The organism is Arthrobacter echini, from assembly GCF_004803505.1.
In the GTDB taxonomy this organism is placed as follows: Bacteria; Actinomycetota; Actinomycetes; order Actinomycetales; family Micrococcaceae; genus Arthrobacter_D; species Arthrobacter_D echini.
On the sequence record NZ_SSWH01000008.1, the window covers coordinates 1 to 57,671 of the forward strand.

Consider the following 57,671-nt stretch of genomic DNA (forward strand, 5'->3'; position numbering starts at 1 on the left):
TGGCCACCACCACCAAAGGAACCCTCACCCTCTACCCCGGAACCGGCATGCCCACCAACCCCGGCTACACCACCCCCAAACCCGCCGGAAAACTCTAACCCCACCACACCAACACCCGGTGGACCCCAGGCGACGCGACCGTGGTCAGCGTCCATCATCTCCGTTGCGATTCTTCGCGGCGGAGATGATGGACGAATACAGGCTGATCAGGCGTTCGACACCGGCTTTCGCGTCATGTTCCCCGGAGACGAATCCCGGACCATCCTGCTGCCTTGCCGCATTCTCAGGATCATCGAGAGCCTGGACCACCGCATGGGCTACGGCGTCGACGCTCGAAGCGGACGACTCGCGAAGGAGGGGGTAGAAATCTCGATCGGCGGTGGTGACCAGTGGAACTCCGATCGACAGGGCTTCGAGCTCGCTCACGGAGAGAATTTTGGTCATCTGTCCGATCACCACCGACGCAGTGGCCAGCCAGGCCTGAAATTGATCCGGCGGCATCTTCGGTACCAGACGTATGCCGGCCGCTGCAGCCTCGGATGCCCGCTCCCCCCAGTCCAGCCCGATCAATTCGACCCGGGGGTGGAGCTCGCGGACACGTCGTGCGACCTCGAGTTGCTGGGTCGCACCCTTCACATCGTCCCAGCGGGAAGCAAACACGACACGGTCCCGTCGGGGATGCCACGCCGGCAGGGCATCGGTTCGTATGGTGACCGGGAAGTACTGGCCACGATCGGTGAGATTGTGCACGTGCGAGGTGAGATCGGGGGTGGAGTAGAGGACTGCATCAGCGTGCTGGACGCCGTACTCAAGCTTGCTCGCCCAGCCGTCGTACTGACGAGACCGCACGTCCGTACCATGGAAATGGAGAACCCACGGTGCCCTGAGCCACCGCATATGTGGGGACAATCCACCGGTGTGGAGGTGCACGACGTCGTGATGCGCACTCTTCGCGGCGAGGGTCGCGTCCCAAAGAACAGGGCGCGTGCGCAGCACGGGGTGCCTGAGGACACCGGTCCACTGGCGTCGGTAGTACCAGGGAATCCCCGTCATCGACCAGGACTGGCCCATCTTGTTGGCAGCATCGACGAGGTTCCGTCCCACATTCGCTGCGTCGTGTACATGAAGCGCTCGCACATGTGAGATATCGGCCGGTGTCACGGAAGGATTCCGGTCAGTTTTCGCACAGCGTCCTCCCACGGTCCGGTGACCTCTTCGGCACTCAGCGGGCGTGCCGCTCGATGAGAGGCCTGCTTCATTTCAGCCACTGACTCCGGCGTGAGGTCCAGCAGGACTCGCGCGACCGACTCGGCGTCGAAGTCATCGGCAACCACTCCGACGTCGTACTGGCGGACGACGCGTTCCATTTCCGGGGACGGGCCGATCACGATCGCCAGTCTCGCCTGAACGAACTCGAACAGTTTGTTCGGAAGAGCATGGAGCAGATTGAAGGTGCTCGGCGGGCAGATGAAGATGCCCACATCGTAGTTCTGCAGCATGGGGACTATCTGATCGAACTGCACCGGAGGTTTCATCCGTACGGCACCATCGGGAACCGCCGCGGAACGCGCCGTCAACTCGTCGATGTACTTCTGCTCTCCCGGCACCATGACGAGATCGAGGGTTGCAGTGCCAGGGCGCAGTTCGTTGGCGCGAGCCACTGCATCGATCATGATCTCGATTTTCCGCCCTCGTCCTGCAGCGCCCGTATGGATCAGTCTGAGCGGCGTCTGAACCTCCGTCGGACTGTATCGATCCTCGTAGCTGGAGGCGTTGGGCACCACCTGTGGCTCAGGTATACCGTAAACGCGCGCATATTCCTCCGCGATCCCCTTCGCCACGGTCGTAGTCGAATTGACCCTGGTAACATATTTGCGCGCCGCCCAGTGCATGAATGGGCCGACGAGAAGCTTCCATTGCAGCCGGTCCTCGCCCTGACGAGGGGCGTACTCGTGGAGATCGGCGTGAACACCCATCGCAGGGCGCAACGCCAGGGCAAGTGGCACCGCGATCACATCGTTGGCAATTACGACATCGACCGACCGGACGGGAATTGCTCCCCGGACGAACAGGATTCTTTCCGAGTCGAAATATAACTTCTCGTAGAAGCGCGCGGCCAGAAGAACTGCAGTCGACTTGAAGTCCTTTCGCCATGGTTTGAAATCATCCGGAATTTGTACATGCTCGACGACGCCCGTCGGCGACTCACCGTAACCACAAGAGATGACGTCCGCGAACTCACTGAGTAGTTTGATCTGCCTGAGCACCCTCGGATCCCGGATGATGGGCGAAAACGAAAGAACCAAAACACGTGGTCTCAACTCGGGAACATCTTTGTCAGTCATCAGTCCAACCATTCCACTACCCTTACCCACACAACGATCTCGGACAATTCAGGCGAGACCTGCCAGCGCCGCCTGCTTGGCGAAGTCGGGCATCTGCGCGACGACTTCGTCGAATGTTCCCTGGCTGGCCAACTGTCCATCGGCGAAGAAGAAGACGACATCGCTGTCCTTGATAGTCGACAGTCTGTGCGCCACTGTGATGGTCGTGACGCTGCCTGCCAGGTTTCGGATCGCCTCGGTCACCGCGGCCTCGGTCGACGTATCGAGCGCACTCGTCGCTTCATCGAGCACCAGAACTGCCGGATCGCGATACAGTCCGCGAGCAATACCAAGGCGCTGACGCTGCCCGCCCGAAAGAGCCATTCCCCGTTCGCCTGCGGCTCCGAAGATGCCGTTGGGCCTGGATTCGACAGCTTCAAGCATTTGCGCCCGGCTTAGAGCACGGCGCACGCGGTCCACGTCGACCTCGTCAGGATCCCAGGTGAGCGCGACGTTCTGGGCTATTGACGCGTCGAACAGTGAGACCTCCTGAGGAACGTACCCCACTCTCGACCGCCAGGAGTGAAGCACTTGCTGAAGTGGCACACCGCCGATGAGAACGTCACCTGAGCTGGGCAGCAGCAGTCCGAGCAGAAGATCAATGAGTGTCGACTTTCCTGCACCCGAGGCACCGACGACGGCGACGCGTGAACCGGCGGGTATCTTCATGGTGACGTCCACGAGCGCAGGAGCGTCCGTGTGTGGGTAGCTGAAGCGGACATCCGTGAGGACGATGTCGGGAACCCCGACGGGAAGCACACCCTGGTCGGGAGATTCTTGGTCCTTCGCTCGCGCCTCTGCCTCCTTGATGTCCTCCAGCACCTGCTCCGCGAAGGGCGTGCTGGAATGGACTGTCGAGAGGATCGATTGGAAGCGCGTCAGCGCTGGAACTATCCGGAAGCCGGCAACACCGAACAGCGCTATGGCAGCGAGAGTGTTGCTCACCGGGTCCACGTCAGCAGGACTCGTGAAGTATCCGACGATACCCACGAGCATGAATCCTCCGATGAGAGCAGACTCGAGGACGAAACGCGGAACCTGTCCGAGGAAGAGTGCCATGGAGCGGGCCTTGGCGGACTGGATCCGGTTCGCGTGCACAGCTTTCTCCACGTCAGCCGTCGCACCCTTCAGCGTCACCTCTTTGAGCGCACCCATAGCCTCCGTGATCAGCCGCACCGTCCTCAGGGAGAATTGGCGATTACGCTGCCCGTTCGCCACCGCACGCTTGGAGATGCCCCGGGAGAGGAATATCGCGACGAGTCCGAGATAGATGATCGCGGTGACCGCCGTGATCCAGTTGCTCACCAACAACACGATGACGACGGCAAGGACCGTGACCAGTTCGCCCGCCAGCCCCATCGAAGGCATGAGGACCCCGGAAACGGTGATGGACACTCCGGAATCCACCGATCTGACAAGTTCCGAGGAGTTACGCTTCAATCGGTCCACCCACGGCGCGCGCATGTAGGCGGCGAGCAGCCGATCGCCGATCGACACCTCGTGGGCCGCAAATCTCGACGTGGCGATACGCAGCAGGAGTACGTTCAGCGCGCTCTTGATGATCACCAGTGCACAGAAGACCGCCAGCACGACTGCGTAGCCCGAGACGGAATCGATGACGACAGGACCGAATTCCACCGGATTGTCCGCGATGATGCCCGACATTGTCACGGCCAGCAGCCCGAGGGCTACGATGTCGATCAAAGCCAACGAGGACGAGAGAACTGCATATCTGATGAGGAACTTACGCGCTGATCGGGGCAGAACCTCCAACAGCCTGCGATTGATCCGGACCAGTGCATTCACCGGTTGTCCGCCCGTCGGGTCCCGTACTCGCCAGCAACGCTCCCGTTCTCCACGTTCCGTGACTGGCGCACCAGCCATGGCTTGTCCGCCTCGTCAAGCGCGATCCTGCGTGAAAGCTTGGTCAGCGTCGCTTCGAACTGACGAAACCGTTGATGCGTGGTGGACATGTACACCAGAAAGGCGACGATGAAGGCATAGAGCATCAAGTCAGTGCCGCGACCCACTCCGACGATCCTGGCAAGCTCGGTCAACGCTTCAGGGAAGAAAATGGAGAAGACCGCCGCGGTGGCGAACAAGAGCACCATGATCCTGCGAATGGCCATGTGCTTCGCATTCGATCCGCCACGGATCAACACCAGGGAGAAGAAGACGACGACAAGGAGGAGGACTATCTGGACGACTATGAGCATATGAGTTACCTAAAGAGCAGGTCCGCGAGGATGTTGACGGAATTGAGAAGGGGCTGTCCCTTGGATTTCGAGTAGTCGGTGTAGACGATTTCCACCGGATGTTCCGTCCAACGTGGTTTCAGGACCGAGAGCACATGTATCAGTTCGGAGGCGTGAGCCATCCTGTTCTGGGTGAGATGGAGATTCGAGGTGACCTGTCGATCGAACGCGCGAAGCCCATTGTGCGCATCGGTCAGATTCATGCCGGTGCTCCAGCGAATCTGGGCGGCCGCCATGCGTAGAACGAGGTTCTTCATCACGCCGAGCTTTGTCCTGCCGTCGAGGAAGCGCGAACCGAGCACGACATCGGCTTCTCCTGACTCAATTCTCCGCACCATGGCAACGGCGTCGGCAACGCGGTGCTGACCGTCGGCGTCGAACGTCACTACCGACGATGTTTCTGGGTCCTGTAGTACGTACTCGAAGCCGGTCTGCAGCGCCGCGCCCTGGCCCAGGTTCACCGGATGCTGCACGACGGTTGCCCCTGCTGCGCGCGCAACACTGGCCGAAGCATCCGTGCTGCCATCATCGATGCAGACCACGTGCCGAAACGTGAGCAGAAGCTCCTCAACCACTGAACCGATGACCGGAGCCTCGTTAAACAGAGGGATAACGATCCAGGTACGGCTCACCCATCCAGTATCACATAGTTCGAGTTGGACGATGGAAGAGCGAGTGAGATGCTTTCTGTAGGGCAGGGCGACGACACGATGTCGCGGAGGTTAGCTCCATATCTGACTCGTGGCGTGCGGTGCTTCCATACAGTTCAGAACAGTCCATCATCCATCGGGGCCCGCGCTCGCGCAGCCGGCACGACTCCATTGACGTCTGGTCAAGAATCAACGAGAGTTCCGATCGCCTGAAGACAAATCAGCGGGCGCTGCGGTTACCGATAATCGGATTGGCTTGCTCGGAGCCGTGGGGACATAGCACATTCCAGGGCTCGTAATGGAAATACCACATTTGCCCGCTCGTACCAGCACAAGACCGTTATCAATAGTTGCACGCTATCCAGTTGAAGGAGCTCAGATGTCGTGGTTGGGCCTTTTGCCGACCCTGGCAACAGCGACTGCGCTGCTTACCCTTCCGGGCCTTGTGCTCACGGCAGCATTCAACATCAGAGGCCCCCTCTCTGTCGGTCTTGCGCCCGTTTTCTCAGTGGCAGTCACAGGGCTCTCCGCCGTCCTCCTATCGCTCGCCGGGATCCCATGGTCGCTGGTCACCTTCCTGCTGGCACTTGTCGGGATCGTCGTCATCACGCTCCTGGTCAAGCATTTCGTGTTCCGACTCAGCTGGTTCCGCCTTCCCCGTCACGTTGATTGGCGAACCACCCTCGGTGCTACAGCAGGTCTGCTGGCGGGAGGTGTCGCCTCTGCTCTCAATCTCATCCTGATCTTCGGCAGCCCGAGCAACCTTGCCCAGCGATACGACAACGTGTACCACCTCAACGCAGTGCGCTGGGTACTCGAACAGGGTGACGCGTCCACCCTGACATTGGGACGCATTCTGAATCCGACTGCCGACATCGCGGTGTATCCAGCCGCCTGGCACGGGTTCGCCGCATTGATCGTGGACGTGACGAACCAGCCCATCCCCGTTGCCGTCAACGCACTCAACATCGTCATCGCCTCACTGGTGTGGCCGGTCGGCGTCATGCTTCTCGCGCGCATCGTCTTCGGAGCACAAGCGGTTTTGATCGCCCTGACCGGTGTGTTCTCCGCCGGGTTCACCGCTTTTCCCATAGGTCTCATCGACTTCGGACCGCTCTATCCGAACCTGCTGTCCTACGCCGTTCTGCCGGCAGCTCTCGCGCTGGCGATCCTGATGCTCAAGGTACGACCACGCGATGACAATACGTACGGCGTGATCCTGCTGGCGTTCTTGACCGCGATCATCGCGCTGATGTTCGCTCAGCCGAATGGCTTCACGGCTCTCCTTGCGCTGTCGCTGCCCGTCGCGATCTTCAGCTGGTTCCGCTGGGTCAGAGCGGGTCTCAGCAGGCGCGGCGGGCGCGGAATACTCCTGCCGCTACTCATCGCTGCCCTGTTCGTCACGGGTTTCATCGTCACCTGGCGGGCCCTGCTGATCGGCTACGACACCTGGCAACCCTTCACCCGCTACGCCAGCGCTATCGGACAGGCGATCACCAGCGCTCCTCACGAGCGCGGCGTCCCTGTTGTCATTGCGGTCTGTACCGCGGTCGGTCTGATTCGCCTCATAAGGGACGGGGGCTACGGGTGGCTCCTCGGTCTCTACGGAGTTGTCGTAGCGCTCTACGCGGTCTCCGCTGCCGAGCCTCGAGGAGCCTTACGCTACGTCGTCGTGGGCAGCTGGTACCAGGATCCGCAGCGCCTGGCCTCTCTCCTCCCACTACCCACCGTGCTGATTGCGGCATTCGGAGCGTCAGGAATTCTGCTCTGGCTGTGGGCGAGATTGCTCAGCGTCTCCTCCGCTCCATCACGGGGTCTCAAAGTGGCAGCGGGCACGGTGGTCGCCCTTGTGGCGGTCCTGGGTGGTCTCGGGAGCCAGCGTGGTCCGATCGATGAGATGGTGGCCGAGAGCAGGCAGAACCACACGTGGGAGGGGAACCCGACCATCCTCTCGCTCGACGAGCTGGCTCTGCTGGAACGCTTGGACGACGAAGTGCCGGAGGACGCGGTGATCGCCGTCAACCCGTGGAACGGCGGAGCTCTCGCCTACGCGATCAGCGGACGGGCCGTGACCCAGTACCACATGAGTTCGAGGCCGCTCCCGCCTGATCTCTCGGTCCTGGCGCAGAACCTGGATGATGCGAGATACCGATCGGAAGCCTGCGCCATCGCCCGGGAGGAACGGGTCGAGTACGTCCTCGACTTCGGGGACTTCTACCTCCTCGATCTGCCTGAAGCCGAGAACTACCCGGCGTTCGACGACATCGACGACCCCTCGGCTCTGGAGCTCGTCGACGAGGAGGGCGACGCCCGGCTGTACCGCGTGGCGAGTTGCTTCGACCCCGAGCGCGGCTCGATCTGAAGGGAGCGCTCAGCCGGCGCGAAGGTGACCGATGGCTTCACTCACCGTGCCGTCCTGCACGATTCGTCCGTGCTCGAGGACCACGCCCCGCTCACATACCTTGCGCACCATGTCGAAGTCATGGCTGACCACGACGAGGGTCTTGCCCGCCTCGTTCAACTCCTTGATCTTCGCAAGGCACTTCTTCTGGAACGGCTCGTCGCCGACCGCCAGGATCTCGTCGATCAGGAAGATGTCCGGGTCCGTATGGACTGCAACGGCAAAAGCCAGCCTCAGATACATTCCTGACGAGTAGAAGCGGACCTCGGTGTCGATGAACTCCCCGATCTCGGAGAACTCGACGATCGAGTCGAACTGTTGCCGGATCTCCTTCTCGGTCATCCCGAGGATGGATCCGTTGAGGAACACGTTGTCCCTGCCGCTGAGATCGGGATGGAAGCCCGCACCGACCTCGATCAGGCCGGCAACCCGCCCTCTGATCCGCACCGTGCCGGCGTCGGGGAGCATGACGCCCGAGATGTGCTTGAGCAGGGTCGACTTGCCGGATCCGTTGAAACCGAGCAATGCCACCGTCTCCCCCTGCTGGATGGTCAGGGACACGCCCTCGAGGGCGGAGAACTTCCGGCTCAGGTCGCCCCGACGCCCTTTGAGCAGCCACAGCACGGACTCCTTGATGGATCGCGTATGGCGCATGACGAAACGCTTGTCGAGATTATCGATATCGATCGAGACCGGCATGTGTCACAGCTCCTGGGCGAATCGGCCCTCGAGCCGACTGAAGAGTAGTTGCCCGAGCAGGACCACGAGGATCGACACGACCAGACCGATCGGTACCCAGACGGACAGGAAGGACGGCGGCAGGCCCTGGGTCTGTTCCGCGGTCGGCATCCAGAAGGCGAAATGGAAGGACTCGACGCCGATGGTCAGCGGATTGAGGAGGTAGATCTGCAGCGCGGTCTGCCCCAGCTGATCCCGCACCATGGTCCACGCGTACAGCACGGGTGAGGCCCAGGTAGCAACCATGAGCAGCATGTCGACGAAATTCTCGGCGTCCCTGAAATAGACGTTCACGGCGCCGAAGATCAAACCGAGTCCGGTGGCCAGCAGTGCAACGATCAGGAATCCAAGGACCGCAGTACCGAGTTGGAGGACGGAAGGAGTCCAGCCGGTCAGAAGGCATGCCACCACGAGGATGACCATCTGGGGGAGGAAATGGATCCCGGATACCCAGATGGCCGACACCGGGAAGAGCTGACGCGGCAGGTAAATCTTCTTGATCAGACCGCCGTTGGTGACGATCGACCGCGAGGCATTGCTCAGGGCCTCCGTGAAGAAATTGATGAGCACGATTCCGGAGAAGAGATAGATGGCGTAGTTGGGCAGTCCGGCGGGGTTGCGCTCACTCTGCTCCAGTCCGAGGAAGATGCCGAGGGCGATGTAGAAGACGACGAACTGTACCGCGGGCTTGACGTACGACCACAGCAGACCGAGCACCGATCCGCGATAGCGGACCTTGATCTCCTTGTCGACCAGCAGCTTCAGCAGGAATCTGCTCCCGACGACATCACGGAGCCCGGCACTGTGTCCCGGTGAGACCAGGCCGACTGCATCATCATCCCGGCTCGAGGAACCTGCCGTCACTCCGTGGTCCTGCCGGCCGAAGGATCGGCGGGGGTGTCCATGCCGAAGGTGTGCCGCCACGCCTGCTGCGAGGTGAAGTCCGGCAGGGCAGCGCGGTACTGCTCGGCGAGTTCGTCCCACTTGAGGTACAGCCGACGATGCAGGTCGGCGCTCCGCAGCGCCAGCTCGCGCGCTTTCTCGGCGTCGCGCTTGTGCCAGGATGCCCCGGTGCCGTCCGAGGACGTGACCAGGGCCGAGTCGAGCTGGGACAGCCGCCACCAGCGCGCATCGACGGCCGCGACATGTGCTTCCGGATTGTGGGTCGCGGTAGCGGCGACGGGCTTCAGCTGATAGGCGGCGCTCGCGAGCAGTCGGGCGACTGCTGCCGGACGGCTGCGTGCCGGCGTCGGACTCTTGCCCTTGTGCGGTGGCTTGCTGCGCTTGACCGGCGGGAAGTCCGCGAGGTCCTTGGACACCTTCGCGTCGTCGAACCGGGAGCGTGTAGCGCGTACCTCGCCCAGCTTCGAGCCGATGGTGCGGTGCAGGTGGTCAGGGCCGTCGAGTACGTCCTCGAGTGCCTGAAGCCTCAACTCCACCGCTGAGTACTGCATCGAGAGCAGATGACGGGCGTCGACGCCCAGCGACTCCTTGGGCATCCGCCCGCCCCGCTTGTAGGGCGAGTAGACGAGGGTGGCCACCCAGCGGTTCCGCTGGTGGTAGTAGGCCTGCCAGTCGATCGTGTCGTCCTTCTCCGTCCAGGGCATGTGCCACACCGCCGCACCGGGCAGGGTGACGGTCGTGAATCCGTGCGACTTCGCCCGGATGCCGTATTCCACATCGTCCCACTTGATGAACACGGGCAGGGCGAGGCCGATCTCCCTGATGATCTCGGTCGGGATGAGGCACATCCACCAGCCGTTGTAGTCCACGTCCACCCGCCGGTGCATCCACGGCGTCGTACGCAGATTACTGGCCGCGAAGTCGTGACCCTCGCGGGTGTTCTCCGCTGCGCCGTAGCTGAAGCGGTACTGCTGTACGGACTCACCGAAGTTGTGCATCACGGCGCGCTCGAAGAGATTGAACATGTGCCCGCCCACAATCGTGGGGTTGCGGGTGAAGTCGGCGAACTGGGCGGCGCGGAGGATACCTTCGGTCTCCATCTCGACGTCGTCGTCGAGCAGCATGACATACGTGCTCTGGCCGTCGTCGACGGTCTCGAGCATGCCGCGGGCGAACCCGCCCGAGCCGCCCAGGTTCGGCTGCTCCACGATTGTCAAGCGATCCCCCAGACCCTCCGCCGCTACCTCGATCCCGGTCTCGTCCCGGACTCTCTGCGTCCCCTGGTCGGTGACGATGACCCGATGCAGGACCTCGAGAAGCTCCGGCGAGGCGCCCAGTGCCCCGAGGTTGCGTACGCAGTAGTCGGGACGGTTGAAGGTCGTCACGGCGATCGACAGCTTGCCGGGACGGAAGCCCTCCGGCTCGGGAACGCTCCACTCGGCACGCTCGAGCAGGACCGAACTGCCGTGCGCTGTGAGGTCGAACCAGTACCAGCCACCGTCCCCGAAACTTGTGATCGGGAGCTCCACGACCACCGGCGCCGACCCGGAGCCGGTGCGGGTACTGCTGACGCGGTTGGCGGTACCGCGGGAGGTCGACCGGTAGACGACGACGGTCGCATCACCCTCCAGCTCGACGGTCAGGCGTACCGTACGAACGCTCGTATGTGCCTGCCAGTAGCTCGCCGGAAAGGCGTTGAAGTAGGTGCCGAGTGATACGCGCTGATGTGCGGGGAGCGAGAAGCGCCGTCGGTCCACGACGTAGTCGGGCCGTACATCGGCTGCCCCGCCCGCCGTCACAGCCGGCTCCGCGCTGCCTGACCTGAACTCCGGAATGCGCTGCGGGTCGTTGAAGTCGACATACAGGGGCATGGTGTCGAGGTCCGCCGCCTCGGGGAAGACCACGCGGTGGACTGCTGTCCAGGTAGTCGCTCCGGCATCCGTGGTCGTCTTCTGATCGGTCGTCGCCGTGGTGCTCACGCGTCTACTCCTCCACTTTCGAGCGGGGCGCCGCCACTGAAGTGGGGCTTGATCTTGTTGTCGTACATGGTCAGGGCGGATCCGATGGCCATGTGCATGTCCAGATACTTGTACGTGCCGAGGCGTCCCCCGAACAGAACGGCTTCCTCCGCCTTCGCCAGATCGCGGTAGGCGAGCATCTTCTGACGGTCATCCGCCGTGTTGACGGGGTAGTACGGCTCGTCGCCCGATTCGGCGAAGCGGGAGAATTCACGCATGATCAGCGTCTTCTCCGTCTGGTACTTGCGCTCGGGATGGAAGTGGCGGGGTTCGATGATTCTGGTGAACGGCGTGTCCGCATCGTTGTAGTTGACCACCGAGGTCCCCTGGAAATCGCCGGTGTCCAGGATCTCCTGTTCGAAGTCGATGGTGCGCCAGGACAGCTCGCCCTCGGCGTAGTCGAAGTACCTGTCCACCGGACCGGTGTAGATGATGGGCACCGTCCCGACGAGTGCCCTCTTGTTCAGTGGTTGCGACTCGTCGAAGAAGTCGGTGTCGAGTTGCACGGTGATGTGCGGATGGTCCGCCATGCGCTCGATCCAGACCGTGTACCCGTCCGTGGGAAGGCCCTCGTACGTGTCGTTGAAGTACCGGTTGTCGTAGGTGTAGCGCACCGGCAGGCGCGAGATGATACCGGCCGGAAGATCCTTGGGGTCGGTCTGCCACTGCTTGCCCGTGTAGTGCTTGATGAACGCCTCGTACAGGGGCCGTCCGATCAGCTGGATGCCCTTGTCGTTCAGATTCTGCGGATCGGAGCCGGCGAGCTCCCCCGCCTGCTCCCGGATCAGCGTGCGGGCCTCGTCCGGTGTCAGATTGGCTCGGAAGAACTGGTTGATCGTGGCGAGGTTGATCGGCAGCGAGTAGACCTCGCCGTTGTGGACCCCGTAGACCTTGTGCACGTAGTCGGTGAACGTGGTGAATCTGTTGACGTACTCCCAGACCCTCTCGTTCGAGGTGTGGAAGAGATGCGCTCCGTACTTGTGGACCTCGATACCGGTCTCGGCGTCGCGCTCGCTGTACGCATTCCCGCCGATGTGGTCGCGACGATCGATGACCAGTACCTTGAGTCCCAGGTCCGAGGCCGCTCGTTCCGCGATGGTGAGGCCGAAAAAGCCTGCGCCTACGACGACGAGGTCAGCATTCACGAAGTCTCCTGATACGTGGGTAGGTGCGGGCAGCAAGAAGTAGCGCCTGCCGCTCAAGGATACCCGACCATGCACTGCCCTCCTCCGAAGGTCCTGGAGCACCTACGAAATCGGGAGCAGGATGGGCTTTCTGGCGCGGCGGAGGCGCCTGGGACGGTGCCGGGGCTCCACCTGTCGTGACCTAGAGTTGCAGCATGCGTCCGAGCATTCTCTGTATCTCCTTCTCCGACATCCAGGCGGACGCACGCGTCCTGCGCCAGCTCCAGATCCTTTCGGAATTCGGTGACGTGACGACGCTGGGATACGGAGACAAACCGGTTGCCGCTGTCGATCACCTGCAACTCGATGCCTCACTCCCGTCACTACCGCAGACCGCCTCCGGTGTCGCGCTGCTGGCAGTGCATGCTTTTCGGAGAGTCGAACTGGCTGCTCCCGCCATGCGGGCATCGCTTCGGCTCACCGCCGGCCGTTCCTTCGATCTGGTGGTCGCCAATGAGGCACGCGCTCTCCCGCTGGCTCATTCGATTGCCGGCAAGGCTCCGGTGTGGGGCGACATGCACGAGTGGGCCCCCGAGGAGCGCATCCATGTACTGTCATGGAGGCTGCTCGTGAAACCCTTCATGACCGCGGTCTGCGCTGAGTATCTGCCGCGCTCAGCTGCCATCAGCGTGGTGAACGACTCGATAGCTCGCCTCTACGAGAGGCAGTTCGGTAGCTCCACTGTGACTGTCCGGAATGCTCGACCCTTCGTGGACCTGCAGCCCAGCGCCGGGCTACCGGGAATCGTCCGGCTGGTGCACAGTGGTGCAGCCATCCCGGGACGCAACCTCGAGGGGATGATCTCGGCGGCGAGGAAGCTAGGACCGGGCTATACCCTCGACCTCTACCTCGTTCCGGCTCGCGATGGCGGCAAGTATCTCCGTGTTCTCGAAGGACTGGCTGGAGAGGCGGACAACGTGACCATCCACCCGCCGGTTGCACCTGATGAGCTTCCTGACACCCTGAATCAGTACGATGTCGGCGTCTTCAGCCTGCCACCCCGGACCCGTAATCACGCACTGATGCTGCCGAACAAGTTCTTCGACTTCGTTCAGGCGCGCCTCGCGGTCGTGTTCAGCCCGTCACCCGAGACATCACGGCTGATCAGTGATCACCGCCTCGGCACCATCGCACGTGATTTCTCCGAGGAGGCACTGGTCGATGCGGTTCGTGGGATGAGCAGGGAGGATATTGAGCGGTTCAAGGCGAATGCGCATGCCGCAGCACGCATTCTCAGTTCTGATGCTGATGAGGCAGTCCAGCGAGGCCTTCTGCGTCGACTGTTGGACTGACCTCGGCAGAACGCGAATAGACCCCGTAGCTGGAAGCTACGCGCCGGCGTTGTCGTCGAGTCGAGCAACGACATCGGCTACGCCATCACCGACCCGCGTGAGCGAGTAGTTGGCTTCGACCCATCGAGCCAGGCGTCGTCTCTCGCTCTCCGGTAACGGCGTCGTGAGGAGACGCCGCATGGCCGCTGCCACATCGTCTGCATCCCAGTCCGCACTGAGGCCAAGGTCTTCTTCGTCCACGATGTCCCTCAGCGGGCCGACCCCCGCATAGATCACCGGAGTCCCGCAGCTGAGGCTGACGAAGGCCTTGGTGGCGAACGCGAAATCGTACCCCTTCGCAGGCCGCACCGATGCCAGCCCGGCAACCGCCCCGCGCAGCACGCGCGAAAGGAGTTCGCTGCCGACCGTGCCCGGGAACTCGATCCGCCCTGCGGAAGGCGCCGCCCGATCCAGGAGTTCTTCCCGCTCGACGCCTTGCCCGTACATGAGCAGGCGGACATCCGGGAAGTCGGACATCACCTTCAGGAAGCCGTCGATGAAGACACCCGCACCCTGTATCTCGGACATCGTTCCCGCATAGACGAAGTACCGGCCCTCGTGGGGCGAGTCTTCCCCTTTTCGGGAGAATTTGAGTGTGTCCACTCCTGTGCCGACATTCACCACTCGCTCAGGATGATGCGTGAGGCCCACAACGGCCTCCGAGACTCCGGATGAAACGGTCAGGACATACTCGGCGGCAGAGAGGACATATCGCTCCAGCGTACGAAGCACGAATACGATCGGTCGAGCGACGCCGATCCCCGCAGCGGCAACGGAACTCACATCAGCGGCGAAGTAGACGTAGGGCCGACGACGCACTGCTGTCGCCAACCGGACCATCAGCCCGGTCGTGGGCGGTGGTTCGACAATCACGACATCGAACGACGCACCAAAAATCAAGCGGAACAGGAGCGGCACGTCGAAACTGGCGTACTGGAGGTATCCGCGGACAGCGCCCGTTCTGTCCCGTAGGACGGGCCATCTCCGAACACCTCGGGTTGATCGCTCCGCTCCGCGCGTTCGGGTCGTGTAGACGACCACCTCGTGCCCGCGCTTCTCCAATTGGCGGACCATCGCCGCCAACCGGTAGGCGGCGGCCCCGGTCTCGGGCTCGAAGATGCGCGTCGCGACGACGATGCGAAGTGCCACGGCTAGAGGTCGCGCACGACGCCGTCGCGTGCCGCCTCGATGATCGCCTCGGCCACGCGCAGCGTGTTCAGCCCCTCGTGCATGGTCACCGTGTTGTCGGCGACACCGAGCGCTGCGTCGCGGAACGCCTCGAGTTCGGAGCGCAGGGGTTCCCTCTTCGTCAGAGCCAGCCGCGTGATGTTGCCCTCGGAGACTCCCCTGAAGTTGGAGACGGCTTCCCACTCCGTGGTGAACGTCCCGTTCTCGTAGAACGTGAGGTCAGCGGTGAGCGTGTCCGCGACGAAGGCGCCCTTCTCCCCGGTGACGACGGTGAGTCGTTCCTTCATGGGCGAGAGCCAGTTGACCAGATGGCTGGTGATGACGCCGTTCTCAAGCTGACACGACGCAGTGACCATGTCCTCGTGCGGGCGACCGGATCGGGTACTGGTCCGCGCCGATACCGAGGCGAAAGGCGATTGCGCCAGCCAGGAGGTCAGATCGATGTCGTGCGTCCCGAGGTCCTTGACCACGCCGACGTCGGCGATCCTGGCCGGGAACGGTCCCTGCCGTCGGGTGGCGATCTGGTACACCTCGCCGAGATCGCCTGCGGCGATGCGGCTCCGCAATGATTGCAGCGCGGGATTGAAGCGCTCGATGTGCCCCACAGCGCCGACCAGTCCGGCACTCTCGAAGGCGTCCACCAGATTCAGACCCGCGTCGACGGTATCCGCGATGGGCTTCTCGACCAGGGTGTGCACGCCTGCGGCTGCCAAGGCGAGCCCGACACTCTCGTGCAGACCGGTGGGCACCGCGCACACGGCCAGGTCGAGGCCCTGCTCGATGAGCTCGTCGATGGAACCACAGAGCGGGAGACCACCGGCGGCTCCGTGGGGGTCACCGTAGGCGTCCCCCACCGCGACGAGCTCGAGGCCCTCCACCTCCCGTATCGCCCTGGCGTGGTTCCGCCCCATCATCCCCAGCCCGATGAGACCGACTCTGAGCTCAGCCACCGGTCATGCACCAGCCTTGGCCAGGGCATTGACGGCCGTCACGATCCGGTCGAGGTCCTCGGTGTCGAGCGACGGGTGGACGGGCAGGGACAACACCTCCCGCGCTGCGATCTCCGTATTGGGAAGATCCTCCTTCCGGTCGAAGGAGGGCAGCCGGTGATTGGGGATCGGGTAGTAGACGCCGGAGCCGATGTTGTACTCGTCCTTCAGGGCAGCGGCGAAACCGTCCCGGTCCTCTTCCACCCGGACGGTGTACTGGTGGTACACGTGCACCGCGGCCTCGGCCACGGCGGGCGGCACCACACCCTGGATGTTCTCGGTGAGGAAGGCTGCGTTGGACTGGCGCTGCGCCGTCCATCCGCCCACCTTGGTCAGCTGGACCCGGCCGATCGCGGCGTGGAGATTCGTCATGCGCGCGTTGAAGCCCACCAGCTCGTTCTCGTACTGGCGCTCCATGCCCTGGTTCCGCAGCAGGCGCAGGCGTCGCTCGATGCCCGCGTCCCCCGTGGAGACCATGCCACCTTCACCGGAGGTCATGTTCTTCGTCGGGTAGAGGGAGAACATGGCGAAGTCACCGAACGTGCCGACCTGCTGCCCGTCGAAGGAGGCTCCGTGCGCCTGGGCTGCATCCTCGAACAGCGCTATCCCACGTTGATCGGCGAGTGCCCGGAAGGCAGTGAGATCCGCCGGATGTCCGTACAGGTGCACGGGCATGATGCCCCTGGTCCGCTCGGTGATCAGACTTCCCACATGATCGACGTCGAGGCAGTAGTGGTCGAGCTCGATGTCCGCGAAGACGGGTGTAGCGCCCGTGAGGGCAACGGAGTTCGCGGTCGCCGCGAACGTGAACGACGGGACGATGACCTCATCGCCCGGACCGATACCCGCGGCGAGGAGCCCCAGGTGGAGTCCGGCAGTGCCGGAGTTGACCGCGACGGCCCCACGGCCGTCGAGGAGCACGTCCGAGAACTCCTTCTCGAACTCCGCCACCTCGGCACCCTGCGCCAGCATCCCCGAGACCAGTACGGCATCGACCGCGGCGCGCTCCTCGTCGCCGACGATCGGCTTCGCTGCCGGGATGAATTCGTTGCTCATGCCTCTACTCCTAGTGGTGTCAGGTGTCCGTTCGATTCCTCGTACCGCTCGGCCGTCTCGGGGCAGACCCAGACGCCGTCGTCGTCGCGCAGTGGGTGTCCGGCACGACCGACCCAGCCAACGCGTCTGGCCGGTACCCCCGCGACCAGCGCGAAGGGCGGAACATCCTTCGTGACCACGGCCCCTGCGGCCACCGTGGACCAGGCCCCGATCGTCACGGGGGCGACGCAGACGGCGCGAGCGCCGACGGCCGCCCCCTGCTCCACGGTCACGCCGACCGGCTCCCAGTCGTCCGAACTCTTCAGGGCGCCATCCGGCGTGATGGAACGGGGGTACGTGTCGTTCGTCAGGACGACGGCGGGACCGATGAAGACCCCTTCCCCCAGGACGGCCGGTTCGTACACCAGGGCGTAGTTCTGGATCTTCGAGTTGGTCCCGACCGTGACACCGGTGCCCACGTAGGCCCCGCGCCCGACGATGCAGTTCTCGCCCAGGTGGGCGTCCTCACGGACCTGGGCGAGATGCCAGATCTTGGACCCCTGTCCGATGACGGCCTGCGGTGAGACGTCCGCCGTCTCAGCGATGTAGCTCACGGTGAATCGCTTTCTCTCGACGGGCTGCGTGGAAGGGCGCGGTGACGCTGTCGAAGCCGAGAAGTCTCACTCGATCAGGCCTTGCCGATGACGCGGTAGTCCACGTCGGCCCACTTCTCGGGGCTACTGACCCGGCGTCCGTCGATGAACACCTTGATCCCCGGCAGATCGGCGGAGGACAGTTCCGCGTACTCCGGGTGGTTGGCCTGCACCACGGCGGCATCGACCGGTTCGCCCAGCTGGTAGGGCGTGAAACCGAGCTTCGTCAGTTCCTCGTCGGTGTACATCGGATCGTGCACCATCGTGACCGCGCCGCGTGAGGTGAGGGCTTCGACGGCAGCGAAGACGCCCGAGAACGCCGTCTCCTTGACGCCCCCGCGGTACGCGGCGCCGAGCACGACCACTTTCGCTCCCTCGAGGTCTCCGTACACACCCTCGAGGAGACCGATCGTGTAATCGGGCATGCCCGCATTGGCCTCCCGTGCGGCCCGCACCACGGTCGCTGCGGGGTCGTTCCAGAGATACAGCCGCGGATAGACGGGGATGCAGTGACCGCCCACCGCTATCCCGGGCTGGTGGATGTGGCTGTAGGGCTGGGAGTTCGACGCCTCGATCACCTGGTAGATGTCGATACCGACGGTCGAGGCGTACCGGGCGAACTGATTGGCCAGCCCGATGTTCACGTCGCGATAGGTCGTCTCGGCCAGTTTGGCCAGCTCCGACGCCTCGGCCGCGCCCAGATCCCAGACGCCGTTCCCGCGCGGCAGATCGGGGCGCTCGTCGAAGTCGAGGACGGACGTGTAGAACTCGACGGCGCGCTCTGCTCCGGCGGGGGTGAGACCACCGACGAGCTTCGGGTACTTGCGCAGATCCTCGAAGACCCTACCGGTCAGCACGCGCTCCGGGGAGAACACGAGGTGGAAGTCCTGCCCCTCCACGAGTCCGCTGCCCGATTCGAGGGCGGGCTTCCAGCGGTCCCGTGTGGTCCCCACGGGGAGCGTGGTCTCGTAGGACACGAGGGTGCCGGGTGTGAGGTGCCTGGCGAGTTCGGCTGTCGCCGCGTCCATCCACCCGAAGTCGGGCTGGGCCTCTGCATCGACGAAGAGGGGAACCACCAGGACGACGGCGTCCGCCCCCGGTACGGCGTCAGCGTAGTCAGTCGTGGCGCGGAGCTTTCCTGCCGGCACCAGCTCCGAGAGCTTCTCCTGAAGATGGGCTTCACCCGGGAACGGCTCACGCGCGTCGTTGACGGTCGCCACCACGGTCTCGTTCACGTCGACGCCCACCACCTCGTGGCCCTTCGAGGCGAACTGCACCGCCAGCGGCAGGCCGATCTTGCCCAGGGCTATGACAGCAATTTTCACGTAGGAGCACCTTTTCGTCTTCAGTGTTCCGCCCGGACGCGGCGGAATAGTCCGTACCAGCGTATAGGCAATCACGGTCACCACCGTGCGCGGTATCGGGGTGAGCCTGCTGCACCAGATGTGGCGCGATCACCGCTCGCGCGGCGTCGTCGCGCACCGCGGGGATTTGTCCACATGAGCTGCGGGGGCACTGCAGCCGCGGACCCGACCACCCTACCGTCGACATGAACACAACCGGACAGGAGGTCCTGTGGATCGACACGTCACCGTCGTGAACGCGCCCGGATCGGCGTCCCCCACCCGGGAGATCGTCATCGACACCGAGGTACTGCGCACGGGCGATGCTCTTGCCGACCGTCTCGCGGGCGCGGGCCACACTCCTCCCTTCACCGTGAACGGGGCGCAGCTGAGGTCCCTGGCCCGGGTCTCGGATGACGTGCAGGACGGCGCGGTCATCGTGTGCGGAGTCGAGCCGGCTCCACCCGGACACCAGCGGCTCCCCCACCTGGTGTTCGTCGTCCGCTCCGGACCGGACGCGGGGCAGGTGATCCCCCTGACCCGTGGCAGCTACAGCATCGGTCGTGCCGAGAGCGACATCGTGGTCGCAGATCCAGCCATGTCCCGCCACCAGGCGCTCCTCAGGGTGGGCGAGCACGCGATAGAGCTGGAGGATCTGGATTCGGCGAACGGGACGTTCGTCGACGGCGAGCGCATCACGACGGCGGCCGTCTCCGTGGCGCAGACACTCCGATTCGGTGAGAGCGGGTGCAGCATCGAACTGGCCGACGGCGCCGAGTGGGCCCCAGGTCCTCACGATGTCCTGACACCTCTCGCCCTCGGTCTCGACGTGCCCGCACGACCGTCCCGGATCCTCGTTCTCACGGCCTTTCTTCCGCTGCTCCTCGGCGTCGTCCTGGCCCTGACCACCGGGATGTGGTTCTTCCTCGCCTTCAGCGCCCTGTCCGCTGTGACCGGGATGGTCCCGCTGCTGACCTACCGCCGCACTGCTCGGGTCTTCGCCCGACGAGTGTCCGACGCCGCGGAGCAGGACCGAGTGCGCCGTACCGGGGCTGTCCCTGATCCGGGCCAGACCGCCCTGGACGCGCTTCGATGCGGCGCCGACCTGCATCGCGGACCCTGCGGAACCTCGGGCGAACAGCCTGCATCGACGCTCGCGCTGCTGCGCCTCGGGCTGGCGCGGCAGCCGGCGCACCTGTCGGTAGCGCGGGCCGAACCGGCCTTCACCCCGCCCCTGCTGCCACCGGTCCCGCTTCTGGTGCCGTGCTCGGCCCACGACGACGACGCCGCTCCGAGGACCGTCACGATCACCGGTGGCGCGGGAGCCGTCCGGGCTCTTGCGCATGCTCTCCTCCTGCAGTTGGCCCACCCCGGCGCGGCTTCACCCCCTGTGCTGTGCTGGGGCGGGATCGGCGACGTGCCGCAGAACGCCCGGTTCCTGCCGAACGTGCGGCTCACCCATGACCCGAACGTGCTCGGCTCGCACGTGTGCCGTCCGACGCTCGTGCTCGTCCTCCAGTTCTCGGAGGATCTTCCCGATCTTGGTGCGGCGCCCGAGGTCTGCGTCGTGCGGTTCCTCGCCGGCGACGAGGCGACGCCGATCGTCCCCGCCGCCGGGGACCGGATCATGATCCGCTCCGGCTCCGCACGAGCCCGCATCGACGGTGCGGAGTACGACCTCAGCGTCGATGGTGTCTCTCCCCGGGCCTTCGAGCGGACCGCCCGCCTGATCGCCCGATCGGTGACACCGGGAACAGCACCACGGGCGCGGGAGGCCGCAGGCGCACTCCCGCCATCGGCCTCCCTGTGGTCCGAGGCGATCACACCGCGGACTCTTGCGGCAACGGCGGCGCAGCAGTGGGCGAGCGCCCCACCGGACCACCCCGTCGCCCGGCTCGGGCAGGACTCCGGCGGCGGGTTGTCACTGGATCTCGTGAAGGACGGACCCCACCTCCTGGTCGCCGGGACCACGGGCTCCGGGAAGTCGGAATTCCTCAGGACTCTCGTCCTCGGACTCGCCATGAGTCAGCCACCACACCTGCTGACCATGCTGCTGATCGACTACAAGGGAGGCTCCGGGCTTGCCGCTCTGGCCGCTCTGCCACACTGCGTCGGAGCCCTGACGGATCTCTCGTCGGAGTCCACCGCGCGTGCCCTGACCTCGTTACGTGCAGAACTCCGACGTCGGGAAGGCCTGTGCGCCGATCACGGGGTCTCCGACCTGGGCGAACTGCGTGTTCATGCAGCAGCGGCCTGCCCTCCGCGGCTCGTGGTCGTCATCGACGAGTTCAGGATGCTGAGCGAGGACGTTCCCACCGCCGTCCAGGAGCTTCTCAAGATCGCGGCCCTCGGGCGCTCCCTCGGTGTTCATCTGGTGCTGGCCACGCAGCGCGCGCAGGGCGCCGTCACGCCTGAGCTGCGGGCCAACATCACGTCCGCGGTGCTGCTGCGGGTGCAGACCGCAATGGAGTCCCATGATCTCCTCGGCTCGGGGGCGGCTGCGGAGATCGAAGTCGATTCGCCGGGCAGGGCCTACCTGCGCCGCGGTGGAGAGGCCCCGGTCGCCTTCCAGGTCGCTTCCTCCTCCACCCTCCCGGACCGCTCCACATCCATCGGATGGCAGGACCTCGCCGCGTATCTCGAAGGAGAAGCTCCGGTCCTGCCGGCCGGCGGTGACGGCGAACCCGACGGGCACCTCGACAGATCCGACGCCACCCCCGCTGCAGGGGTCCTCGATGCAGCTGTCGCAGCTCTCGGTGTTGCTGCAGGAAACACGCGACGGGTGTGCCTCCGACCGGTCCTGCCTCCGCTCCCCACGCAGCTGAGCGAGGCGGGAACGTCCGGAGTCTCCCCGGTACCTCTTCCCGGGGGTCTCCCTGGCCGGGCACCGCTCGAGGGCACGGTACCCCTGGGAATCGCCGACTACCCCGAGGCGCAGGACCAGCGCCTGCTCCGGTGGAGTCCCAGGGCCCACTCGCATCTCGCCCTGGTGGGCCTGGTGGGCAGCGGAGCTGCTGCGGCTCTGGTCTCCGTGGTGACACGTCTGCCGGGTACCGATCCCGATGTTCATCTGTACGTCCTGGACGGTGACGGAACACTGGCGGCGTGGGCCGCCGCAGGCAGTCCCCAGCTGGGGGCCTATGTGCGCTCCGACGAGATACGCCGTGCTGCCCGTGTCCTCGACCGTCTGGCGTCCCGTCCTCCGTGGGACGCGAGCACTCCGACCCACATCCTCCTGGTGATCACGGGGTGGGGTCACTGGTGCACCAACTTCCGGCAGGGGCGCGGTGCACGGGCGGAGGACGACCTGCACTCCCTGGCCCGCGACGGGGCATCCCGCGGCGTGAGCGTTCTCCTGACCGGCGACCGCGAGCTGACGACGGCCCGCTTCTTCGCCCACCTGCCCAATCGCGTATATCTTCCGCTCGGCGCCCACCAGGAGACGACGATCACCTGGCCGAAGCTCCCGCCGCTCGATGCGGTCGCCGGCCGCGGCTTCGCGCAGGGTCCCATCATGGGCACTCACGGCGAGGGCGCGTGCCAGCTCGTCACCGAACCCGGGCGCGGGGAGCATCCCGGTGTGTCGCCGGCACGCACTCCGGCGCTGACCCCGTTCCCCGTCCATCCACTGCCGGACCTGGTCCTCCTCGATCAGCTCCGGAGTCCGCCCACCACTGGACAGGGCCGGCGGACCGATGCCATCCCGCTGGGAGTGTACGGCGATGACCTCGCCACGTTCTCCGTAAACCTAAGTCCCGGCGAGGTGTACCTCGTTCTGGGACCTCCCGGTTCCGGACGCTCGACGGCCCTTCGGGTTCTCGCCGAATCCGCGGAGCGGGTGCAGCGGCAGAGGCGCATCCTCGCGGCACCCGCCGCCGCCGATACCGCCGACTACTGGCGTGGTGTCGGGGACCGGGGCATCGACCGGATTCCACCGGAGATGAGCACCCTGCTCGTCGACGACGTCGACCAGCTTCCGGCGGACGTGCAACAGATCCTCGCCGCTCTCGTCGCCCGGGGCGCCGCCGCGGTGCTCTGCGCAGCGCCCGGCCCTGCCCTGCTGACCCGCGTTCCGCTGGCACTGCAGGCACGCGGATCGGGTCGCGGATTGATCCTGGGGCCCAGGACCCCCGCCGACGGGGACTTCTTCGGGGTGCGTCACGAGGTAGAGGGCCGGACCACCGCCGGACGCGCGTGGGCCTGCGAGCCGGGCGGCGTCGTCGACGTCCAGATCGCCCGGCTCCCGGACGGGTCGCTGCCGGTATGCAGCGAGTCGGACCCCGGAGCCGACGGGGCTAGAGCATTCTTCCGGCACCCGAGACCCGCACGGTGAACCGGACGACCGGTTTCGAGAAGAGGACCACGATCACCACGGCGGCCGGAACGAGCAGCAGGACGCCGAACAGCGGGTTTCCCGACGAGAAATAGGGGAACGAGAGGATGACCAGGAACACCTGGACCACGAGGGCCGGAGACCGCGGCCAGCGGAAACCCAGGCTGAGCCTATGGGCGAGTGTGACGAGCCCGGCCGCGACCAGTATCAGCAGAACGGTCATGAAGACCGATCCGCCCACCGACAGGGGGTTGGCGCCGAAGATGGTCAGGACGAAGCGCACCGCAAGAACCATGAGCGCCACTGCCTGGACCGTCAGGACGCCTGCGATCACCAGGACACCGGGAGGGCGGGACGATGATGGCGGCGCTGGATCGACACTCACACCCGAACCCTACCTGAATCCCCTCACCGGCTCCGAGGCGCTGTTCCGCCTCGTTCGAGCGAGGACATCGGCCCTGCCTGTGACGGAACCCTCACCTGTCAAGGCAAAGAGGGATCGGAAAACCCTTGTTTACCCCTTGCGAACATGACAGCCTTAAAACCAGTTGAGACCAATTGAGACCAGGGGGCCGATACAGGCCCCTTTACTATGACCCCCCTCGTGAATGTTTTCACAAACAGGTGCGAAGAGGCCTAAGGAGAATGTGATCATCATGGATTGGCGAAGTCGCGCAGCCTGCCTGGACAAGGATCCGGAACTGTTCTTCCCCGTCGGCAATACCGGACCGGCACTGCTGCAGATCGAGGAGGCCAAGAGCGTCTGCCGTCGCTGCCAGGTGCAGGAGACCTGCCTGCAGTGGGCCATCGAGACCGGGCAGGATGCCGGAGTGTGGGGCGGGATGAGCGAGGACGAGCGCCGGGCGCTCAAGCGCCGTGCGGCGAGAGCGCGCCGCGCCTCCTGAGGACCGGAGCGTAACCCGCCCGACAATGAACCCGACGATAAACAGGGCAGGAACATCGGCAGGAACATAGACAAGGAGGGCCGCCTCAGGGCGGCCCTCCTTGTCGTTCACGAGATCTCGGGTGAAGGCAGTGTCAGTTCGAGAATCACCGTGGTTCCTCCGCCGTGCCGGCCGCTCCATGCGATCGTCCCGTTGAGTTCGCTCGTGACGAGGGTCCTGACGATCTGCAGACCGAGACCCTCGGCATGACCTCCGGGGGGAAGGCCGACTCCGTCGTCGGAGATGGTGACCTGCAGGATCTCCTCACCGTCCGCCTCGCTGCGTCGATCTGCCCTCAGCCACACCGTCCCGGCTCGCCCGGACAGGCCGTGCTCCACCGCATTGGTCACCAGTTCGTTGATCACCAGGGCGAGCGGCGTCGCAAGATCGCTCGGGAGTTCCCCGAAGTCGCCACTGCGCTCGGTCCGGACCGCCTGAGACGGGGAGGCGACCTCCGCGGACAGGCGGAACTGACGCCCGATCAACTCGTCGAAGTCGACCCGCTGCGCAAGCCCCTGCGACAGCGTCTCGTGCACCAGCGCGATCGTGGAGACCCGCCGCATCGCCTGTTCGAGGCCCAGCTTCGCCTCGTCGCTGACCATGCGGCGCGACTGCATCCGGAGCAGGGCTGCCACCGTCTGCAGATTGTTCTTCACCCGGTGGTGGATCTCGCGGATGGTGGCGTCCTTCGAGACGAGTTCCATCTCGCGACGCCGGAGCTCGGAGACGTCGCGGCACAGCACCAGGGCGCCGAAGCGCTCCTTCTCGTCGCGCAGCGGGATGGCCCTGAGGGATAGGCTCACGCCGTGGGACCCGATCTCGGTGCGCCACGGCATGCGCCCGGTCACCACGAGGGGCAATGTCTCGTCGACGAGCCTGCGGTCCTTGAGCAGCGCCGTCGTGATCTCGGCGAGCGACCGACCCTCGAGTGTCTCCACATCACCCAACCGGCGGAAGGCGGACACCCCGTTGGGGCTCGCGTACTGGACGATCCCGTCGACGTCGAGCCTGATCAGTCCGTCCCCCACCCGGGGCGCACCCCGCCTGGTCCCGGTCGGTGTCGCGAAGTCGGGCCACAGACCGAGGGTCGCCATCTGCAGCAGGTCATCCGCGCACCGCCGATACGTCGTTTCCAGCCGGGACGACATCCTCGACGCGGACAGGTCCAGGTGAGATGTCACCACTGCGACGGTGCGGCCGTTGCGGACCATGGGTACGGCCTGGACCCGCATCGGGGACGCCGTTCCCGATCCGGTCTCGGCGACATGTTCGATCCGCTGGGAGGTCCATGCGCTATCGACGAGCGGCTGCAGATCGGCGCGGATGCGCTCGCCCACGAAGTCGCTGTGGAAGACGGTCTGGGACGTCGAGGGACGCACGTGCGCCAGACTGACATAGCCTCCCTCGACCAGCGGGAACCACAGCGCCAGATCCGCGAAGGCCAGGTCCGCCACCAGCTGCCAGTCCCCTACGAGCAGATGCAGCCATTCGGCATCGCCCGGCTCGAGGTCCGCGTACTGTCGGATGGGGTCCGTGAAAATGGCCATGAGGTCTCTCTGTCACTCGGGCCGCCCGGCAGGTGCGGACGTGTCACCGGACGATGGATCGCAGCAGACGCAGGGCCACCGACAGCGATGAGATGTCGTCCTTCTCGAGCAGATTCACCTCGGCGAACATGTTCGAGGCCCGCCGCAGCTGTTCGGCATTCTGTTCCTGCCAGACGCGTAAGCGCTCACCGGCATCCCTGTCCTTCAGATCGGCCGACGCCCGCATCACGGCGACGCAGATGTCCGCGGTCGTGGAATACAGATCGTCCCGCAACGCCGCCCGGGCGAGCGCCTGCCAGCGATCCGTCCGCGGCAGCTTCGTGATTCGCTGCAGGAGGTTGTCGACCTCGAACCGGTCGTACACCGCGTAGTAGACCTTCGCGATGGCCTCCACCGGTTCGTCGATGCGCCGGGTGCTGTGGGCGATGTCGAGGAGGGCGAACGATTCGAACTGTTCGGCCCAGTGCCTGCCGAGCTCTTCGGGCAGCTCCCACTCGGACGCGATCTCCATGCCCTCGCGTGCGCGCTCCTGGTCGTTGCCCTGCAGGTACTGCGAGAGATGATCGAGGAAGGGCGCGATCAGCGGCTTGAAGGCGGCGATGTCCTCGTCCACCGAGGTCCCTCTGGCCACATGGTTCACGAACCAGCGGACGCCCCGGTCCAGCAGTCGGCGCAGATCGAGGTAGACCGTGGTCCAGCGGTCGGTCGGGAAGTCCGCCGGCAGGGCGGCGAGCGCCTCCACGGTCTCGTCGAGCGAGTAGATCTCCCGCAGCGCCACGAACGCACGGGCGACGACGGACTCGGGGACCGAGGTCTCCTCCATGACCCGGAAGGCGAAGGTGATTCCACCGAGATTGATGATGTCGTTGGCGACGACGGTCGAGATGATCTCCCGGCGCAGCGGATGCGTGTCGAGCAGATCGTCGAAGCGCTCCACGATCTGGCGAGGGAAGTAGCGCCGCAGCGTGCCCTTGAAGTAGGGGTCGTCGGCAAGGTCCGAGGCAGTGAGCACGCGGCTCAGCTCGATCTTCGCGTACGCTGCCAGCACGGCGAGCTCGGGTGAGGTGAGTCCCTGCCCGGCCTCGACCCGCTTCCGGAGCTCCGCCGTCGTCGGCAGCGCCTCGAGGGTACGATCCAGATCGACCGTCCTCTCCAGCCAGTCGATCATCCGTTCGTAGCTGGGGCTGAACTCGATCACCTGCCGGCGGTCGTTGAGCAGCAGGATGTTCTGGTCGATGTTGTCCTGCAGCACGAGGTCGCCGACCTCGTCCGTCATCGAGTGCAGGAACTCCGCGCGCTCCTCGGGCTGCAGCCGGCCGGCTCGCACCATGCGGTCGACGAAGATCTTGATGTTGACCTCGTAGTCCGAGCAGTCCACACCGGCACTGTTGTCGATCGCATCGGTATTGAGGATGACGCCGGACAGCGCCGCCTCGATCCGGCCCCGCTGGGTCATGCCCAGATTCCCGCCCTCGCCGACGACCCGGACGCGTAGCTCGCCTCCATTGACGCGGATGGCGTCGTTGGCCCTGTCTCCGACCTGGGCGTTCGTCTCCTCGGCAGCCTTCACGTAGGTGCCGATCCCGCCGTTGTAGAGCAGATCCGCCGGAGCGCGCAGGATGGCACGCAGCAGCTCGGGCGGGCTCAGCTTCGTCACGGACTCCTCGAGTCCCAGGACCTTGCGCACCTCGGCTGAGACGGGGACCGACTTCGCCTGCCGCGGGTAGACGCCCCCACCCTGGCTGATCAGACCGGTGTCGTAGTCCTCCCAGCTCGATCTCGGGAGGTCGAACAGTCGGCGTCGCTCGGTGAAGGACGTCTCGGGGTCCGGGTCAGGATCGAGGAAGATGTGGCGGTGGTCGAAGGCTGCGAGCAGGCGGATGTGCCTGGACCGGAGCATGCCGTTGCCGAAGACGTCCCCGCTCATATCGCCCACGCCGACGACGGTGAAGTCCTCGGTCTGGGTGTCGACGTCGAACTCGCTGAAGTGACGCTTCACGGATTCCCAGGCTCCGCGGGCCGTGATGGCCATGGCCTTGTGGTCGTAGCCCACGGATCCTCCGGAGGCGAAGGCATCACCGAGCCAGAAGTCGTACTCCGCGGACAGCTCGTTGGCGATGTCCGAGAAGGAGGCCGTGCCCTTGTCGGCGGCGACGACCAGGTAGGAGTCGTCGTCGTCGTGGCGCACCACACGCGCCGGCGGCACGATGGACTCGGTGGTGCCGTTGGTGACCACGTTGTCCGTGATGTCCAGCAGTCCCCGGATGAAGGTACGGTAGCTCGCCTGGCCCTCGGCCAGCCACGCCTGCCGGTCGACGGTGGGATCGGGCAGTTGCTTGGCGAAGAATCCGCCCTTGGCCCCGGTGGGGACGATGACGGCGTTCTTCACGGTCTGCGCCTTCACGAGCCCGAGCACTTCCGTCCGGAAGTCCTCCCGGCGGTCGGACCAGCGCAGGCCTCCACGGGCCACTTTCCCGAACCGCAGATGGACGCCTTCGAGCTGAGGCGAGTAGACCCAGATCTCGAACTTGGGGCGCGGGAAGGGAGCGCCCTCGATGCGTTCGGTGGCGAACTTGAGACTCACGTGCCGCTTGCCCTGGAAGTAGTTCGTGCGCAGGCTCGCCTCGATGAGGTTCATGAGGGTGCGCAGGACCCGATCGGCGTCGAGAGTGGGTACGTCCTCGAGTGCGGCGTCCAGCGCGGCCCGTGCCGTGTCGGAGGCTGCACCCCGGTCCCCGTCGAGATCGGGATCGAAGCGCGCAGTGAACAGTGCGATCAGGCCCCGGGCCACCACCGGGTTCCTCAGCAGCGTCTCCGCGACGAAGTCGTAGGAGTTGGTGCTGCCCAGCTGGCGGATGTATTTGGCGTAGGCGCGCAGGATCAGCACCTGCCGCCATCCGAGTTCCTCGCTCAGCACCAGCCGGTCGAGCGGATCCGACTCGCTGTCGCCGAGCACTGCGGCACGGAACGCCTCCTGGAGCAGGGACGCCGTCCCGAGCGGTGAGACGCCGTCCGGGTAGCTCAGGCCGAGGTCGTAGAGGAAGAACGAGCGACCGTCGGACCGCGTCACCTCGAACGGACGCTCGTCCAGGACCTCGAGACCGAGGTTGTGGAAGTAGGGCAGGATCTGCGTGAGGCTCCTGGCCTCGGTGACGTACAGCAACAGGCGTGCATCCTGCGCAGCCGCCGGCGTCGAGCCCTCAGGAACGTAGACATTGAGCAGCGGTGCGGACGACTCCGTACCCGCGAGCTCCTCGAAGCGGGCGATGTCGTCGAGCGCGTCCTCCACCTCGTAGGCGACGCGATAGCTCGGAGGGAAGGCCTCCGCCCAGAGCGCGGCGAGCGACTCGGCGGTATCCTGCTCGAAGCGCTGCTGGGCGACCTCGAGGATGCCCTCGGACCAGGAACGGGCCGCATGCACCAGCCGCTTCTCGAGCTCGTCGGCATCGAGCCCGGGAATCTCGTTGCCGCGCTGCAGCCGGATCCGGAAGAACAGGCGGGCGAGTGCGGACTCGCTCAGGCGCGCCTCGAAATCGATGGAATCGGCGTTGAAGGCGGCGCGCAGCTCGTCCTCGATCCGCAACCGCACACTCGTGGTGTACCGGTCGCGCGGCAGATAGACGAGGGCCGACATGAACCGCCCGTAGATGTCCGGACGCAGGAACAACCGCGTACGCCGGCGCTCCTGCAGCCGCAGGATCCCGAGCGCAGTGGCCAGCAGATCCGGCACCTCGATCTGGAAGAGCTCGTCCCGCGGGTAGGTCTCCAGGATGGAGAGCAGATCCTTCCCCGAGTGGGAGTCCGAGGGGAAGCCGCAGAGCCGCAGCACCTCCGCGACCTTGTCGCGGACCAGGGGAACCTCGCGGACCGAACTCGTGTAGGCACTCGTCGCGAACAGACCGATGAAGCGCCGTTCCCCGTCGACATTGCCCTGTGCGTCGAAACTCTTGATCCCGATGTAGTCGAGGTACGCGGCCCGATGCACCGTCGAGCGGGAGTTGGCCTTGGTGATCACGAGCGCCTGGCGCTCACGAGCCTTCGCCCGTCCCGCGTCGGTAAGCTGCTGCAGGGATCCGCCGGCGCTTCCGTGCCGGAGCAGCCCCAGTCCGCTTCCGTCGCGAACGCGCAATGCGTCGGCCCCGCCCTCGTCCGTCACGAGGTCGTACTCCTTGTAGCCGAGGAAGGTGAAGTTCCCGTCCTCGAGCCACGTCAGGAGCTCCTGCGCCTGCTGCAGATCAGGGATGTCATCTCCGGCGATCGTGCTCAGTGATGCGACGACCGAGCCGACCTTGCCGCGCATCGCAGCCCAGTCGTCGACCGCGGAGCGGACGTCTCCGAGCACGCGGAGCAGACCGGCCTCGACCTCCTGCTTCGCCGCGGCATCGGCCAGGCGGGAGACCTCGACCGAGATCCAGGACTCGATCCGCGCGTCGCGATGCTCCTGGCCGTTCGACGCCGCCGTGAGGGGATGCGCCGCAGTATCGCCGCTCGAGGTACCCGCCGTCGAGGGAACGCGTTCGAGGGCGGTCAGCGCCTGGCTCGGTCCGGTGCGCGTCACGAGGAACGTCGGGTGGACCACGAGCCGGATCGCCGCATCCTGGCGGACAAGTTCCGCCGTGACCGAATCGACCAGGAAGGGCATGTCGTCGGTGACGATCATGACGATGCTCGAGGTGCGCTGGTCCAGGATGTCGATCACCGCCGTGCCGGGCTCCCGGGTCTCCGCGAGTTCCCGGTGCGCCAGCGCCCACCGCGCCAGATCGGTCGACTCGTAGGCGAGAGCATCCTCACCGGCGAGGTTCTCGAAGTAGTTCTCTACGAATTCCTCCCCTGACGTGTCCGAGAGTGACTGATCCTTTGTCCGGGATCCAGACGACATGGGGAGGGCCTCCGTTGTGAAAGGACAGGCCGCTCCGTCGCAGCCTCTTCTCCGCGAAGCCTAGCGGTGTTGCCCGAAAACTTCACGTCGCGGAGCCCGCACGGATCGTTGACGCCGCCGGTCGGAGACGGGTACGTCGGCAAGGTCCGCGATCGCCCGGCGCAGCGGCGAGGAGGCCGCGGTCTCGAGGAGGGCGGTCCCTGCCAGCAGAGCCTGATCCGCCGCTGCATGATCCACGGGCAGGAAGGCTGCGATGCCCGACGCGGGGCCGAAGCGCGCCCACGCCTCCCTCAGCTGGGACTCAGGAGAGCGCCCCACTGCAGCGGCCCTGACCCTGTTGAACACCACGCGGGGCGCGGTCGTGGGAACGATCTCCACGAGCTCTGTCAGAGCCTTGACCAGGCGGGGAACACCGATCGCATCGGCGCCACCCACCGCGACGACGTCGTCGGCGAGTTCGAGGCATCGCAGGGTGGCCCCGTTGCGTCGCGGCGCCAGAGTGTCGAAGCTCAGCTCCTCGTCCGCCTCGAGGCAGAACCCGCAGTCGATGATCGTGACCCCGGCGAGCGCGCGGGCGGCGCCGGGAACATGACTCAGGGCGGCCGGGCGAACCTCGGGCCACCGGTCCGCCCTCGTGATACCGGTCAGGACCCGCAACCGACCTCCCCTGATCGCGATGCTCACCGCGATGCGGTCGAGTGCAGCAGCGGTGAAGCCGCCCTGGTCCGCGATCCGGCAGGCCTGGGCGAGCCCGGCGGATTCATCGAGCAGTCCGAGCGAGGGTCCGATACTCGCGGCATAGGTATCGGCGTCCACGAGCAGGACCGAGGTCCCGGCGGCAGCGAGTTCGGCTGCCATGTTGATCGCCACGATCGTCCGCCCAGGGCTGCCCATCGGGCCCCAGACGGCGATGACCCGCCCCGCACCGGGGGGATCATCGCCCTCCGGAGACCGAGGGGCAGCTGCCACCACGGTCTCCGGCAGGTCCAGGGGATCGGCGTAGGCGAGGGAACCGCGGGGGCGGGAGTCCTCCGCGTCGAATCGTTCGACGGCCAGCGACACCGCATCGGCGAGCGCTGCCGGTGCGACGTTGCGATCCACGTAGGCGATCCCCTCGAGGCCAGGCGGCTCGGGTTCCGGCGCATCGTCCGCGAGGGCGACGACGACGACGCCGGCGAAGCGCAGCCTGGTGACGAGGGAGACGGTGAGTTCGGTCGCGCCCGGGGCGAGGATGGCAGCACGGGCGAGTCCGCTCTGGCATGCCGCGATGAGTTCGGCCACGTCGTCGCAGCGCCGTACGACGGTGACGGGGCCCCGGAGCTGCTCCAGGCCCGGCACGAACGCACTCGCTGCGGCACCGAGTGTGACGACCGGGATGCTCATGAGCCGGCACCGAGATTGAGCACGACGGCGATCCGGGCGTCGTTGGACAGGGCGTCGAGCAGGTCCGGCATCGCGGCGTCCTCGACGAGTACCTGGACGAGGGTGGACGAACTGGCTCCGAGTGCGGATTCTCCCTCTGTGAGTTCGGCGACCTCTGCTGCCTCCAGCAGCAGCCGGGGCTCCTCGAAGCTGTTGGTGTCCGTGCGCGCCGAGACCCAGACGTCGACGCGGTCTCCTGGGCCGGTTCCCGAGGGCAGCGGGTCCTCCACCGTCAGCCCCACCGGCTTGCGGTTCAGCTCGTCGCGCCGTCCGAGCGCGGCTGCCGGAAGGAGCTCTCCTTCCGCGACGAGCCTGGTGAGCACCGCGCCGTCGGGAATACCCTCGCTGACCGGGAGATAGGAGCCGCCCGAATCACCGAGCCGCACGGGGACCGCCACGAGGTCCTCGGGTGTCAGCGCCGACCCGACGGCGATGTCCCTGCGGGCCGAGTACACCTCGGCGGTGGTGTTCTGGCTCTCCAGGAGTGCGATGACACCGGCTGTGGAGGCCAGCACCAGCAGGATCCCGATGAGCAGCCGTGGATCCTTCCACGAGGGCTTCCTCAGGCGCGGCGCCTGGGCGGGCTGGGTGGTCCGCGTATCGGTGCTCACTGTCGTCCCCCGTCGGGCCGGTGGCACCGGCGTAGAGTGCCTCTCCTCCGCCATTGTTGTGTACGGCGGCCCCGATGGGAACCTCCCGAGCCCGCATAGGACCGAACTGTGGAAATCCGCGGCGATGGGGGTCGACAGTGGCAGACTGATGGCGTGACGGAACCGGCAGGAAGGGCGGGGTGATGGTCGAGCGACGCTTTCTCACTCTCGCCGACGTGGGCGAGGTGCTCAACATCAGCTCGTCGCAGACCTACGCGCTCGTACGCTCCGGCGAATTGCCGGCCATCCAGGTGGGCGGGCGCGGTCAGTGGCGGGTGGAGACGCGTGTGCTCGAGGAGTACATTGCCAGGGCCTACGAGAAGACGGCGTCGGGTCTGCGCAACGACGCCGGCAGCCCACCGGTCGGCTGAGCAGGTCTCCTCCTCACCCGCTCGAACCCGCGGAATCGATGGTGTCGACGGCCGGGAAGGGCACTGTCACGACATCACGATCCCTCACCGACCTCTCATCCCCGGAGGAGAAAAGACCCAGGTCGAGGAAGTCCGCACCGACGCGGTCGATGACCCCTGTGTAGCGTGCCGACGGCGTCACCAGCCACACGGCGACCTGCGCCCTGTCGCGCGACAGGGCGCGTAGCGCAGAGCCCAGCCCCAGCCGGGCTCCGACTCCGCTCAGCGGAGGACCGACGCTCCTGCCCAGTCCCCGCAGACTGCTCAGGGACGACAGCGGCACCAGGACCGACCGACCCTCTGCGAGGACCGCGATCCATGCCGCCCCGACGGTCGTCAGCGTCCCGGTGAGAGACCTGCCCCCTCGGGTGACCAGACCCACGTCTCCGCCACGGTGTCCGCTCAGGCGGTGGACGAGTGTCTGACGCGACTGCTCGGCCCGGGTACGCTCCCGGATCTCGCTCTCCTGCTGCGCGCTCGTCGCCGACGCGAGTTGCGATTCCAGGTCGTCGAACAGGGCATCCCAGCGCATGAGCCCACGATAGGCACCACCCGTGGACCGGTCAACGACACGGTGACCGGTACGTGGTTTCGGATAGCCCTCTGGACAAACGCAGTCAAACTGCATCAAACTGAATCAAAAGCTCTCAAAGGCTTCTGTGGACCGAGAGGGACGCCGATGAACAAGAATGCGGATGCAGTGCAGGCAGGCCTGATCCTCGGGTGCGGCGCGGTGATGCTCGCGGCGGGGTACTCGCTCGAAGTGCGCTCGGCAGCGTCCGGCGTGGAGACTGTCCTCGCCGTCGGCCTCTCTCTGGTGGGCCTGACCGTCGTCGGACTGTGGTTCCTGGCCCTGCTGAGCGCGATCGTCATCGAGGTGCTGGGGAGGCGGGGCCCGGGACCGGCGCCGGCCTGGGCCGTGCGCTGGACGCCCGTGCTGATGCGGCGTCTCGCCGTCGCCCTCCTCGGAGCGAACGTCCTCGCCGTGCCCGCCGTGGCGCAGGCCGCACCGGATCATGCCGGTGTAAGCGGCACCAACGGGATGACCAGTGTCGCCGTGCTCCTCCCGGCGATGGAGTCCGGCACCGCGGTATCGCTGCGGGCCACCACCCGATCGGAACCCCCGACCGTCAGCGGAGCGCCGGACACCGCCGGATCGCCCTACTGGGAGCCCGAGGGCGCGGTGACGACGGACCTCCCAGCACCCGCTGGACCGACACCGACTCCAGCACAGGCACCGGAGCGCACACCGGCTCCGGCACCGGCGGCGCAGCCCACGCCCGCGACGCCGCCATCCGGCGCAGGCTGGGCGCCGTCACCCGTACCGGCCGACGGCGGACCACTGGTGCGCGCCGAGACACGGAACCCACTGGGAGCCACGGACGTCGTGGTCGCGCCGGGCGATTCGCTGTGGTCCATCGTCGCCGCCCGGCTCGGGCCGCTCGCCACCGACGCCGACGTAGCGGCCACCTGGCCGTCCTGGTACGAGGCGAACAGCTCGATCATCGGTCCTGATCCGTGCCTCCTGCTGCCGGGTCAGGTCCTCAGCGAGCCCTCCTAGTCCCGTCGTCGCAGGAACTTGCTCACCCCCGAGAGGAACCCGCATGTCAGGCATCACCCAGCTCCGCCAGACCAGCACCGACCAGCTCGCCGAGGCAAGCGGAGCTCCGCGCCCCGTGCTTCCCTCGCCACGGCACCAGGTGTCCGGGGGCCCGGCATCGGTGAGCGAGCTGCGACCGCCGAAGGAGACGGATGAGTACAGCACGGCGACGGTCACCGGTACTTCGCCGGCGCCCCTGGTAACCGATGCGGAGGACGTCCGGCGCATGGCCGGCATCGCACGGTCGGTGGCCCAGGGTGCCCTCGAAGTACTCGCGGGTACCCGACCTCTCCAGCAGTTGGCACGGTGGCTCGACCCCGAGAACTACGAGCGCCTGCAGTTGCGGACGAATCTGGTCCGCTGCATCCACCCTCCCGTCGCCCTTGGAGGGTCGGCCCGGGTGAGTACTCCACGCCACATCGTGATCCGCTCGGTGCGCGTCTGCCAGGTCAGCGCCGAAGCCTACGAGGCTGCCGTGGTGGCATTCGACCAGAAACGGGTCCGCGCCATCGCTCTTCGGATAGAGCGACGGCGCGGGACGTGGCGGATCACCGCCCTGGAGATCGGCTGAGCTACTTCCTCCTGGCCCTCCGGGCCCTGGTCGGCGCGGGAGCCGGCCTGCCCTCGGCCCGCTCCACCTGCACCTCGGCCTCACCCTGCGCGTTGGGCGCGATGAAGTTCAGGGTGGCGGGCTTGGCCGGAGCGTCGAGCCCGGCGGCCCTGATCGACGGTGCCTGCACCAGATTCCGCCCGTCGGTGACACCCGGCAGCCCTGTCTGCACCGGTGCGGCGACCTCCACCTCCAGGTTGAACAGGTACCCGATGCTCTCCTCGCGGATCGATTCCATCATGGCCTGGAAGAGGATGAAGCCCTCACGCTGGTACTCGACGAGGGGATCACGCTGCGCCATCGCGCGCAGCCCGATCCCCTCCTTCAGATAGTCCATCTCGTAGAGGTGCTCCTGCCACTTGCGCCCGATGACCGACAGGACGACGCGCCGTTCGAGTTCGCGCATCGACTGCTCCCCGAGTGCTTCCTCCCGGGCCCGATAGGCGAGTCTGGCGTCGGAGAGGATCTCGGTGTGCAGGAAGTCCCTGGTGAGCCGTGATTTCCCGCCGGCCTCCTCGATCACCTCGGCCGAGGTGATGGAGATCGGGTAGAGGGTCTTCAGGTTCGACCACAGGAGGTCGTAGTCCCAGTCGTCGCCGTGACCCTGCGCCGTTGCCTCGTCGACCATGGCGGTGATCACGTCCTCGAGGAAGAACCCGATCTTCTCCTGGAGATCGCCGCCTTCGAGAATGCGGCGGCGATCACCGTAGATCGCCTCGCGCTGCCGGTTCAGCACGTCGTCGTACTTCAGGACGTTCTTGCGCTGCTCGGCATTGCGGCCCTCGACCTGGCCCTGGGCGTTCTCGATGGCCTTCGAGACCAGCTTCGACTCGAGGGCCACGTCGTCGGGCATCGTGGAGCTGTTCATGATGCGCTCCGCCCCGCCGGAGTTGAACAGGCGCATCAGGTCGTCGGTGAGCGAGAGGTAGAACCGGGAACGTCCCGGATCCCCCTGCCGTCCGGAACGACCCCGCAGCTGGTTGTCGATCCGTCGTGATTCGTGGCGTTCGGTCCCGAGGACGTAGAGGCCGCCGAGGTCGCGGACCTCCTGCTGCTCGGCCTTCACGGCCTCCTTCGCCGCCTCCAGCGCTCCGGGCCATCTGGCCTCGTACACTTCTGCGTCCCGCTCCGGATCGAGGCCCAGCTTCTCGAGAGCGGCGACGGCGTTGAACTCCGCATTGCCGCCGAGCATGATGTCGGTGCCTCGACCGGCCATGTTCGTCGCCACGGTGATGGCACCCTTTCGCCCGGCCTGGGCGACGATGGCGGCCTCACGCGCGTTGTTCTTCGCGTTGAGGACCTCATGGCGCACGCCTGCCTTGGCGAGCTGCTTCGAGAGGTATTCGCTCTTCTCGACGCTGGTCGTGCCGACCAGGACGGGTTGCCCCGTCTCGCTGTGCTCGAGGATGTCCTTGACCACCGCGTCGAACTTGGCGACCTCGTTCTTGTAGATGAGGTCGGAGAGGTCCTTGCGGATCAGCTCCCGGTTCGTCGGGATGGGCACGACGCCGATCTTGTAGGTGGACATGAATTCCGCCGCTTCGGTCTCGGCGGTGCCGGTCATGCCCGAGAGTTTGTCGTAGAGGCGGAAGTAGTTCTGGAGGGTGATCGTGGCGAGGGTCTGGTTCTCGGCCTTGATCTCCACCCCCTCCTTCGCCTCGATGGCCTGGTGCATGCCCTCGTTGTAGCGGCGGCCGGCGAGGATGCGGCCGGTGTGCTCGTCGACGATCATGACCTCGCCGTTGAGCACCACGTAGTCCTTGTCCTTCTTGAACAGTTCCTTGGCCTTGATCGCGTTGTTCAGGAACCCGATCAGGGGGGTGTTCGCGGACTCGTAGAGATTGTGGATGCCGAGGTAGTCCTCGACCTTCTCGATCCCGTCCTCGAGCACACCCACGGTGCGCTTCTTCTCGTCCACCTCGTAGTCGACGTCGACGGAGAGCTTCTGCACCACCTTGGCGAACTCGTTGTACCAGCGGTTGACGTCGCCCGAGGCCTGCCCGCTGATGATCAGCGGGGTCCTGGCCTCGTCGATGAGGATCGAGTCGACCTCGTCGACGACGGCGAAATTGTGGCCGCGCTGCACCAGTTCCGCGGAGGTCCAGGCCATGTTGTCGCGCAGGTAGTCGAAGCCGAACTCGTTGTTCGTCCCGTAGGTGATGTCGGCCGCGTACTGTTCACGGCGCGTCGCCGGATCCTGCTTGGAGAGGATGCAGCCGCTGGTGAGCCCGAGGAAGCGGTAGACACGGCCCATGAGGTCGGACTGGTACTCGGCCAGGTAGTCATTGACGGTGATGACGTGAACGCCCTTGCCGCTGAGTGCGTTCAGGTAGGCGGGAGCCGTGGCGACCAGCGTCTTTCCCTCGCCGGTCTTCATCTCCGCGATGTTGCCCAGGTGCAGGGCTGCACCGCCCATCAGCTGGACGTCGAAGTGGCGCAGGCCCAGGGTTCTGCTCGAGGCCTCCCGCACGGCGGCGAAGGCTTCGGGGAGCAGATCGTCCAGCGAGGCGCCGTCGGCGAGCCGCTTCTTGAGACGGTCGGTCTCACCGCGCAGCTCTGCGTCGGACATCTCGCGGAATTCGTCCTCGAGGACGTTGATCGCGTCGGCATAGTTCCGGAGTCGTTTCAGTGTCTTCTTATCGCCGGTCCGAAGTACTCGTTCAAGAAGTGATGGCACTGGTCTCTGCTCCCAATCTGCTGCTGCCCGAGGATGGCGTGTCTAGTCTACTTGGACGACCGGATCCGCTCGTCGGTTCCCGGTTGCCGGCAAGCGCCGGGGGATCCCCCTCGGCTCAGGTTAGCCTGCCCACCTCCGGGGCGAGGGCGGGGGCCAGCTCGCCGCGGTCCTCGACGACGACGTCGTCCAGCTGCAGCCAGCCCGCCAGGAGGCGTAGCTCGTGCGCGAGTTCGGCCGCCGTGGAGGTCGGCGCTCCCGGTTCGGCATGGCTGCTGCGCACGACCAGCCGCCCCGCTGTGCGGTCCGCCTTGAGATCCACCCTTGCGGCGACGGCGTCACCGAGGAGGAAGGGCAGCACGTAGTAGCCGTGGACCCGGTGCGCAGCAGGGGTGTAGATCTCGATGCGGTAGTGGACCCCGAAGAGGCGCTGGAGCCGGTCCCGGTCGAAGACGAGCGAGTCGAAGGGGCTCACAAGAGCCCTCCCCCGCGCCTGCCGCGGAACAGTGGCCGCAGGATGCAGGTACCAGGGCTCGGCCCCCCGGTCCACGCTCACCTTCTCGAGCGCACCGGAGACCACGAGGAGCTCCAGCGCCTCGCGCGTCTGCCGTACCGGCGTCCTGAAGTAGTCCGCGATGGAGCGGGCAGGACCGACGCCGAGCGCCCTGGCGGCCCGCTCCGCCAGCACCATCAGTGCATCCGTCCCGCCGACCTCCTGGGTGGCGAGTGCGGGGTCGGGCAGGACCGCGGAGATGGGCGCGTAGCGGCGCTCGAACTGGGCGGTGCGCCCCGCTGAACCGATCACACCACGCGCGAAGAGGTCCTCCAGCACGCGCTTCACACCCGTCCAGCGCCAGCCCCAGCCCTCGGCAGGACGATCGGGCTCCGCCCCGAGGAGGCGCTGGGTGGCCGAAGCCGTCAGGGGACCGGCACGGCCGAGGAGCTCGAGGACTCCGGATTCCAGGGCCCTGCGCTGCTCGTCCGGCAGGTTCCCCGCACCCATCCAGGTGCGTCGTTGCCAGGCGCGCAGGTACGGGAACAGTTCGGGCAGCACCAGGGACGCCTCGTGCGCCCAGTACTCCACGAGCCTCCTCGGTGCCCGCGACGACAGTCCGTCCAGGAGCGCGGGATCGTACGCGCCGAGCCGGGAGAACACGGGCAGGTAGTGGGAGCGGGTCAGGACGTTCACGGAGTCGAGCTGAAGAAGCTGCAACCGCTGGAGGACGGTGGTGATCCTGCGGCGGGTCGGAGCGGACTCCGCTCTCGGCAGGTGCAGCCCCTGGGCGGCCAGAAGAGTACGCCGGGCCTGGGCGGTGGTGAGATTCGGCATGGTCTCCTGCACGGGACTGCCCCCGCGCCCGGGCGCGGGGGCAGTCCCGTGGATCGTTGGATGCTCGTCCAGCCGGAGGTCCGGCCGCAGGGCTGCTGCTAGGCGTTGGCCTCCTGCTCGGCACGGTAGGCCAGGAGCTCCTCCTGATCCGATGCCGCCGGACCCTCGGAATCGAGCGTGATCACTCCGTAGGTCCACCCCTGCCTCCGGTAGACCACCGAGGCGGCTCCCGTGTCGGAGTCGACGAAGAGGTAGAAGTCGTGGCCCACGAGTTCCATGTTGTCGACGGCGTCGTCGAGTGTCATGGGGGTCCCGGAGAAGACCTTCCGCCGGATGAGCACGGGTGAGTCGCCGGCTGGGACGTCGTCCGGGGAGGAGTACGGATCACTGTCCTCGACCCGGGCGGCCGCCTCGTCCGATCCCTGCGCCGAAGCCTGGGTCTCCAGGTAGATCGGCTGGGTGGGATCGGCCGGCTCGAGACCGGCCGTCGCTGCGCGGACGGCGAGCGGGGTATGGCGCCCGTGATGGACCTTCCGGCGGTCCCGAGCCCGACGCAGGCGCTCGAGGAGCTTGGCGTAGGCGAGATCGAAGGCGGCGAACTTGTCCGACGCCGACGCCTCGGCCCGGACGATCGGACCTCTGCAGATGACGGTCAGTTCGACCGTGAGCGAGGTCTCCGCCATGCGGGCATTGGGTTCCTTGGTGATCTTCGCCTCGACGCGCTGCACCTTGTCGCCGAGCTGCTCTATCTTGTCGATCTTCTCCGTCGCGTACTCACGGAAACGATCCGATACTGCAAGGTTCCGGCCATTGATCTCGAACTCCATGGTGCCCTCCACATCGCTAGGTGACACAACGGCGACCGCGCGGTGTGCTGAGCCGCCGCCGACGGGTACGCGTCGTTTCTGAGGTTGTACCCATGCCTCACCGTAGTTCACCCGGGTCTTTTATTCACCCATATTCGACCCATGACCACCGCAGGATGTCGCTGGTGATCCACAGCGGGCATCGACGCATTTCACGCCGGCCTCACCCGGGCCCGCGGGCGCGTCCCTCGGGAGGGGCGGTCGCCGCGATCACGACGGCACCGAGCACCCGTGCGCCGTTCGCCACCAGGACGCGGTGCACCTCCGAGATGGTCGCGCCTGTTGTGAGGACGTCGTCGACGACGATGCAGTTCCGTCCGGCCAGGACGTCCCGGCCCCGCCGTGTCGTGTCCATCGAGTGCAGCACACTGGCCCTGCGCTGCCGCCGTCCCAGACCTTTCTGACCACCTCTGCCGGGCAGGGACGCCGTCAGGAGGGTGCGGGCGGAGAGCCGTCCGCCACTGCGCAGCAGCCACGCGAGCCGCCCGAACGGGCGATGCCGCACGAGCGGTCCGAGCTCCGTACCGGCCGGCAACGCCGCGCTGCGCCGCAGGTGCGACAGCAGAAGCATCACCGGGTCGTAGCCGCGACGCCGGCGCGAGGAGGACCGCGTGGGCACGGGAACGAGGAGGACCTCGTCGTTCTCCGCGACGGCGTCCCGTGCAGCCGCGTGCAGCGCTGCGGCCAGTGCTCTGGCCGCAGGATCCGCGAGATCGACATGCCCGTGATTCTTGTAGGCGAGCAGGACTGCCGCCACGACGGGTCCGTAGCGGCCCGCGGCGACGACGGGCAGGGCCCCGAAGCTCACCTCCGCCGGGTCTCCTGCTCCACGGGGATCCCGCGCCCGCCGCACGTCGGGCAGGGATAGAGCGCCTGCCTCGGCCCGGAAGGCCCGCGCGGTATCCCTTCTGAACCGGGCGAGGCATGCCGGACACAGGGACGAGTCCCACGCGCCGCACACCACGCACGAGGCAGGCAGGACCAGGGCGCAGAAGCCGGAGACCGCCCTGGCCAGACGCTGGACGGGACGACTGAAGAACACGACGTCGAGGGTGCGACGCAGGGATGAAGCGCTGGGATCCACTCTCCCACCACAGCATCGGTCGTTCGTCCGCGCCCCCGCCCAGCAGGCCTATGTGGACACAGCTACCCCGGGAACGCGGGGTCGATGACATCGATCTGCTCGTCCACCCAGCTGTTGCCGATACGCCGGTACAGTGTGCTGTCGACCTGCGCGTAGAACATGTCCTCGGCGTCCGTACCCGCACTGATGCCCAGGACGCCGTCGAGCGTGGCCATGGACTCCCGCTCGCCGTTCAGGTGAAGCACCACGGGCTCCGCTCGCGTCGTCGCCCCGAGAGCGGAGGCGACGATCGTGCTCTGCCCCGCCCATTTCGCGGTGTCGACGTCGACGTCGACGGGAAGACTCAGCGGCGGCGTCAGGGTCTGGGGGACGCCGTCGGGGGATCGGGTGATGCCGCTGACGAGCACCTCCGGGGTATCACCGCGCTCGGTGACCACCAGCGCCCGTGCTCCGTCGCGGGAGATCCGCAGCTCCCTGACCTCCCGTTCGCCGAGCCAGCTGACGGTCAGCACCGCGGCGTCCTCCTCCGACCCGCCGGGAGGTATCGCGATGACCTCGCCACGGCCGTCCGCGTTCCTGGCGGTCCAGACCCAGTTCTCGGTGTCGAAGGACGGCTGCGTGAACGCATCGCCGACGGCGATCCTGCGTGCCTCACTGCCCGGGACCGCGATGTAGAGGGCCTTCCGCGTCACGTTCACGAAGGCATAGGCCTCGCCCGAGACGACGGTCGCCGGGTCTCGCGGTTCGAGGGAGGCCACGGACGGCAGATCCTCGATGGGGGCGCTCTCCCCGTTGCGCACGGCGACCAGTTCGCCCCCCGCGACGGCGACCTGCACGGTGCCCACGTCGGGTGAGAGCTCGGGGACCACGAGATCCGGTGCCGGCGGTCCCAGCTCGATGGGCTGGTCCGTGGTCATCTCGACCGAGGTGACGTCGTTGAGGTTCAGCAGATTCACCTGGAGTTGCTGGTTCATCTGCTGCAGGCTCAGGTTCGTGGCGTTCTCCAGGACCTGCGGCGAAAGCTCCACCGTCGCCGTCCCGGAGGTGATGGGCACCGAGTCCCTGGCCAGGGTCACACCCTCGGGGAAGGCACTCGTGACGGATCCCTGGAGATAAGGTGCAGGCCCTGCCAGCATGGCCGCCACGACCCGCGCGGTCACTCCCGTGCGCCGGACGAACCAGCGTGCGTCGGGCACCCAGTACCGGTAGTCGCTGCTGTAGAAGGAGAGATTGTGGGAGAGCAGCAGATCCTGCGCACTGCTCTGGGCCAGCATGATCCCGTCCGGGATGTCGTCGATCCGCCATTCGCCGTCCACCTGGACGAGCCGGACACTCATGGCCTCCGTCGCCGGAACCACGGTGTCGGTCCGGACTCCCCTGGCGTCGACGATTCCCGTGGTCTCGAGCTGGATCCGGTAGACCCCTTCACCCTCCCGCTCCTCCACGCGGGGATCCGACCGGAACAGCACGATCCGCTCCTCGGGCCGCCAGGTCTCCTGCAGCTCCGGTGTCAGATACTGGCGGGCGACACTGTAGCCATCGCTCGCGCCGGTGCCGGCGGTGATGAAATCCAGGAGGATCCGCGCCGGGCTCGCACCGGGCGCCGGACCTTGGGGATCGAACACCAGTCCGACGTCGCCGGACTCGTCGTCGGAGGCGGAGATGACCCCCACCGGACCCTGCGTCGGGATGGCGGTGCAGCCCGTCAGGACGAGGAGTGCGGCGAGCAGCACACCGATGACACCGCTCCTTCGGGGCGGTGGGATCCTCCCGTCACCCGGGCCCCGCCGATCAGCCGTCGTCGTGCTACTGCGCTTCACTGTTCTCCCCCACTCCGAGCATCGCAGGTTCTGCCCCGATCGGCGCTTCGGCGTCCACCGATGAAGCCCTCGCGCCGGGCGGCAGGGCGACGGGCGAGGACGTCAGCTCGATGCCCTGATTCCGCGGCAGGGTCAGGCGGAAGCACGAGCCCTCACCCGGCATCCCCCATGCCTGCAGCCAGGCCCGGTGCAGGCGGGCGTCCTCGGTGGCGATGGACAGTCCGAGTCCGCTGCCACCGGTGGTCCGGGCCCGGGCGGTGTCCGCCCGCCAGAATCGGTCGAACACGCGTGAGGCCTGCTCCGGGGTCATGCCGATACCGTGGTCCCGCACGGCGACCGCCACAGCCTCAGAATTGGCATCGACAATGATGTCCACGGGCTTCGCCTCGCCGTGCTCGAGCGCATTGACGATCAGATTGCGCAGGATCCTGTCGATCCTCCGGGCATCGGCGTCGACGATGCAGCTCGCTTCGGTGGAGCTGATCCTCACCTCCGAGCCGAGGCGTTCGGCCAGGGGCCGGGCGCCGTCGACGGCGTGGTGCACGAGCTGCACGATGTCGACGGACTCCGCTTCCAGCGTCGCCGCACCGGCGTCGAACCGGGAGATCTCGAGGAGATCCGCGAGCAGGGCCTGGAAGCGTTCGACCTGGTCGAACAGGATCTCCGCGGACCGCTTGTTGATCGGATCGAAGTCCTCCCGGGAGTCGTGCAGTACCTCTGCGGCCATCCGCACCGTGGTCAGCGGCGTCCTCAATTCGTGGGAGACGTCCGAGACGAAGCGCTGCTGCATCTGCGACAGCTGCGCCAGCTGGTTGATCTGGTCCTGCAGGCTGCCTGCCATGTGGTTGAACGAGACACCCAGACGGGCCACCTCGTCCTCGCCGCTGACCTCCATGCGCTCCTGCAGCTCCCCTGCCGCGAGCTTCTCGGACACCGACGCCGCATAGCTCACGGGACGGACCACGCTGCGCGTGACGTACCAGGCGATCGCGGCGATCATCATCAGGAGGATCAACCCGGAGATCCCCAGCACCCGCTGGATGTAGTCCAGCGTCTCCTGCATGGTCGACAGATCGTAGTAGACGTAGAGCGCGTACGGGGTCTGTTCCGGCGGAAGTGCCACCTGGGTGCCGAACGCGATGCCCGGGGCATCGATCTCACCCCGCTCGGTCACCGGGATCAGGATCGGGGACCAGTAGATGTCCTCGCCGTCCGCCACCGCCGCCTGCAGATCCGCCGGGAGCATGCCCGCCGTCGCCCCGTTCTGGCTGGACGTCGTCGGTATCACGATCTCCTCGCCCGAGATCGGGGCGAGGATCGCCTGGCGCGGGGAGTCCGTGTCGCTGCCGACGAGGGCGGTGACGGAGTCGACCACCAGGCGATTGATGGTGTCCCGATCGGTCGCGGAGGAATCGCGGAAGACGGCCTTGTACTCGGTGAGCTGATCCGTGGCCTCGGCGCTGAACTGGTCGAAGCGCTGGTCGTAGAGCGCCGCGGCGATCTGGGTGGACAGGAACCCGCCCACCGCGACCGACGCCGCCGAGGTCAGCAGCACCGTGGCCACGACCGTACGGAACTGCAACGACCGGCGCCAGTGGGCCGCAACCCTCCGCAGGACCCGCTTCAGCCTCACGGAGGCGTCGTCGATCCGCTGCCTCGTGGCGCGCGCGGCAACACCACCAGCAGCAGAAGCATCCCCCGGAGCAGCTGCCGGTGGTGGTGCGGCGACCTGCGAGGGCGCGGCGCCGCCGTCCAGGTCAGCCCTGACCGGCCCGGTACCCGACACCACGCACCGTCAGGACGATCTCGGGCGCCTCGGGGTCACGCTCGATCTTCGACCGCAGGCGCTGCACATGGACGTTCACGAGCCGGGTATCGGCGGCATGCCGGTACCCCCACACCTGTTCGAGGAGCAGCTCGCGGGTGAAGACCTTCCAGGGTTCGCGGGCCAGGGCGACCAGCAGGTCGAACTCCAGCGGCGTGAGCGAGATCCGCTCTCCCGCACGGGTGACCTCGTGACCGGCGACGTCGATGCTCACATCCCTGATGCGCACCGTCTCGGGCGCCTTCGACTCGGTCGGCCGCAGCCGTGCCCGCACGCGGGCGACGAGCTCGGCGGGTTTGAAGGGTTTGGGCACGTAGTCGTCCGCGCCCGATTCGAGACCCCGGACGACGTCGGACGTGTCCGACTTCGCCGTCAGCATCACGATCGGCACGTCGGACTCGGCGCGGATGCGGCGACACACCTCGATCCCGTCCATCCCCGGCAGCATCAGGTCGAGCAGGACGATGTCCGGGTTGCTCGAACGGAAGATCTCCAGTGCAGCCGAGCCATCCGAACAGAACACCGGGTCGAAGCCGTCGTTGCGGAGAACGATGCCGATCATCTCGGACAGGGCTTCGTCGTCATCGACGACCAGTATGCGCGCCTTCATGCCTCAATAGTGTCGTATCGACGGGGCAAAGTCCCAACAGCACCGCGCGCGGTGGTACGGGGCACACGAGTCATCCGGCGCGCCGGGATCCGGAGGGCACCGCTGCCGGGACGGGGGCTCACGCCTATGATGCAGGAGGGGACGCGTGCTCCGCCTCCCGCACGATCGACCGAGGGAATGCACATGAGTGAACCGGACAACGGCCAGCCTGCTCCTTCGCCCTGGCAGGCTCCGGGCCAGGGCTGGAACCAGCAGGTGCCGCCGGGCGGCGCCGGACCGGCACCCGGAGCACCCGGAGCATCCGGAGCACCCGGACGGTTCAATTCTCCGGTCTACCCTCCCGCGCCGATGTACCAGGCACCTCCGAAGCCCGGGGTGATCCCCCTGCGACCGCTGGGTCTGGGTGAGCTCCTCGACGGCGCGTTCCAGGCCTGCCGCAGGAATCCCCTGGCCACCTTCGGGGTCGCGATCCTCCTGGAGGCGATCGTCGCCGTCGTCGTCATCGTGCTGTTCGGCAGCCTCGGTTCCTCCCTGGATGTCCTCGATACGGCCGACCCGAGCACCGAGAGCGTCATCGGTGCTCTGGCCACCGTGGGTGCGGTGACCTCCGTCTGGGGAATCGTCTCCGCCGCGGCCCTGCTGTTCCTGCAGGGAATCCTGGTCATCCCGGTCTCCCGCGCCATCGTCAACCAGAAGACCTCCTTCGGCCAGGCCTGGCGTCTGTCCCGGCCGCGCCTGCTGCCGCTGCTCGGCTTCGGCCTGCTCACCTTCGCAGCGACCGGTATCGGCCTGCTCCTGCTCGTGGGGATCGTCGTCCTGGCGATCACGGGGCTCGGTACCGATTCGGCGCTGATCATCGTGCCCCTGACGCTCGGCGCGACCGTGGTCCTCGTCTGGGTGAGCATGAAGCTCGTCGTCGCGCCGGCCGCCCTGATGCTCGAGGGCACCGGACCCTGGACGTCCATCAAGCGCTCGTGGGTGCTGACGCGCGGCAACTGGTGGCGGACCTTCGGCATCGTGCTGCTGATGAGCGTGATCGTCTCGGTCATCAGCTCCGTCATCGCCACCCCGCTCACGTTCGCCGTCGGCCTGCTGATCGGCTTCACCTCCGACCCGGGCGCCGCGCCGGACGCGCTGGACTCCCTTCCCCTCCTTGCCGCGACGCAGGCCGTCACCGCCCTCTTCACCGCGGTCGGGTACGCGTTCCAGGCAGGTGTGACCGCGCTGCTCTATGTCGATCTGCGCATCAGGAGGGAAGGGTTCGACGTCGTCCTGATGCGCGAGCACGAGAGCGCGGGCGCCACGCCGACGGATGTCATCCCGGGTGGCACGGCCTCGTTCGGACACCAGCCGCAGGACCCGATGTGACCGTCGCCCGAGCGGAGCCACCCACCGCAGCGCCGGGAAGGACGTGAGCATCACAGCTCTCGTCTCCCCGGTACCCGATGCCGACGAGGCGCGCCGGATACTCGAGGAGGAGCTCTCGAAATCCGTCTACGTGGAGGCCCGGCCGAATCTGCTCGAACGGATCATCTCCGACATCCTGCGCGCCGCCGGGCGGTTCATCGACGGTCTCGGGGGCCTCGGGCCGGGAGCGGGAACGCTCGTCCTGGCTCTCGGAGCAGCAGTCGTCGTCGTCCTCGCCATCGTCCTGACCAGGCCGCGCTCCACCGCACGGGGCCCGCGCCGGGAACAGGGGGTGTTCGACGGCGGAGCACGGCTCTCAGCGGCCGACCACCGGAACCGGTCCTCGGTCCTCGCGGCGGACGGCGACTGGAACGGCGCCCTTGCCGAACTCCTGAGGGCCATCATCCGGTCGGCGGAGGAACGGGTCCTGCTGGACGAGCAGCCGGGCAGGACGGCGTCGGAGGCAGCGGTGCAGCTCGGCGGGGTCTTCCCCTCGGCAGCGGCCGAGATCTCCTGGCTCGCGGAGCTGTTCAACGAGACCCGTTACGGGCGCGGCGCCGCCTCGCACGCGCAGTACGAGCGGGTGGCGGCCCTGGAGGCCCGGCTCTCCGCCGCGCAGCCGGCACGCACCGGACCCCCCGCGACACCGGCGGCGCCGCGATGACCACCGGGAGCAGGCACCCTGCCGCGCAGGTGGCCGCCCGCACCCCGGCGGCCGGGCCGCGCGGCGGGGGCGAGGTCATGGGCGACGGCAGGAGTGCGCTGGCGACGGTGCGCTCCCGGCTCTGGCGGGCACGTCCGCTGCTGGTGGGCGCGGTGGTCCTGCTGATCATCGTGGTGCTCACGCTCCTGTCCGGGACCGGGGACGACGACGCGCCCCTGTCTCCCGGCAACGCAGGGCCGGAGGGAGCGCGCGCCGTGGCCGAGGTCCTCGCTGCACAGGGTGTCGAGATCCGGCGACCCGCATCCTACGAGGAGGCGGATGCGCTCCTCGGGGAGGGGCCGGCCACACTGTTCCTGAACGATCCGCAGCAGTACCTCAGCGCGACGCAGCTCACCGAACTCGGGACGGCGGCGGATCGCGCGGTGCTGGCCGCACCCGGTGAGCGCCAGTTGAGCGCTCTGCCGGGCGGGTTCGACCTGGTCGGCCCACTGCCCTTCGACCCGGGCGGCGATGCACCTCCCCCGAGCGCGCAGTGCGAGGACTCCGGTGCCGTGGCCGCCGGAACCATCACCGCGACCGGCACCGCCTACTCCGGGCCCGTCACCTGCTTCCCGGAAACCATCGAGGACCTCTCCGGCGGCCTGTACGTCACGAGTGCCGACGGAGCAGTAGCGGTCCTCGGCGCGCCGACCATCCTGGCCAACCGGTCGATCACCGATGAGGGCAACGCCGCCCTCGCCCTTGCGAGCCTGGGCTCGTCCCCCACGCTCGTCTGGTTCGAGCCCACCGCGGCCGACGTCGTCGCCGTCGGCGAGGGCATCGATCCGCTGACCCTGCTGCCCGGCTGGGTCGACGTCCTGCTCGTGTGGCTCCTCGTCTGCGGGATCCTCGCCATGATCTGGCGGGGGCGGAGGATGGGGCCCCTGGCCACGGAGCCGCTGCCCGTCCTGGTCCACGCAGCGGAGACCGCCGAGGGGCGGGCGCGCCTGTACCAGGACTCCGACGCCGTCGCCCATGCCGCCGCCAATCTCAGGGCGGCCACCCTGGTGCGCCTCGCCCGGCACCTGCGGCTCGACCGCTCGGCCACCGCTCCCGAGATCCTCGACGCTGCGGCGCGGCAGGGTGGGCGCTCCCGCTCCGAGCTCGCGGAGCGCCTGCTGGAGAACACACCGACCACGAACCGCGAGCTCGTACCCTGGGCGCAGGAGCTGCTCGACCTCGAGAAGGAGATCACCTCGACATGAACCACACCGACCGCATTCAGGACGCAGCGGATCAGGCGAGCGCGGACGGCGACGCCGCACGGGCCGCCCTCCTGCGGGTACGCGCAGAGGTCGGCAAATCGATCGTGGGCCAGGATGCCGCCGTGACGGGCCTGCTCATCGGCCTGCTCGCCGGCGGTCACGTCCTGCTCGAGGGCGTCCCGGGCGTCGCCAAGACCCTGCTCGTACGCACGCTGGCCACGGCTCTGGAGCTGGAGACCGGGCGCGTGCAGTTCACGCCCGATCTGATGCCCGGTGACATCACGGGCTCGCTGATCTACGAGTCGAAGACCTCGGAGTTCACCTTCAGGGAGGGTCCCGTCTTCACGAACATCCTGCTCGCGGACGAGATCAACCGTACCCCGCCGAAGACGCAGGCCTCCCTGCTGGAGGCGATGGAGGAGAGACAGGTCTCCGTGGACGGTGTCTCCCGGCCCCTGCCATCGCCGTTCATGGTCGCAGCCACGCAGAACCCGGTGGAGTACGAGGGCACCTATCCCCTGCCCGAGGCCCAGCTCGACCGCTTCCTCCTCAAACTGACCCTCCCGCTCCCCGGGCGCGACGACGAGATCGAGGTGATCCGCCGTCACAGCGTCGGCTTCGATCCCCGTGATCTCCGGGCTGCGGGGGTGCATGCCGTGGCGGACGCCGCGGATCTCGGGCAGGCCCGGGCTGCCGTGGCAGGTGTGTCCATCGCCCCGGAGGTGCTCGCGTACATCGTCGACCTGGTCCGCGCCACACGGTCCTCACCGTCCTTCCAGCTCGGTGTCTCGCCGCGCGGCGCCACGGCCCTGCTGAACACCGCGCGTGCGTGGGCCTGGCTCTCCGGGCGGTCCTTCGTGACGCCCGACGACGTCAAGGCCCTCACCCTGCCCGCCCTGCGGCACCGCGTGGCACTGAGGCCGGAAGCACAGATGGACGGCGTCGACGCCGACGACGTGCTCGGCAGCATCCTCGCCACCGTCCCCGTGCCACGCTGACCCCACCCCGAACCGCACATCTACCCACGGCAGCACCCGAAAGGAGCATCGTGGTCATCACCGGCCGCCTCGTCCTGCTGGCGCTGCTCGGCGTCGTGCCCGTCATCGCGTATCCGGGTACCACCTCGATCCTGCTCTGGGCGCTGCTGCTGGCCGTGCTGGCAGGGCTCGATCTGGCCCTCGCTGCCTCCCCGCGCCGCCTGGGCATCAGCCGCACCCTGCCCGAGAGCGTCCGTCTGGGCGAGGACAGCGCGAGCACGCTCGTGCTCCGCAACGACGCGTCCCGGCGCATGCGCGCCACCGTCCGCGAGGCGTGGCAGCCCTCCGCCGGTGCGCAGGACCCGGAGCAGTCCCTCGACCTGCCCGCCGGCGAGGCCCGCCGCCGGAGCGTGCACCTGCGCCCCGTACGCCGCGGCATCCTGCGCGTGGACACCATCACCGTCCGCAGCGCCGGCCCGCTCGGTCTCGCGGCGCGGCAGCTCACCGTGGAGGCACCCGGCGTGCTGAGGGTGCTTCCCCCGTTCAACTCCAGGCGTCACCTGCCCTCGAAGCTGCGCAGACTGCGCGAGCTCGACGGGCGCTCCGCCGTCCAGATCAGGGGTGCCGGCACCGAGTTCGATTCCCTGCGTGACTACGTCCGCGGCGACGACGTGAGGTCCATCGACTGGCGTGCCACCGCCCGCCGCCGCGACACCGTGGTGCGCACGTGGCGCCCGGAGCGGGACCGGCACGTCGTCGTCGTGCTCGACACCTCACGCACCTCCGCGGCCCGGATCCTCGACGAGCCGCGGCTGGACACAGGCATCGAGGCCGCCCTGCTGCTGTCGGTGCTCGCGGAGCGCGGCGGTGACAAGGTGCATTTCCTCGCCTTCGACCGCCGGGTCCGCGCACGGGTGGACTCCACGGCCAAGGGCAATCTGCTCGGGTCCCTCGTGAGCGCCATGGCCCCGCTGGAGCCGGAGCTGATCGAGGCGGACTTCTCGCGTGTTGCCGCGCAGGTACGGGCAGCCTCCGCGCACCGGTCCCTGGTGGTCCTGCTGACGGCGCTCGACGCCGGTGCCGTGGAGGAGGGGCTGCTGCCGGCGCTTCCCAGCCTCACCGAGCGCCACGTCGTCGTCGTCGCCTCCGTTCGCGATCCGCAGCTGGAGGACCTGCGTGCCGACAGGTCCACGGCGTCGGCCACCTTCCGTGCCGCCGCCGCCGAACGCGCACTACTGGACCGCGCCGCCATCACGGCGCAGATCCGGCTCCTCGGCGCCGAGGTCGTGGACGCAGTGCCTGCGGAGCTGCCGCCCAGGCTCGCCGATGCCTACATCCGGCTTAAGGCCGCGGGCCGGTTGTGAGGGGCTTCGACTACTCCTCCACCGCTGTCCGTCCGGACCACACGAGTCTGCCGCACGAGGTGCGTGGCGTCGTCGAGCAGGTCCTCGGCGGCATACCCGACGCGGTGCAGCCGGCGTGGAGCAGGCACCGGCGCTACCGACCGGATCCAGCGTCCAGCACAACGATCTGCGTCCCGACAACATCATCCTCGACAGCCGGTCCGGTCGCGCCTGGATCTGCGACTGGAACTATCTCGCCACGGGCCCGGCCTGGGCCGACTGGGTGGCTCTGCTGCCGTATGCCCACCATGACGGGCTCGACGCCGACGCCCTGCTCCGGGGCTCCACCCTGTCGGTCGGGGTACCGGACGACGCCGTGGACAGCTGGCTCGCCCTGCTCGCCGCCTACATGGTGGTCAGCGGTGGCTCACCGGAGGTTCCCACCAGTCCGCACCTCCGGGCCCACGGCAGATTCACCGCCCGCATCGTGATTGACTGGTTGTCCGAGCGACGGAAGCGGGCGGCATGATCTCGATCTACCAGGAAGCCATGGGTCGCGACTTCGGGCGCCTCCAGCCCGAACTGCGCGAATACTTCGGGCTGCACGCCGAGAGCGGGCTCGCCGGTGTCGGGCGCGGGGTGTTCGACGTCGCCGGCTGTACGGCCTGGTTCGCGCGGCCCGCCTTTCGGCTCACGGCGCTCGAGAACGCCTTCTTCCCCGAGTACAACAGCGATGTCCCGTTCACCATCAGGAACTACCCGCACCTGGACCCGTTCGGTCGCCCGTCCCTCACCGCGCGGCGCGAACTCGATTTCGGGACAGCACTTCGCATCTTCGAGGACACCACGTCGCTGCAGGACGGCGTCCTCACCGACTACGTGGGCCGGCACCGGCGCATGGCCACACTGCTCACCTGCACGGCGACGCGTGAGGGCCGTATCCGCATGGTGTCCTCGCAGACCCGGATCTTCGCCGGACTCAGGCTGCCCCTGCCCGACGTCGTCGGCGCGCTCGCCTACGTGGAGCAGTGGTGGGACGACGCGACCGGCCTCTTCAGGATCACGACCCGCGTGGTCCATCGCCAGCTCGGCACCCTCCTCGTGTACGCCGGGAGCTTCGACTACACGCTCGAGGAGTTCGACGGCGTCCTGCCCGAGGGCGCACGCCCGGACCGGTGGGAAGCGCGCGTCTGACCCTGTCCGCGTCGGATCCTGCCTGAGGGGTCAGCCTCAGCTCTCGGAGCGGACCTGGTCCAGGGCGTCGGCGGCCTGCGCCATACGCGTGAGGATTCGCACGGCGTCCCCCGGTGAGCACTCGGCCAGACCGGCGCGCGTCGTGAGCGTCAGGGCGGACAGCGCCGCGGCGGGCAGGCCCACGCGGCGCCAGGCGGCAAGCACGGGCTCCACGACGGATCTGACCTGCGGGATCGGCCGCCGGGGGTCGAGGACGGAGAGCCAGAGGCCGCGTTCGCCCTCGATGTCCCCGGCGAGGGCCTCCCACTGACCGTCGGAGATTCCGGTCAGCTCCAGGACCAGTGCCGACGCGGCACTGGAGCGGGCTGCCTCGAAGGCCACCTCGCCCTCCCCCGGCGCTACCACGCTTTCCACCGCTCCTGCGGAGACCACAGCCGCCGTGACCAGGTCCCACGCCTCGGTGGCCTCCCGACGATCGACCGCCCGCAGGGTGCGGTACCCGCTCGCCGTCGGGATACCTCCGGTGAGGACGGCGTTCGCCTCGGGTTCGTCGAACCGCACCACGACGTGAGCCCCGCGTGCCACGGAGGCCACGCGCTGCACCAGGACTGCTGCCCCTGCCGCCAGGGAAGCATAGAGTTCCCGCCGGGCCCCGTGATCGAGCAGAACGCGCTCGCCCCCGTGCAGATAGGTGTTGGCGGCCAGCGAGAGCGGACCGTGCAGGTGGAGCAGCAGGCGCGACGCCGGGCTCTCCTCGACGCCGGCGATGTCCCCGAGCGCGTTGATGTCGGAGGCCAGGGCGGACTCCGCGCGCCGCTGGTCCCTGCCGGGCCGCTGTGTCAGTCGCCAGCCGTGCGGTTGCAGATCGAAAGGCAACTCCGCGAGGACCGCGAGGGTGCGCCCGACGGCGTCGCTGCCCGGTCCACGGGCAGGAAGTGCCGGGAGCAAGGGAAGATTCGCGCCACCGAGCTCGCCGCGGACGGCACGCTGCGCCTCCAGCGGATCGGTACCCGGCCAGTCGCCGGCACCCGTGGCGGCGACGACGGGTCGGCGCTCGTCGTCAGGCACCTGCATCACCATCACCTGCATCACGGTTGACTGCACCAGCGTCGCCTGCGGGCGCACTCTCGGCGTCGGGCGCGCAGTCAGTAGCGATACCCGGCGCGGCACCCCCCGCCAGCAGCTTCTCCGGCACCGTAGTCGCCGACGCAGTGCTCCCCGGCACAGCGCTCTCCCCTACGACCGGGCGTCCCTGGGCCGCCTCGGGTGCGGGACGTCGGCTGTCGGAGATCGCCCGGTGATGCTGGATCACCTCGGAGATGATGAAGTTGAGGAACTTCTCGGCGAAAGCAGGATCGAGCTGGGCTTCCTCGGCGAGCATCCTGAGCCGGGCGATCTGCGCGGCCTCCCGCTGCGGATCGCCCGCCGGCAGATCGTGCTCGGCCTTCAGGTGCCCCACACGCTGCGTCGCCTTGAACCGCTCCGCCAGCAGATGCACGAGGATCGCGTCGATGTTGTCGATCGAGCTCCTGACCGAGAGCAGTTCGGCCATCACCTCGGGTGCCACGTCCCCTGCGAGCGAGGATGCCGCCGGATCGAAACCACTGCGTGGATGCGTCATACCACCAGTCAAGCAGACGCCGACTGCGGTCCGTGAACTGCTATGCCTGCACACTCACCGGATCGGGGCGGAGCGCGGACCGCGCCGAATCGATGGTGGCCTGGCCGAGGACGCGCGTGCCCTGGTAGAGCACCACCGTCTGCCCGGGCGCCACACCGCGCATCGGCTCCACGAGGCGCACCACGAGCTGCTGCGCGCCGTCGTCGTCCACCTCGACGCTCGCGCGGGCGTCCACGGGATCGCCGTGCGCCCTCACCTGGGCCGTGCAGTCGAACTCCTCACCCGAGCGCACCTCGCTGATGGGCACACCTGCCCAGGACACCTTGATGCCGCGCAGCTCGTCGATGGCGAGCAACTGCTCCGGGCCCACGACCACCTCGTTCTGCTTGGGCCGGATCTCGAGCACGAAGCGCGGCTTCCCATCCGCTGCAGGCGTGCCGAGCTTGAGACCGCGTCGCTGCCCCACCGTGAAGGCGTTCGCGCCGGGATGGCTGCCGATGCGCTCGCCGTCGACGTCGACGACGTCCCCCTCGGTCAGCTCGATGCGCTCCTCGAGCCAGCCGCGCGTGTCGCCGTCGGGGATGAAGCAGATGTCATGGCTGTCGGGCTTGTTCGCGACGGAGAGTCCGCGGCGCTCGGCCTCGGCGCGGACCTCGGCCTTCGAGGGCGTCGCGGCCAGCGGGAACATGGAGTGCTCGAGCTGCTCGTGCGTGAGCACCCCGAGCACGTAGGACTGGTCCTTCGCCCAGTCCGCCGCCCGGTGGAGCTCAGGATTGCCGTCGGCGTCCCTGAGGACCGTCGCGTAGTGTCCGGTGCAGACGGCGTCGAAGCCCAGCGCGAGTGCCTTCTCCAGCAGCGCAGCGAACTTGATGCGCTCGTTGCAGCGCATGCACGGATTGGGGGTACGCCCCGCTGCGTACTCGGCGATGAAGTCGTCGACGACATCCTCCTTGAAGCGCTCCGAGAAGTCCCACACGTAGTAGGGAATGCCCAGGATGTCGCAGGCGCGCCAGGCGTCCCGGGAGTCCTCGATGGTGCAGCATCCCCGGCTGCCGGTGCGCAGCGTGCCGGGCATGCGGGACAGCGCCAGGTGCACGCCGACGACGTCGTGCCCCGCGTCCACGGCACGTGCCGCCGCCACGGCGGAATCGACGCCGCCACTCATCGCTGCCAGTACCCTCATGATGAAGAACCCGTTCCTGCCGTCCGGATGGTCGAAGCGTGCCCGGCCATACCGGCCGCACGCGCGCGGCGATACGCCTCGCCGATGGCGCCCACCACGGCGGCGACGTCGTCGTCCGTGGAGGTGTGTCCGAGACTGAAGCGCTGGGCACCGCGCGCCTCGTCCTCGCTCAGGCCCATGGCCAGCAGCACGTGGGACGGGCGCGGGACCCCGGCGGAGCAGGCCGAGCCCGTGGAGGACTCGATGCCGGCCAGATCGAGGAGGAACAGGAGGGAGTCCCCCTCGCACCCCGGGAAGGTGAAGTGCGCGTTGCCGGGAAGCCTGCTCCACCGGGCCGCCGGGTGTCCTACCCCGCGCAGCACCGCCTCCGGTACTTCGCGACAGACGCCCTCGATCAGTCGGTCGCGGAGCGCGGCGACCCGCGGTGCCTCGACGTCGAGGCGCGCGACGGCGTCCTCCGCGGCCGCGGCGAAGGCGGCGATACCGGCGCTGTCGAGGGTACCTGATCTGATATCGCGCTCCTGGCCTCCCCCGTGCTGCACGGGGGTCAGGGTGACGCCACGACCCACCAGCAGCGCGCCGACCCCCACCGGACCGCCGATCTTGTGTGCGGTGACGGCCATCGTCGCGAGCCCGGAGTCCGCGAAGGAGACCGGGATCGAACCGAAGGCCTGCACGGCGTCACTGTGGACCGGGACACCGTAGCGGGCGGCTTCTGCCACGATCTCACCGATCGGCTGGACTGTTCCCACCTCGTTGTTCGCCCACATCACCGTTACCAGCGCCGTCCTGTCGGTGCCGTCCGCGAGCGCCGCACGGAGTGCATCGAGGGACACGAGACCTGTCTCGTCGACGGGGAGCCAGAGCACCTCGGCGCCCTCGTGCCGCTCCAGCCATTCGACGGCGTCCTGCACCGCGTGATGTTCGACAGTGCTGCAGATGATCCGGGTGTGCCGTGCGTCGGCGGACCGCCGCGCCCAGTACAGGCCCTTGACGGCGAGATTGTCGGCCTCGGTCCCGCCGGAGGTGAAGACGACCTCCGAGGCGTGGGCTCCTGCGGCAGCCGCAACGCGTTCCCGGGCGTCCTCCACCGAGCGGCGGGCACGACGGCCCGAGCCGTGGAGGGAGGACGGATTCCCGCCCCGGCTGATTTCCTGGGTGAGTGCGGCGAGCGCCGGCGCCGAGATCGGCGTGGTCGCCGCGTGGTCGACATACACGGGCATGGGTCGATTCTACGGGTGCCACGCCGTCGCACCGATTTCGCTGGGTGATGTGCGCCGGGAACGACGCGACGCTCCACCCCGCACCGCGTTCGCTCCCACTACTCAAGCGCACCTGGTGGGAACGGTCACGCAATCCCACTCCTCGACGCCGATCACTGGGAACCACGCGATGTTCGACCCCGCTCGGCGCTCACTCCCACTCCTCAGGTCCTTCCAGCGGGAACGACGCCGTGCCCGAAGCCGCTCGGTGCTCGTTCCCACTTCTCGGGCCCCTCCAACGGGAACGACGCAGTGCCCGAACCCGCAGGGCGCTCACTCCCACCCCCCGACGCCGACCACCGGGAACGACGCCGTACCAAGCTCGGCACAGCCCTTCGCTCCCACGCCCCAAGCCCCTCCGGTGGGAACGATCACTCCCTCCCACTGCCCGACGCCGACCACCGGGAACGACGCGAAGCTCCACCCCGCACAGCGCCCGCTCCCAGGCGCCCGCTCCCAGGCGCAGCGCGCGGGGCAGCGCACGCATGGCGGGAATTCTCATACAAACGCCATACCATGGGCGATATGAGCGAATCGACGGCCCCATGATCTCCGCCCTCATTCCCGTCTCTGAGGCCGTGGTGGACGACGACGCACTACACAGCATCTACGCGTACCCGTCCATGGACCGACCCTACGTACGCTTCAACTTCATTTCCGCGGCCGACGGCGCAGCCACCACCGGCGGTCTCTCCGCAGGGCTCGGGAACGACGGCGACAAACGCATCTTCGCCGTCGTGCGACGCCTCGCCGACGTGGTGCTCGTCGGGGCCGGAACCGTCCGCGCCGAAGGCTACGAGGGGCCGCTCGTGGACGAGGACGCGCAGTCCTGGCGGACAGGGAACGGGCAGGAGGCCCACCCTGCGATAGCGCTCATCTCGGGCAGCCTCGACCTGGACCCGTCCGGCGGATTCTTCGCGAACGCCCCCGTCCGCCCGCTCATCCTCACGAGCCGCAGTGCACCGGCGGACAGGCGTGGGGCCCTGGAAGCCGTGGCCGACGTCGTCGACTGCGGTGAGGACACCGTCGATCCCTCCGCTGTGCTCACCGAACTCGGCCGCCGCGGACTGCTGAAGGTCCTCTGCGAGGGCGGTCCCTCC

General features: G+C 67.4%; 45 protein-coding genes and 1 pseudogene (1 of these 46 running past the window's edge). 15 read left to right on the forward strand and 31 right to left on the reverse strand.

Features of this window, described 5'->3' with window-relative positions; genetic code table 11:
* Window positions 1–144: 144 nt before the first annotated feature.
* From E8P82_RS09915 to E8P82_RS09935, 5 genes are all read right to left on the reverse strand, one after another.
* Window positions 145–1,104: a glycosyltransferase family protein gene (locus tag E8P82_RS09915; RefSeq protein WP_136454550.1), complete on the reverse strand. Its 960-nt coding sequence runs from the start codon at window positions 1,102–1,104 to the stop codon at window positions 145–147.
* A 53-nt stretch (window positions 1,105–1,157) separates the two neighbouring features.
* Window positions 1,158–2,345: a glycosyltransferase family protein gene (locus tag E8P82_RS09920; protein ID WP_136454551.1), complete on the reverse strand. Its 1,188-nt coding sequence runs from the start codon at window positions 2,343–2,345 to the stop codon at window positions 1,158–1,160.
* A 48-nt stretch (window positions 2,346–2,393) separates the two neighbouring features.
* Window positions 2,394–4,094, reverse strand: a complete 1,701-nt coding sequence (locus E8P82_RS09925; protein ID WP_246021203.1) for an ABC transporter ATP-binding protein — start codon at window positions 4,092–4,094, stop codon at window positions 2,394–2,396.
* Between the two features lie 92 nt (window positions 4,095–4,186).
* Window positions 4,187–4,600 (reverse strand): DUF2304 domain-containing protein, encoded by a 414-nt coding sequence (locus tag E8P82_RS09930; RefSeq protein ID WP_136454553.1) that lies wholly within the window; start codon window positions 4,598–4,600, stop codon window positions 4,187–4,189.
* A 5-nt stretch (window positions 4,601–4,605) separates the two neighbouring features.
* Window positions 4,606–5,271 (reverse strand): glycosyltransferase family 2 protein, encoded by a 666-nt coding sequence (locus tag E8P82_RS09935; RefSeq protein WP_211096851.1) that lies wholly within the window; start codon window positions 5,269–5,271, stop codon window positions 4,606–4,608.
* A 397-nt stretch (window positions 5,272–5,668) separates the two neighbouring features.
* Here E8P82_RS09935 and E8P82_RS09940 point away from each other — a divergent pair, with 397 nt between their 5' ends.
* Window positions 5,669–7,651 carry a DUF6541 family protein gene (locus E8P82_RS09940; RefSeq protein WP_342773233.1) on the forward strand — a complete coding sequence of 661 codons (1,983 nt, stop codon included), beginning with the start codon at window positions 5,669–5,671 and terminating at the stop codon, window positions 7,649–7,651.
* Between the two features lie 9 nt (window positions 7,652–7,660).
* Here the strand turns inward: E8P82_RS09940 and E8P82_RS09945 are convergent, their stop codons facing one another.
* The 4 genes from E8P82_RS09945 to glf are packed head-to-tail and all read right to left on the reverse strand — an operon-like array spanning window position 7,661 to window position 12,494.
* Complete coding sequence (locus tag E8P82_RS09945; protein ID WP_136454557.1) at window positions 7,661–8,389, reverse strand: ABC transporter ATP-binding protein; 729 nt, start codon at window positions 8,387–8,389, stop codon at window positions 7,661–7,663.
* 3 nt (window positions 8,390–8,392) lie between these two features.
* A complete protein-coding gene (locus E8P82_RS09950; protein WP_425456021.1) occupies window positions 8,393–9,292 on the reverse strand; it encodes an ABC transporter permease in 900 nt (299 codons plus the stop codon).
* Window positions 9,289–11,310: a glycosyltransferase gene (locus E8P82_RS09955; protein ID WP_246021209.1), complete on the reverse strand. Its 2,022-nt coding sequence runs from the start codon at window positions 11,308–11,310 to the stop codon at window positions 9,289–9,291. Before E8P82_RS09955 ends, E8P82_RS09950 begins: the two co-directional genes overlap by 4 nt.
* A complete protein-coding gene (glf, locus tag E8P82_RS09960; RefSeq protein WP_136454559.1) occupies window positions 11,307–12,494 on the reverse strand; it encodes a UDP-galactopyranose mutase in 1,188 nt (395 codons plus the stop codon). The genes E8P82_RS09955 and glf overlap by 4 nt, the downstream gene beginning before the upstream one ends.
* Window positions 12,495–12,688: 194 nt before the next feature.
* On the opposite strand from glf, the gene E8P82_RS09965 reads away from it, so the two are divergent.
* Window positions 12,689–13,825: a glycosyltransferase family 4 protein gene (locus E8P82_RS09965; protein WP_136454560.1), complete on the forward strand. Its 1,137-nt coding sequence runs from the start codon at window positions 12,689–12,691 to the stop codon at window positions 13,823–13,825.
* A 36-nt stretch (window positions 13,826–13,861) separates the two neighbouring features.
* Here E8P82_RS09965 and E8P82_RS09970 read toward each other — a convergent pair whose 3' ends face one another.
* The 5 genes from E8P82_RS09970 to E8P82_RS09990 form a co-directional block, all read right to left on the reverse strand.
* Window positions 13,862–15,013: a glycosyltransferase gene (locus tag E8P82_RS09970; protein ID WP_246021211.1), complete on the reverse strand. Its 1,152-nt coding sequence runs from the start codon at window positions 15,011–15,013 to the stop codon at window positions 13,862–13,864.
* Between the two features lie 2 nt (window positions 15,014–15,015).
* On the reverse strand, window positions 15,016–16,002 hold the full coding sequence (locus tag E8P82_RS09975; protein ID WP_136454562.1) for a Gfo/Idh/MocA family protein: 987 nt from the start codon (window positions 16,000–16,002) through the stop codon (window positions 15,016–15,018).
* A 3-nt stretch (window positions 16,003–16,005) separates the two neighbouring features.
* On the reverse strand, window positions 16,006–17,097 hold the full coding sequence (locus tag E8P82_RS09980; RefSeq protein ID WP_136454563.1) for a DegT/DnrJ/EryC1/StrS family aminotransferase: 1,092 nt from the start codon (window positions 17,095–17,097) through the stop codon (window positions 16,006–16,008).
* Window positions 17,094–17,690 carry an acyltransferase gene (locus E8P82_RS09985; protein ID WP_136454565.1) on the reverse strand — a complete coding sequence of 199 codons (597 nt, stop codon included), beginning with the start codon at window positions 17,688–17,690 and terminating at the stop codon, window positions 17,094–17,096. The genes E8P82_RS09980 and E8P82_RS09985 overlap by 4 nt, the downstream gene beginning before the upstream one ends.
* A gap of 74 nt (window positions 17,691–17,764) precedes the next feature.
* Entirely contained in the window at window positions 17,765–19,054 is a 1,290-nt protein-coding gene (locus E8P82_RS09990) for a nucleotide sugar dehydrogenase (protein WP_136454567.1), read from the reverse strand.
* A 250-nt stretch (window positions 19,055–19,304) separates the two neighbouring features.
* Between E8P82_RS09990 and E8P82_RS09995 the strand changes: the two genes are divergently transcribed.
* On the forward strand, window positions 19,305–23,405 hold the full coding sequence (locus tag E8P82_RS09995) for a type VII secretion EssC family protein (protein WP_136454569.1): 4,101 nt from the start codon (window positions 19,305–19,307) through the stop codon (window positions 23,403–23,405).
* Here the strand turns inward: E8P82_RS09995 and E8P82_RS10000 are convergent.
* Window positions 23,368–23,790, reverse strand: coding sequence for a hypothetical protein (locus E8P82_RS10000; RefSeq protein ID WP_136454570.1), 423 nt, complete (start codon window positions 23,788–23,790; stop codon window positions 23,368–23,370). The two genes, E8P82_RS09995 and E8P82_RS10000, sit on opposite strands and share 38 nt — an antisense overlap.
* A gap of 271 nt (window positions 23,791–24,061) precedes the next feature.
* On the opposite strand from E8P82_RS10000, the gene E8P82_RS10005 reads away from it, so the two are divergent.
* A complete protein-coding gene (locus tag E8P82_RS10005; RefSeq protein WP_136454764.1) occupies window positions 24,062–24,310 on the forward strand; it encodes a WhiB family transcriptional regulator in 249 nt (82 codons plus the stop codon).
* A 107-nt stretch (window positions 24,311–24,417) separates the two neighbouring features.
* Here the strand turns inward: E8P82_RS10005 and E8P82_RS10010 are convergent, their stop codons facing one another.
* Genes E8P82_RS10010 through E8P82_RS10025 form a run of 4 tightly spaced genes read right to left on the reverse strand, consistent with a single transcriptional unit; the run spans window position 24,418 to window position 32,808 of the window.
* The gene (locus tag E8P82_RS10010; protein WP_136454572.1) at window positions 24,418–25,896 is read right to left on the reverse strand and encodes a sensor histidine kinase; all 1,479 of its coding nucleotides are present in this window, start codon (window positions 25,894–25,896) and stop codon (window positions 24,418–24,420) included.
* Window positions 25,897–25,939: 43 nt separating this feature from the next.
* Window positions 25,940–30,775, reverse strand: a complete 4,836-nt coding sequence (locus tag E8P82_RS10015; protein ID WP_136454574.1) for an NAD-glutamate dehydrogenase — start codon at window positions 30,773–30,775, stop codon at window positions 25,940–25,942.
* A 60-nt stretch (window positions 30,776–30,835) separates the two neighbouring features.
* The gene (locus E8P82_RS10020) at window positions 30,836–32,158 is read right to left on the reverse strand and encodes a CpaE/TadZ family protein (protein WP_136454575.1); all 1,323 of its coding nucleotides are present in this window, start codon (window positions 32,156–32,158) and stop codon (window positions 30,836–30,838) included.
* Window positions 32,155–32,808 (reverse strand): SAF domain-containing protein, encoded by a 654-nt coding sequence (locus E8P82_RS10025; RefSeq protein ID WP_136454577.1) that lies wholly within the window; start codon window positions 32,806–32,808, stop codon window positions 32,155–32,157. The genes E8P82_RS10020 and E8P82_RS10025 overlap by 4 nt, the downstream gene beginning before the upstream one ends.
* A 182-nt stretch (window positions 32,809–32,990) precedes the next feature.
* Between E8P82_RS10025 and E8P82_RS10030 the strand changes: the two genes are divergently transcribed.
* Window positions 32,991–33,218 (forward strand): helix-turn-helix domain-containing protein, encoded by a 228-nt coding sequence (locus tag E8P82_RS10030; protein WP_136454578.1) that lies wholly within the window; start codon window positions 32,991–32,993, stop codon window positions 33,216–33,218.
* A gap of 13 nt (window positions 33,219–33,231) precedes the next feature.
* On the opposite strand, the gene E8P82_RS10035 is transcribed toward E8P82_RS10030, so the two are convergent.
* Complete coding sequence (locus E8P82_RS10035; RefSeq protein WP_136454580.1) at window positions 33,232–33,789, reverse strand: hypothetical protein; 558 nt, start codon at window positions 33,787–33,789, stop codon at window positions 33,232–33,234.
* Window positions 33,790–33,936: 147 nt separating this feature from the next.
* Between E8P82_RS10035 and E8P82_RS10040 the strand changes: the two genes are divergently transcribed.
* Window positions 33,937–34,818 (forward strand): LysM peptidoglycan-binding domain-containing protein, encoded by an 882-nt coding sequence (locus E8P82_RS10040; RefSeq protein ID WP_136454581.1) that lies wholly within the window; start codon window positions 33,937–33,939, stop codon window positions 34,816–34,818.
* Window positions 34,819–34,861: 43 nt separating this feature from the next.
* On the forward strand, window positions 34,862–35,428 hold the full coding sequence (locus E8P82_RS10045; RefSeq protein ID WP_136454583.1) for an Rv3235 family protein: 567 nt from the start codon (window positions 34,862–34,864) through the stop codon (window positions 35,426–35,428).
* A 1-nt stretch (window position 35,429) separates the two neighbouring features.
* Here E8P82_RS10045 and secA read toward each other — a convergent pair whose 3' ends face one another.
* The 7 genes from secA to mtrA form a co-directional block, all read right to left on the reverse strand.
* Window positions 35,430–38,144 (reverse strand): preprotein translocase subunit SecA, encoded by a 2,715-nt coding sequence (gene secA / locus E8P82_RS10050; protein ID WP_136454585.1) that lies wholly within the window; start codon window positions 38,142–38,144, stop codon window positions 35,430–35,432.
* Window positions 38,145–38,259: 115 nt separating this feature from the next.
* Window positions 38,260–39,471, reverse strand: coding sequence for a winged helix-turn-helix domain-containing protein (locus tag E8P82_RS10055; RefSeq protein ID WP_136454586.1), 1,212 nt, complete (start codon window positions 39,469–39,471; stop codon window positions 38,260–38,262).
* 98 nt (window positions 39,472–39,569) lie between these two features.
* Window positions 39,570–40,298 (reverse strand): ribosome hibernation-promoting factor, HPF/YfiA family, encoded by a 729-nt coding sequence (gene hpf / locus E8P82_RS10060; RefSeq protein WP_136454588.1) that lies wholly within the window; start codon window positions 40,296–40,298, stop codon window positions 39,570–39,572.
* Between the two features lie 202 nt (window positions 40,299–40,500).
* Window positions 40,501–41,421, reverse strand: coding sequence for a ComF family protein (locus tag E8P82_RS10065; protein ID WP_246021213.1), 921 nt, complete (start codon window positions 41,419–41,421; stop codon window positions 40,501–40,503).
* Window positions 41,422–41,483: 62 nt separating this feature from the next.
* Window positions 41,484–43,241 (reverse strand): LpqB family beta-propeller domain-containing protein, encoded by a 1,758-nt coding sequence (locus E8P82_RS10070; protein WP_136454590.1) that lies wholly within the window; start codon window positions 43,239–43,241, stop codon window positions 41,484–41,486.
* Window positions 43,228–45,027 carry an MtrAB system histidine kinase MtrB gene (gene mtrB, locus E8P82_RS10075; RefSeq protein WP_246021217.1) on the reverse strand — a complete coding sequence of 600 codons (1,800 nt, stop codon included), beginning with the start codon at window positions 45,025–45,027 and terminating at the stop codon, window positions 43,228–43,230. Before mtrB ends, E8P82_RS10070 begins: the two co-directional genes overlap by 14 nt.
* Complete coding sequence (gene mtrA, locus E8P82_RS10080; protein WP_136454591.1) at window positions 44,999–45,676, reverse strand: MtrAB system response regulator MtrA; 678 nt, start codon at window positions 45,674–45,676, stop codon at window positions 44,999–45,001. Before mtrA ends, mtrB begins: the two co-directional genes overlap by 29 nt.
* A gap of 183 nt (window positions 45,677–45,859) precedes the next feature.
* On the opposite strand from mtrA, the gene E8P82_RS10085 reads away from it, so the two are divergent.
* The 7 genes from E8P82_RS10085 to E8P82_RS10115 all read left to right on the forward strand — a co-directional run bounded on the left by E8P82_RS10085 (window position 45,860) and on the right by E8P82_RS10115 (window position 52,505).
* On the forward strand, window positions 45,860–47,044 hold the full coding sequence (locus tag E8P82_RS10085; RefSeq protein ID WP_136454593.1) for a DUF7847 domain-containing protein: 1,185 nt from the start codon (window positions 45,860–45,862) through the stop codon (window positions 47,042–47,044).
* A 43-nt stretch (window positions 47,045–47,087) separates the two neighbouring features.
* Entirely contained in the window at window positions 47,088–47,747 is a 660-nt protein-coding gene (locus E8P82_RS10090; protein WP_168796546.1) for a DUF4129 domain-containing protein, read from the forward strand.
* Window positions 47,744–48,991, forward strand: coding sequence for a DUF4350 domain-containing protein (locus E8P82_RS10095; protein ID WP_136454595.1), 1,248 nt, complete (start codon window positions 47,744–47,746; stop codon window positions 48,989–48,991). The genes E8P82_RS10090 and E8P82_RS10095 overlap by 4 nt, the downstream gene beginning before the upstream one ends.
* Entirely contained in the window at window positions 48,988–49,989 is a 1,002-nt protein-coding gene (locus tag E8P82_RS10100) for an AAA family ATPase (RefSeq protein WP_136454596.1), read from the forward strand. Before E8P82_RS10095 ends, E8P82_RS10100 begins: the two co-directional genes overlap by 4 nt.
* A gap of 50 nt (window positions 49,990–50,039) precedes the next feature.
* Window positions 50,040–51,332, forward strand: coding sequence for a DUF58 domain-containing protein (locus E8P82_RS10105; protein WP_136454598.1), 1,293 nt, complete (start codon window positions 50,040–50,042; stop codon window positions 51,330–51,332).
* A 115-nt stretch (window positions 51,333–51,447) separates the two neighbouring features.
* Entirely contained in the window at window positions 51,448–51,840 is a 393-nt protein-coding gene (locus E8P82_RS10110; RefSeq protein ID WP_246021226.1) for a phosphotransferase, read from the forward strand.
* Entirely contained in the window at window positions 51,837–52,505 is a 669-nt protein-coding gene (locus E8P82_RS10115; protein ID WP_136454601.1) for a DUF4166 domain-containing protein, read from the forward strand. The genes E8P82_RS10110 and E8P82_RS10115 overlap by 4 nt, the downstream gene beginning before the upstream one ends.
* Window positions 52,506–52,541: 36 nt before the next feature.
* Here the strand turns inward: E8P82_RS10115 and E8P82_RS10120 are convergent, their stop codons facing one another.
* The 4 genes and pseudogenes from E8P82_RS10120 to E8P82_RS10135 form a co-directional block, all read right to left on the reverse strand.
* Window positions 52,542–53,579 (reverse strand): uroporphyrinogen decarboxylase/cobalamine-independent methonine synthase family protein, encoded by a 1,038-nt coding sequence (locus tag E8P82_RS10120; RefSeq protein ID WP_136454602.1) that lies wholly within the window; start codon window positions 53,577–53,579, stop codon window positions 52,542–52,544.
* Window positions 53,580–53,760: 181 nt separating this feature from the next.
* Window positions 53,761–54,126 (reverse strand): annotated as a pseudogene (locus E8P82_RS10125) (chorismate mutase); the annotation flags it as partial.
* A gap of 40 nt (window positions 54,127–54,166) precedes the next feature.
* Window positions 54,167–55,309: a tRNA 2-thiouridine(34) synthase MnmA gene (mnmA, locus tag E8P82_RS10130; protein WP_136454604.1), complete on the reverse strand. Its 1,143-nt coding sequence runs from the start codon at window positions 55,307–55,309 to the stop codon at window positions 54,167–54,169.
* Complete coding sequence (locus E8P82_RS10135) at window positions 55,306–56,532, reverse strand: cysteine desulfurase family protein (protein ID WP_136454606.1); 1,227 nt, start codon at window positions 56,530–56,532, stop codon at window positions 55,306–55,308. The genes mnmA and E8P82_RS10135 overlap by 4 nt, the downstream gene beginning before the upstream one ends.
* Window positions 56,533–57,116: 584 nt before the next feature.
* Here E8P82_RS10135 and E8P82_RS15035 point away from each other — a divergent pair.
* On the forward strand, window positions 57,117–57,671 hold the 5' portion of the coding sequence (locus E8P82_RS15035) for a pyrimidine reductase family protein (RefSeq protein ID WP_168796547.1). The gene runs 189 nt beyond the window's last position; only the first 555 of its 744 coding nucleotides appear in the window; the start codon lies at window positions 57,117–57,119; its stop codon lies off the right edge, out of view.

What these genes read in the sequence shown, in the direction of transcription:
- E8P82_RS09920 (WP_136454551.1), bottom strand. Translation starts at nt 2,345, where the DNA reads ATGACTGACAAAGATGTTCCCGAGTTGAGACCACGTGTTTTGGTTCTT.
- E8P82_RS09930 (WP_136454553.1), bottom strand. Translation starts at nt 4,600, where the DNA reads ATGCTCATAGTCGTCCAGATAGTCCTCCTCCTTGTCGTCGTCTTCTTC.
- E8P82_RS09940 (WP_342773233.1), top strand. Translation starts at nt 5,669, where the DNA reads ATGTCGTGGTTGGGCCTTTTGCCGACCCTGGCAACAGCGACTGCGCTG.
- E8P82_RS09945 (WP_136454557.1), bottom strand. Translation starts at nt 8,389, where the DNA reads ATGCCGGTCTCGATCGATATCGATAATCTCGACAAGCGTTTCGTCATG.
- E8P82_RS09965 (WP_136454560.1), top strand. Translation starts at nt 12,689, where the DNA reads ATGCGTCCGAGCATTCTCTGTATCTCCTTCTCCGACATCCAGGCGGAC.
- E8P82_RS09980 (WP_136454563.1), bottom strand. Translation starts at nt 17,097, where the DNA reads ATGAGCAACGAATTCATCCCGGCAGCGAAGCCGATCGTCGGCGACGAG.
- E8P82_RS10005 (WP_136454764.1), top strand. Translation starts at nt 24,062, where the DNA reads ATGGATTGGCGAAGTCGCGCAGCCTGCCTGGACAAGGATCCGGAACTG.
- E8P82_RS10010 (WP_136454572.1), bottom strand. Translation starts at nt 25,896, where the DNA reads ATGGCCATTTTCACGGACCCCATCCGACAGTACGCGGACCTCGAGCCG.
- E8P82_RS10015 (WP_136454574.1), bottom strand. Translation starts at nt 30,775, where the DNA reads ATGTCGTCTGGATCCCGGACAAAGGATCAGTCACTCTCGGACACGTCA.
- E8P82_RS10020 (WP_136454575.1), bottom strand. Translation starts at nt 32,158, where the DNA reads ATGAGCATCCCGGTCGTCACACTCGGTGCCGCAGCGAGTGCGTTCGTG.
- E8P82_RS10030 (WP_136454578.1), top strand. Translation starts at nt 32,991, where the DNA reads ATGGTCGAGCGACGCTTTCTCACTCTCGCCGACGTGGGCGAGGTGCTC.
- E8P82_RS10035 (WP_136454580.1), bottom strand. Translation starts at nt 33,789, where the DNA reads ATGCGCTGGGATGCCCTGTTCGACGACCTGGAATCGCAACTCGCGTCG.
- E8P82_RS10040 (WP_136454581.1), top strand. Translation starts at nt 33,937, where the DNA reads ATGAACAAGAATGCGGATGCAGTGCAGGCAGGCCTGATCCTCGGGTGC.
- E8P82_RS10045 (WP_136454583.1), top strand. Translation starts at nt 34,862, where the DNA reads ATGTCAGGCATCACCCAGCTCCGCCAGACCAGCACCGACCAGCTCGCC.
- E8P82_RS10055 (WP_136454586.1), bottom strand. Translation starts at nt 39,471, where the DNA reads ATGCCGAATCTCACCACCGCCCAGGCCCGGCGTACTCTTCTGGCCGCC.
- hpf (WP_136454588.1), bottom strand. Translation starts at nt 40,298, where the DNA reads ATGGAGTTCGAGATCAATGGCCGGAACCTTGCAGTATCGGATCGTTTC.
- mtrA (WP_136454591.1), bottom strand. Translation starts at nt 45,676, where the DNA reads ATGAAGGCGCGCATACTGGTCGTCGATGACGACGAAGCCCTGTCCGAG.
- E8P82_RS10085 (WP_136454593.1), top strand. Translation starts at nt 45,860, where the DNA reads ATGAGTGAACCGGACAACGGCCAGCCTGCTCCTTCGCCCTGGCAGGCT.
- E8P82_RS10095 (WP_136454595.1), top strand. Translation starts at nt 47,744, where the DNA reads ATGACCACCGGGAGCAGGCACCCTGCCGCGCAGGTGGCCGCCCGCACC.
- E8P82_RS10100 (WP_136454596.1), top strand. Translation starts at nt 48,988, where the DNA reads ATGAACCACACCGACCGCATTCAGGACGCAGCGGATCAGGCGAGCGCG.
- E8P82_RS10115 (WP_136454601.1), top strand. Translation starts at nt 51,837, where the DNA reads ATGATCTCGATCTACCAGGAAGCCATGGGTCGCGACTTCGGGCGCCTC.
- E8P82_RS10120 (WP_136454602.1), bottom strand. Translation starts at nt 53,579, where the DNA reads ATGCAGGTGCCTGACGACGAGCGCCGACCCGTCGTCGCCGCCACGGGT.
- mnmA (WP_136454604.1), bottom strand. Translation starts at nt 55,309, where the DNA reads ATGAGGGTACTGGCAGCGATGAGTGGCGGCGTCGATTCCGCCGTGGCG.
- E8P82_RS10135 (WP_136454606.1), bottom strand. Translation starts at nt 56,532, where the DNA reads ATGCCCGTGTATGTCGACCACGCGGCGACCACGCCGATCTCGGCGCCG.